At 54.3% G+C, this 57,671-nt stretch carries 52 protein-coding genes and 3 tRNA genes (1 of these 55 running past the window's edge); 9 read left to right on the top strand and 46 right to left on the bottom strand.

The window, feature by feature from the left end; all coding sequences use genetic code 11:
- The 26 genes from LDN12_RS06935 to LDN12_RS06815 all read right to left on the bottom strand — a co-directional run.
- Positions 1-881, bottom strand: partial view of an integrase arm-type DNA-binding domain-containing protein gene (locus LDN12_RS06935; RefSeq protein WP_223921947.1) — the 5' portion only. 325 nt of this gene lie to the left of the window's left edge; the window shows 881 of its 1,206 coding nt (coding positions 1-881); the start codon lies at positions 879-881; its stop codon lies beyond the left edge, outside the window.
- A 178-nt stretch (positions 882-1,059) separates the two neighbouring features.
- Positions 1,060-1,136 (bottom strand) — tRNA-Pro (locus tag LDN12_RS06930).
- A gap of 5 nt (positions 1,137-1,141) precedes the next feature.
- A complete protein-coding gene (locus LDN12_RS06925) occupies positions 1,142-1,495 on the bottom strand; it encodes a MerR family transcriptional regulator (RefSeq protein ID WP_223921946.1) in 354 nt (117 codons plus the stop codon).
- Between the two features lie 12 nt (positions 1,496-1,507).
- Positions 1,508-1,801, bottom strand: coding sequence for an integration host factor subunit alpha (locus LDN12_RS06920; RefSeq protein ID WP_223921945.1), 294 nt, complete (start codon positions 1,799-1,801; stop codon positions 1,508-1,510).
- A gap of 85 nt (positions 1,802-1,886) precedes the next feature.
- The gene (gene pheT, locus LDN12_RS06915) at positions 1,887-4,292 is read right to left on the bottom strand and encodes a phenylalanine--tRNA ligase subunit beta (protein WP_223921944.1); all 2,406 of its coding nucleotides are present in this window, start codon (positions 4,290-4,292) and stop codon (positions 1,887-1,889) included.
- 93 nt (positions 4,293-4,385) lie between these two features.
- A complete protein-coding gene (gene pheS, locus LDN12_RS06910; RefSeq protein ID WP_223921943.1) occupies positions 4,386-5,402 on the bottom strand; it encodes a phenylalanine--tRNA ligase subunit alpha in 1,017 nt (338 codons plus the stop codon).
- Between the two features lie 211 nt (positions 5,403-5,613).
- Positions 5,614-5,967, bottom strand: a complete 354-nt coding sequence (gene rplT / locus LDN12_RS06905; RefSeq protein ID WP_223921942.1) for a 50S ribosomal protein L20 — start codon at positions 5,965-5,967, stop codon at positions 5,614-5,616.
- 3 nt (positions 5,968-5,970) lie between these two features.
- Complete coding sequence (locus tag LDN12_RS17870; RefSeq protein WP_274382200.1) at positions 5,971-6,099, bottom strand: hypothetical protein; 129 nt, start codon at positions 6,097-6,099, stop codon at positions 5,971-5,973.
- A gap of 67 nt (positions 6,100-6,166) precedes the next feature.
- Positions 6,167-6,364: a 50S ribosomal protein L35 gene (rpmI, locus tag LDN12_RS06900; protein ID WP_223921941.1), complete on the bottom strand. Its 198-nt coding sequence runs from the start codon at positions 6,362-6,364 to the stop codon at positions 6,167-6,169.
- 47 nt (positions 6,365-6,411) lie between these two features.
- Positions 6,412-6,930, bottom strand: coding sequence for a translation initiation factor IF-3 (gene infC / locus LDN12_RS06895; RefSeq protein ID WP_223924039.1), 519 nt, complete (start codon positions 6,928-6,930; stop codon positions 6,412-6,414).
- A 16-nt stretch (positions 6,931-6,946) separates the two neighbouring features.
- Complete coding sequence (gene thrS / locus LDN12_RS06890; RefSeq protein WP_223921940.1) at positions 6,947-8,857, bottom strand: threonine--tRNA ligase; 1,911 nt, start codon at positions 8,855-8,857, stop codon at positions 6,947-6,949.
- Positions 8,858-8,959: 102 nt separating this feature from the next.
- Positions 8,960-9,034 (bottom strand) — tRNA-Val (locus LDN12_RS06885).
- Between the two features lie 49 nt (positions 9,035-9,083).
- Positions 9,084-10,556: a 23S rRNA (uracil(1939)-C(5))-methyltransferase RlmD gene (gene rlmD / locus LDN12_RS06880; protein ID WP_223921939.1), complete on the bottom strand. Its 1,473-nt coding sequence runs from the start codon at positions 10,554-10,556 to the stop codon at positions 9,084-9,086.
- Positions 10,553-11,155 (bottom strand): XTP/dITP diphosphatase, encoded by a 603-nt coding sequence (locus tag LDN12_RS06875; protein WP_223921938.1) that lies wholly within the window; start codon positions 11,153-11,155, stop codon positions 10,553-10,555. The genes rlmD and LDN12_RS06875 overlap by 4 nt, the downstream gene beginning before the upstream one ends.
- Positions 11,152-11,868: a ribonuclease PH gene (gene rph, locus LDN12_RS06870; RefSeq protein ID WP_223924038.1), complete on the bottom strand. Its 717-nt coding sequence runs from the start codon at positions 11,866-11,868 to the stop codon at positions 11,152-11,154. The genes LDN12_RS06875 and rph overlap by 4 nt, the downstream gene beginning before the upstream one ends.
- Positions 11,869-12,276: 408 nt before the next feature.
- Complete coding sequence (locus tag LDN12_RS06865; RefSeq protein WP_223921937.1) at positions 12,277-12,834, bottom strand: helix-hairpin-helix domain-containing protein; 558 nt, start codon at positions 12,832-12,834, stop codon at positions 12,277-12,279.
- A gap of 31 nt (positions 12,835-12,865) precedes the next feature.
- The gene (gene cimA / locus LDN12_RS06860) at positions 12,866-14,440 is read right to left on the bottom strand and encodes a citramalate synthase (protein WP_223921936.1); all 1,575 of its coding nucleotides are present in this window, start codon (positions 14,438-14,440) and stop codon (positions 12,866-12,868) included.
- A 192-nt stretch (positions 14,441-14,632) separates the two neighbouring features.
- A tRNA-Leu gene (locus LDN12_RS06855) sits at positions 14,633-14,719 on the bottom strand.
- Positions 14,720-14,754: 35 nt separating this feature from the next.
- Entirely contained in the window at positions 14,755-15,033 is a 279-nt protein-coding gene (locus tag LDN12_RS06850; protein ID WP_223921935.1) for an integration host factor subunit beta, read from the bottom strand.
- A 33-nt stretch (positions 15,034-15,066) separates the two neighbouring features.
- Complete coding sequence (locus LDN12_RS06845; protein ID WP_223921934.1) at positions 15,067-16,800, bottom strand: 30S ribosomal protein S1; 1,734 nt, start codon at positions 16,798-16,800, stop codon at positions 15,067-15,069.
- 99 nt (positions 16,801-16,899) lie between these two features.
- Complete coding sequence (gene ispH / locus LDN12_RS06840; RefSeq protein WP_223921933.1) at positions 16,900-17,742, bottom strand: 4-hydroxy-3-methylbut-2-enyl diphosphate reductase; 843 nt, start codon at positions 17,740-17,742, stop codon at positions 16,900-16,902.
- Positions 17,739-18,440: a (d)CMP kinase gene (cmk, locus tag LDN12_RS06835; protein ID WP_223921932.1), complete on the bottom strand. Its 702-nt coding sequence runs from the start codon at positions 18,438-18,440 to the stop codon at positions 17,739-17,741. The genes ispH and cmk overlap by 4 nt, the downstream gene beginning before the upstream one ends.
- A 5-nt stretch (positions 18,441-18,445) precedes the next feature.
- A complete protein-coding gene (gene aroA / locus LDN12_RS06830; RefSeq protein WP_374045038.1) occupies positions 18,446-19,756 on the bottom strand; it encodes a 3-phosphoshikimate 1-carboxyvinyltransferase in 1,311 nt (436 codons plus the stop codon).
- Between the two features lie 16 nt (positions 19,757-19,772).
- Positions 19,773-20,636, bottom strand: coding sequence for a prephenate dehydrogenase/arogenate dehydrogenase family protein (locus tag LDN12_RS06825; protein ID WP_223921930.1), 864 nt, complete (start codon positions 20,634-20,636; stop codon positions 19,773-19,775).
- A gap of 12 nt (positions 20,637-20,648) precedes the next feature.
- Positions 20,649-21,728, bottom strand: a complete 1,080-nt coding sequence (pheA, locus tag LDN12_RS06820; RefSeq protein WP_223921929.1) for a prephenate dehydratase — start codon at positions 21,726-21,728, stop codon at positions 20,649-20,651.
- Positions 21,729-21,873: 145 nt separating this feature from the next.
- Complete coding sequence (locus tag LDN12_RS06815; RefSeq protein ID WP_223921928.1) at positions 21,874-22,431, bottom strand: phosphohydrolase; 558 nt, start codon at positions 22,429-22,431, stop codon at positions 21,874-21,876.
- A 202-nt stretch (positions 22,432-22,633) separates the two neighbouring features.
- On the opposite strand from LDN12_RS06815, the gene LDN12_RS06810 reads away from it, so the two are divergent.
- Entirely contained in the window at positions 22,634-22,801 is a 168-nt protein-coding gene (locus tag LDN12_RS06810; RefSeq protein ID WP_223921927.1) for a hypothetical protein, read from the top strand.
- Positions 22,802-23,154: 353 nt separating this feature from the next.
- On the opposite strand, the gene LDN12_RS06805 is transcribed toward LDN12_RS06810, so the two are convergent.
- The 9 genes from LDN12_RS06805 to LDN12_RS17970 form a co-directional block, all read right to left on the bottom strand.
- The gene (locus LDN12_RS06805) at positions 23,155-24,852 is read right to left on the bottom strand and encodes a PAS domain S-box protein (RefSeq protein WP_223921926.1); all 1,698 of its coding nucleotides are present in this window, start codon (positions 24,850-24,852) and stop codon (positions 23,155-23,157) included.
- 363 nt (positions 24,853-25,215) lie between these two features.
- Positions 25,216-25,710, bottom strand: a complete 495-nt coding sequence (locus LDN12_RS06800) for a chemotaxis protein CheW (RefSeq protein WP_223921925.1) — start codon at positions 25,708-25,710, stop codon at positions 25,216-25,218.
- A 66-nt stretch (positions 25,711-25,776) separates the two neighbouring features.
- The gene (locus LDN12_RS06795; RefSeq protein ID WP_223921924.1) at positions 25,777-27,423 is read right to left on the bottom strand and encodes a methyl-accepting chemotaxis protein; all 1,647 of its coding nucleotides are present in this window, start codon (positions 27,421-27,423) and stop codon (positions 25,777-25,779) included.
- A gap of 169 nt (positions 27,424-27,592) precedes the next feature.
- Entirely contained in the window at positions 27,593-28,216 is a 624-nt protein-coding gene (locus LDN12_RS06790; protein ID WP_223921923.1) for a response regulator transcription factor, read from the bottom strand.
- Positions 28,207-30,942: a PAS domain S-box protein gene (locus tag LDN12_RS06785; protein WP_223921922.1), complete on the bottom strand. Its 2,736-nt coding sequence runs from the start codon at positions 30,940-30,942 to the stop codon at positions 28,207-28,209. The genes LDN12_RS06790 and LDN12_RS06785 overlap by 10 nt, the downstream gene beginning before the upstream one ends.
- A 546-nt stretch (positions 30,943-31,488) precedes the next feature.
- Entirely contained in the window at positions 31,489-33,342 is a 1,854-nt protein-coding gene (locus tag LDN12_RS06780; protein ID WP_223921921.1) for a tetratricopeptide repeat protein, read from the bottom strand.
- Between the two features lie 63 nt (positions 33,343-33,405).
- Positions 33,406-33,990: a peptidoglycan-associated lipoprotein Pal gene (gene pal, locus LDN12_RS06775; protein ID WP_223921920.1), complete on the bottom strand. Its 585-nt coding sequence runs from the start codon at positions 33,988-33,990 to the stop codon at positions 33,406-33,408.
- Positions 33,991-34,063: 73 nt separating this feature from the next.
- Complete coding sequence (locus LDN12_RS06770) at positions 34,064-34,510, bottom strand: hypothetical protein (RefSeq protein ID WP_223921919.1); 447 nt, start codon at positions 34,508-34,510, stop codon at positions 34,064-34,066.
- A gap of 423 nt (positions 34,511-34,933) precedes the next feature.
- A complete protein-coding gene (locus LDN12_RS17970) occupies positions 34,934-35,116 on the bottom strand; it encodes a zinc ribbon domain-containing protein (RefSeq protein ID WP_223921918.1) in 183 nt (60 codons plus the stop codon).
- 208 nt (positions 35,117-35,324) lie between these two features.
- Here LDN12_RS17970 and LDN12_RS06760 point away from each other — a divergent pair, with 208 nt between their 5' ends.
- The 3 genes from LDN12_RS06760 to LDN12_RS06750 all read left to right on the top strand — a co-directional run bounded on the left by LDN12_RS06760 (position 35,325) and on the right by LDN12_RS06750 (position 37,748).
- Positions 35,325-36,881, top strand: coding sequence for a S10 family peptidase (locus tag LDN12_RS06760; RefSeq protein ID WP_223921917.1), 1,557 nt, complete (start codon positions 35,325-35,327; stop codon positions 36,879-36,881).
- Between the two features lie 319 nt (positions 36,882-37,200).
- Positions 37,201-37,437, top strand: coding sequence for a hypothetical protein (locus LDN12_RS06755; protein WP_223921916.1), 237 nt, complete (start codon positions 37,201-37,203; stop codon positions 37,435-37,437).
- A gap of 74 nt (positions 37,438-37,511) precedes the next feature.
- Positions 37,512-37,748: a hypothetical protein gene (locus LDN12_RS06750; protein ID WP_223921915.1), complete on the top strand. Its 237-nt coding sequence runs from the start codon at positions 37,512-37,514 to the stop codon at positions 37,746-37,748.
- Between the two features lie 25 nt (positions 37,749-37,773).
- Here LDN12_RS06750 and LDN12_RS06745 read toward each other — a convergent pair whose 3' ends face one another.
- The 3 genes from LDN12_RS06745 to LDN12_RS06735 all read right to left on the bottom strand — a co-directional run bounded on the left by LDN12_RS06745 (position 37,774) and on the right by LDN12_RS06735 (position 40,535).
- Positions 37,774-38,385 (bottom strand): class I SAM-dependent methyltransferase, encoded by a 612-nt coding sequence (locus tag LDN12_RS06745; protein WP_223921914.1) that lies wholly within the window; start codon positions 38,383-38,385, stop codon positions 37,774-37,776.
- Positions 38,386-38,490: 105 nt separating this feature from the next.
- On the bottom strand, positions 38,491-39,324 hold the full coding sequence (locus LDN12_RS06740; protein WP_223921913.1) for an MBL fold metallo-hydrolase: 834 nt from the start codon (positions 39,322-39,324) through the stop codon (positions 38,491-38,493).
- Between the two features lie 182 nt (positions 39,325-39,506).
- Positions 39,507-40,535 carry a vitamin K epoxide reductase family protein gene (locus tag LDN12_RS06735; protein WP_223921912.1) on the bottom strand — a complete coding sequence of 343 codons (1,029 nt, stop codon included), beginning with the start codon at positions 40,533-40,535 and terminating at the stop codon, positions 39,507-39,509.
- A gap of 297 nt (positions 40,536-40,832) precedes the next feature.
- Here LDN12_RS06735 and LDN12_RS06730 point away from each other — a divergent pair, with 297 nt between their 5' ends.
- The 3 genes from LDN12_RS06730 (at position 40,833) to LDN12_RS06720 (ending at position 45,435) form a co-directional block, all read left to right on the top strand.
- Positions 40,833-42,041: an MFS transporter gene (locus tag LDN12_RS06730; protein ID WP_223921911.1), complete on the top strand. Its 1,209-nt coding sequence runs from the start codon at positions 40,833-40,835 to the stop codon at positions 42,039-42,041.
- Positions 42,042-42,337: 296 nt separating this feature from the next.
- A complete protein-coding gene (locus LDN12_RS06725; protein ID WP_223924037.1) occupies positions 42,338-44,026 on the top strand; it encodes a transporter substrate-binding domain-containing protein in 1,689 nt (562 codons plus the stop codon).
- A complete protein-coding gene (locus LDN12_RS06720; protein WP_223921910.1) occupies positions 44,023-45,435 on the top strand; it encodes a sigma-54 dependent transcriptional regulator in 1,413 nt (470 codons plus the stop codon). Before LDN12_RS06725 ends, LDN12_RS06720 begins: the two co-directional genes overlap by 4 nt.
- Before the next feature lie 62 nt (positions 45,436-45,497).
- On the opposite strand, the gene LDN12_RS06715 is transcribed toward LDN12_RS06720, so the two are convergent.
- Complete coding sequence (locus LDN12_RS06715) at positions 45,498-46,994, bottom strand: AAA family ATPase (protein WP_223921909.1); 1,497 nt, start codon at positions 46,992-46,994, stop codon at positions 45,498-45,500.
- Positions 46,995-47,071: 77 nt separating this feature from the next.
- Entirely contained in the window at positions 47,072-48,229 is a 1,158-nt protein-coding gene (locus tag LDN12_RS06710; RefSeq protein ID WP_223921908.1) for a glycosyltransferase family 4 protein, read from the bottom strand.
- 608 nt (positions 48,230-48,837) lie between these two features.
- On the opposite strand from LDN12_RS06710, the gene LDN12_RS06705 reads away from it, so the two are divergent.
- A complete protein-coding gene (locus LDN12_RS06705; protein ID WP_223921907.1) occupies positions 48,838-50,160 on the top strand; it encodes a dicarboxylate/amino acid:cation symporter in 1,323 nt (440 codons plus the stop codon).
- A 52-nt stretch (positions 50,161-50,212) separates the two neighbouring features.
- On the opposite strand, the gene LDN12_RS17965 is transcribed toward LDN12_RS06705, so the two are convergent.
- From LDN12_RS17965 to LDN12_RS06680, 5 genes are all read right to left on the bottom strand, one after another.
- Positions 50,213-50,533, bottom strand: a complete 321-nt coding sequence (locus LDN12_RS17965; RefSeq protein ID WP_223921906.1) for a YkgJ family cysteine cluster protein — start codon at positions 50,531-50,533, stop codon at positions 50,213-50,215.
- A gap of 97 nt (positions 50,534-50,630) precedes the next feature.
- Complete coding sequence (locus tag LDN12_RS06695) at positions 50,631-51,437, bottom strand: c(7)-type cytochrome triheme domain-containing protein (RefSeq protein WP_223921905.1); 807 nt, start codon at positions 51,435-51,437, stop codon at positions 50,631-50,633.
- A 29-nt stretch (positions 51,438-51,466) separates the two neighbouring features.
- Positions 51,467-51,775 (bottom strand): hypothetical protein, encoded by a 309-nt coding sequence (locus LDN12_RS06690; protein WP_223921904.1) that lies wholly within the window; start codon positions 51,773-51,775, stop codon positions 51,467-51,469.
- A 27-nt stretch (positions 51,776-51,802) separates the two neighbouring features.
- Positions 51,803-52,597 carry a c(7)-type cytochrome triheme domain-containing protein gene (locus LDN12_RS06685; protein ID WP_223921903.1) on the bottom strand — a complete coding sequence of 265 codons (795 nt, stop codon included), beginning with the start codon at positions 52,595-52,597 and terminating at the stop codon, positions 51,803-51,805.
- A 178-nt stretch (positions 52,598-52,775) separates the two neighbouring features.
- The gene (locus tag LDN12_RS06680; RefSeq protein WP_223921902.1) at positions 52,776-55,277 is read right to left on the bottom strand and encodes a response regulator; all 2,502 of its coding nucleotides are present in this window, start codon (positions 55,275-55,277) and stop codon (positions 52,776-52,778) included.
- Between the two features lie 345 nt (positions 55,278-55,622).
- Between LDN12_RS06680 and LDN12_RS06675 the strand changes: the two genes are divergently transcribed.
- Complete coding sequence (locus LDN12_RS06675; protein WP_223921901.1) at positions 55,623-56,396, top strand: NRDE family protein; 774 nt, start codon at positions 55,623-55,625, stop codon at positions 56,394-56,396.
- A gap of 97 nt (positions 56,397-56,493) precedes the next feature.
- Here LDN12_RS06675 and LDN12_RS17960 read toward each other — a convergent pair whose 3' ends face one another.
- Entirely contained in the window at positions 56,494-57,276 is a 783-nt protein-coding gene (locus LDN12_RS17960; protein ID WP_223924036.1) for an SUMF1/EgtB/PvdO family nonheme iron enzyme, read from the bottom strand.
- Positions 57,277-57,671: the final 395 nt, after the last annotated feature.

Here is a 57,671-nt window from a genome sequence, read left to right as displayed (position 1 = left end):
AGTTCTTTCAGGATTGCTATCGCCTGGGAGGCCAAGGGAACAATATGAGGAATCTTCATCTTCATCTTGTCACCGGGAATCCTCCATTCAGCTACATCAAAATCAATTTCTGACCATTCCGCTTTACGGAGCTCACCAGGACGGACAAAAAGGAGTGGGGCAAGCTTCAATGCGCATTTGACTGGAAATGTTCCCTGATAGTCATCAATTGCCCTTAGAAGCGGTGCAACATCATTCGGATCAGTAAGTGCTGCGCGATGCCCTTTTTTGTATGGTGGCAATGCCCCGATCAAATCCGAAGCACAATCTCTTTCAGCCCTTCCTGTGGCGACAGCATACCTCAACACCTGGCTACACGCCGAACGGGTCCTGTGAGCCGTTTCCAGAGCGCCACGACCTTCAATTCTACGTAGTACCGTAAGCAGTTCCGGGGCCTTCAAATCATTTACGGCAATCTTCCCTATCCACGGGAAGACATCACGCTCGAAATTCGCCAGCATCTTGTCACGGTAACTGTCAGACTTGTTCAAAAGAAATTTGCCATGCCACTCACGGGCAACTACCTCGAAGCTATTCTCATCGTTTGCTTCAATCGACGATTTTTTAGCCTTCTTCACTTCCCCAGGATCAATTCCATTGGCAACCTGCTTTCGTGCATCCTCACGCCGCTGGCGGGCATCAGCAAGAGAAATCTCGGGGTAGGCCCCAAGTGCAAGTAACTTTTCCTTACCGAGAAGGCTATATTTCAATCTCCAGAGCTTTCCGCCGGTGGGAGTAATCAGTAGATAGAGTCCTCCACCGTCAAAAAGAGTGACCTGTTTCGCTTGCGGTTTCGCATTACGAACCTGCAACTCCGAAAGTGGCGCAATCCTTTTAGGCATGCGATTTCCCCCTTTTTCGGTATACGGGTTTCGGTATCGGTATATTTACACCTTCAGTATATACCGAAAGTCTTTGGATTTGAGTATACTTGGATGGATGATTTTGGACAACAGGAAAAGAAAAAGCCCCGGATTTCCGAGGCTTTTGTACTTGTCCGGACTGTGCCGGACTTTGAAATGGTCGGTGCGACTGGATTCGAACCAGCGACCACTAGACCCCCAGTCTAGTGCGCTACCAGGCTGCGCTACGCACCGATATGCTACATCTGCTTCCGCAAGAGCAAAAGCTCATCCCTGATGTCCCGTAACAGCAAGAGATGCTTCTCCGTGGGGGCTGCCGGGGGTTGTTCATCTTCAGAGATGACCTTACCCTTGGGGGTTATCCGTTTTTTTACACCTTCAATGGTAAATTTCTCGTCGTAGAGCAACCGACGTACCAGAAGGATTAAATCTACTTCCCGCTTGGAATATAGCCGTTGCCCTGTTGTACTCTTTTCCGGCTTTAGAAACGTGAACTCAGTCTCCCAGAAGCGAAGAACCGATGTCCTGACGCCCACCATTTGAGCAACCTCGCCGATCTTGTAGTACAGTTTGTCGGGGAAGGTGGTGCCCATGGTGATATACGCTTATTTGCCCTCTTTCGTTGCAGAGTTGATAGCGTTTTTGAGAACCTGACTCGGCTTGAAGGTAAGGATGCGCCGAGCGTTGATGGTTATGGTCTCGCCTGTCTGGGGATTACGCCCCCTCCGGTCAGCTTTCCGCTTGACAACGAAATTGCCGAAACCTGCTATCTTGATCTTTTCGCCATCCTCCAAAGTACTCTTCAGGATACTGAAAACGGTTTCGACCATTTCAGCGGATTCCTTTTTCGAGAAGCCAATCTTCTGGTGAATTCTTTCTACGATGTCGGCTTTGGTCATAACAACCTCAATCTGCTCAAGTTCTACAGCGTGTTAACAAAGGGCAATTTTTATAACATAGGGGACCGCATTACGCAACAGGTTTTTATCTTATTGATACTTTTACCTTATTCACAAGGGTGTCGACAATCTTTCCGTGCAGTTTTCCGATCTCGTCATCCGTGAGGGTACGTTCATATGAGCGGTACCGGATACGGATGGCGACGCTTTTGCACCCCTCCGGGATTCCATTGCCGAGATACAGATCAAAAATATCAATTTTTTCAACCTCTTTGGCCTTGACACCATGGATGCACTCGATGATTTTTTCCACCGGCAGTTCCACAGGGGCCAACATGGCGATGTCCCGGGTGCTGTCGGGAAAACGGGATGGAGCCGAGATGGTCCGCTTCTGACGTGTAAGGATCAGCACCTTTTCAAAATCGAGTTCAAAACAATAGACAGGCTTGTCCAAGCCAAAATTTTCCTGAACCGTAGGGTGCAACTCCCCGACTGAACCGATCCGCTCCCTGCCTGCCATAATACTGCAAGATTTGCCGGGATGATAGAACGGGTCAGGTGTATCGGCCACCCATTTCACATTGCCGACACCCAACAGGTCGAGCAGGTTTTCCATGATCCCTTTGGCATCATAAAAATCAACCGGCTCATTGGTGCGGCTCCACCCCAGTCCGTCGCGGGAGCCGGTCAGGGCTCCCACCACATACAGCGGTTCACGCGGCATATCATCCCCCTGGCTGGGTAGATACACACGGCGCATCTCAAAGAGTTTCAGATCGAGAGAGCGGAAGCTGACATTGCGGGCGACCGTTTCAAGAACCCCGGGCAAGAGGGTGGTCCTCATGACCGACTGCTCGTCCACCAGTGGATTAGCCAGACGGATCGTGCTGCGGCGTGGATCATCCGCGGCGAGTAGCAGCTTATCGGCAGCCCCCGGTGCAGTGAAGCTGAAGTTGATAATCTCGTTCATGCCGTGTTCGACAAGGGCATCCCTGACGCTTTTCTCCATCTGCTGGTGTCGTGTCGGACGATCCGACACCACCTGCGCCCTTGGCAGAGTCGCGGGAATCCGGTCGAATCCGTTCATGCGGGCGATCTCCTCGACCAGGTCGACCTCGCGTTCGATGTCGATCCGGTAGCTGGGCGGCGTTACCGTCAGTGCCCCTGTGGAGAGTTTCCCAACCGCGCATTCGAGCCGTTCAAGGATGGCAATGATCTCTTCGTGAGGCAACTCTATCCCGATCAAGGCGTTAGCTCGTTCCGGACGAAACGGAATTGCTGCCGGCTCACGTTTGCCGGGATAGACATCCAGGCACCCCTTGGCCACACGTCCACCAGCCAACTCTCCGATCAATGCCGCTGCACGGTCAAGCGCACGCGTCACGCCACCGATATCCACACCTCGCTCGAAACGGTGTGAGGATTCGGTGTGCAGGCCAAGCCTCTTGCTGGTCTTACGGATGGCTGACGGAAGAAACCAGGCGCTTTCCAAAAGGATATTCGTGGTGGTATCCGCAATTTCTGAGTTTTCGCCACCCATGATGCCGGCCAGGGCAACCGGACGCTCGGCGTCACAGATGACCAAGTCATCCCCAGAGAGGATACGCTGCTGACTGTCAAGGGTCGTGAACAGTTCTCCGTCGCCGGCACGGCGCACAACAATCCGCTGTCGGGCGAGGCGGTCGCAATCAAAGGCATGCAGGGGCTGTCCCAGTTCCATCATCACCAGGTTGGTGACGTCCACAACGTTATTGATCGACCGTACGCCAATGGCATTAAGCCGTTTCACCAGCCATTCCGGGGATGGCGCTATGCGGCAACCACCCAGGTAGCGCGCGGCATAGCGGGGGCAGTATTCGGCGTCTTCGATCGTCACACTGATGCTCTTATCCACGGGTTCAACCGCCTCGTTAAGGGCGATCTCGGGACAACGGACCTTTTTGCCCAGCTTGGCGGCGATTTCGCGGGCAACGCCCACGACGCTGAGGCAATCGGCGCGGTTGGGGGTCAGACCGATCTCAAACAGGGTGTCCTTCAGACCCAGGGCGGCAAAAACCGGTGTACCGAGTGTGAGGCCCGCATTCAGAACCATGATACCGGCGCTTTCCGCGGCCAGACCCAACTCCTTTTCTGAACAGAGCATGCCGCAGGACTCTTCGCCACGGATCTTGGAGCGCTTGATTTTAAAATCGCCGGGGAGCGTTGCCCCGATCTTGGCCAAAGCGACCGTATCGCCCTGCTTGAAGTTCTGGGCGCCGCATACCACGTCCAGAACCTCGGTGCCGTTGTTCACCCGGCACAAGGAGAGCTTGTCCGCGTTGGGGTGCTGTCGTTTTTCCTCGACCACGGCCACCACCACATCATCCATCCCCTCGCCAAGCTTCTCCATCCTCTCCACCTCGAGCCCGAGCATGGTGAGCAGGTCGGCCAATTGGTCGGGTGTGAGGTCAAAATCAACGAATTCCTTGAGCCAGTTATAGGTAACGTTCATATCAGGACACCATAAATTGTTCGGATTCAATAGCTATTCGGCACGATAGACAGATGCATACACGCTCGACAGCAGGACGCAGGAAGAACTATGTCAAAACTGCCGCAAAAATCGCACGTCGTTTTCAAAAAGCAGGCGCATATCGTTGATACCATATTTCAACATGGCGATGCGTTCGATCCCCATTCCGAAGGCAAAACCGGACACCTCTTCAGCATCGTAATTGACGTGACGATAGACTTCGGGATCAACCATGCCGGCACCCAGTATTTCAAGCCAGCCGCTGTTCTTGCAGACCCGGCATCCTTTGCCGCCGCAGATAACACAGGCGATATCTACCTCGGCAGAGGGCTCGGTAAATGGGAAAAAGCTGGGGCGTAAACGAACGCCGGTCTTTTGCCCGAATAATTGGTTGGTAAAGATGGTCAAAATACCTTTCAGGTCGCCGAAGGTAATGCCCTTGTCCACCATCAGTCCCTCTATCTGGTGAAACATGGGGGAATGGGTGGCATCGGAATCGCAGCGGTAGACCGTACCGGGAGCAATGATGCGCACCGGAGGCTTCTGCTTCAGCATCGTCCGAATTTGGACAGGCGACGTGTGGGTGCGGAGCAGCAGGTTATTTTCGACGAAAAAGGTGTCCTGCATGTCCCGGGCTGGATGCTCTGGGGGAAAGTTGAGCGCCTCGAAGTTGTACCAGTCGTGCTCAATCTCCGGGCCCTCTGCAACCGAAAAGCCCAAGCCGGCAAAGATATCGCTGATTTCTTCGACCACGAGACTGATGGGGTGTTTGGTGCCGCTAACCGGGCGACGGCCGGGCAAGGTGATGTCGATCCGCTCGGATTGCAGCCGCTGCGTCTTGACCGCCTCGCGGGCCGTTTTCAGGGCATCCTCAAGGCTGGCCTCGACCTCTTCCTTGACTTCATTGACCAACTGCCCGACTATCGGCCGTTCCTCGGGGCTGAGTGCACCGAGCCCTTTCATAAGGGCGGTCAGTTCCCCTTTACGACCCAGGAACTTGATCCTGACCTCCTGAAGGGTTTCCTCACCGGAGGCGGCTGCTATGGCCTGTATGGCCTCTTTCCTTAATTGTTCAAGTTGTTCCCGCATGTAGTGACCCCGTAGTCAGCGAATTGCAAAATTTCTTGATGTCCTCGTGAATCCCGTGAAGAGGGAAAAACTCACGGGCGTTCGCAGCACGGACATGCGCAAAATACAAAACTGGGCAGAAGAGAAACCTTGCCGATTCACGAACATTACAAAAAAAGGAATGGGACTCTTTCATCCCATTCCCTCAGTTTTGAAATCAAAACCGGTGTGCTTAGATACCAGCCTTGGCCAGGGTAGCAATCTGGCTGAATCCGGTCGGATCGGATACGGCAATGTCCGCAAGAACCTTACGATCGATCTGCACGTTGGCTTTTTTGAGACCGAAGATAAATTTGCTGTACGACAGCCCGTTGAGACGGGAAGCCGCATTGATGCGGGTGATCCACAGACTGCGGAAATCACGCTTTTTGACGCGACGGTCGCGGAATGCGTAATTTAGGGCACGGTCAACAGCCTCGGTCGCACTGCGGAACAATTTGCTCCGTGCGCCCCGGTAACCCTTGGCAAGTTTTAACACCTTGTTGCGTCTGCGTCTCGCTTTGAATCCTCTTTTTACGCGTGGCATGTTCTACTCCTTCATGATGAATTTCGCCCGATCCATAAGGGGAGACAGGTCCTCATGGTTCTTGGCATTATGCCGTTTCGCCTGTTTGCAGGGGGTTGGTGCCTTCAGGTTGGCGTCAAGGTACGTTCGCACCCCGACACCTCGTTCCCGCACGCCAACCGGGTCATGCAAATCGGTGAAAACCGGTTATGGAAGTGCCCTATTTGTAGGGGATCAACTTGGCGATATTTTTCTGGTCCACATCGGCCACCATAGAGCTCTGACGCAGGTTCCGCTTGTTCTTGCGGGTCTTGGGGGTCAGAATATGGCTGGTAAAGGCTTGGCTGCGCTTGATGCGGCCCGTTCCCGTTTTTTTAAAGCGCTTGGCGGCTCCGCGGTTCGTTTTGATCTTCGGCATGGACTCTTCTCCTTATGTATAAATGGTAAAACGTAATTAAAAATCCGTTATTTTTTCACCTTCGGTGCAACAATCATAAACATATTACGGCCATCGACACGCGGCTGCGATTCGATCACGGCAACATCCTGCAACTCGGAGGCAAAGCGCTCGATTACAGCTCGCCCGATATCCATGTGGGTAATTTCCCTCCCCCGGAATACCAGCGTTACTTTTGCCTTGTTCCCCTCTTCGAGAAAACGCCTGACGTGCTTGATCTTGAACATGAGATCATGTTCATCTGTTTTAGGCCGCAGCTTGATCTCTTTGACCTCGACATGAACCTGTTTTTTCTTGGCTTCCTGCAGCTTCTTGCTCTGCTGGTACTTGAACTTACCGTAGTCCATGATCCGGCAGACAGGCGGAACCGCAGTCGGAGAGACTTCCACCAGGTCGAGTTGCTGTTGTTCGGCGAGTTCAAGCGCTTTGGAAGTAGGAATGACGCCGAGCGCCTCACCATCGGCGCCGATGACGCGAATCTCTGTGGCGCGGATGGTATTATTGATGTTCACGGTCGGTTTTGCTATGACTGCACCTCCTGAATTACTTGAAGTTCCTGCATTCCAAGGCAATGAATTCGACAAAATCGGCTGGCTTCATGGGCGGCAGGTTCTTACCGTCGCGATAGCGTGGCGTTACGACCCCCTGCTCCACTTCCTTGTCACCTATGACCAGCATGTAGGGGACCTTCTGCAACTGGGCCTCACGAATCTTGAAGCTCAGCTTTTCATTGCGAAAATCCGACTGAATCCTGACACCGGCCTCCCTGAGAAGAGCATGAACCTCTTGGGCGAACGGTATCTGATTATCGGTAACGGTCAGCACGATGGCCTGAACCGGCGCGAGCCACAATGGGAAACTGCCGGCAAAGTGCTCTATCAGAACGCCGATAAAGCGTTCAATGGAACCGAGGATTACCCGATGAACCATGACGGGCCGCTTTTTTTCCCCATCCGGCCCGATGTAGTGAAGGTCAAAACGCTCCGGAAGGGTAAAATCGCACTGAATAGTAGCACACTGCCACCGTCTGTCAAGACAATCGCGCAATTTGATGTCTATCTTGGGGCCGTAGAAAGCGCCGTCCCCCTCGTTGATCTCATAAGGGCGACCGGTATCCTTGAGAGCCGACAGAAGCGCGTTGGTGGCCAAGTCCCAAGCCGCATCGTCACCAATGGATTTTTCCGGGCGGGTTGATAGCTCCATCTCGTAATCAAATCCGAAGATGGTCATGACATCGCTGACAAAGGAAAGAACACCCTTGATCTCGGCATCCAACTGCTCGGGAGTACAGAGTATGTGGGCATCGTCCTGAGTAAAACAGCGCACCCGCAACAGACCGTGCAGAACGCCGGCCCGCTCGTGACGGTGCACCGTCCCCAACTCGAAAAAGCGCAACGGCAGGTCGCGATAGCTGCGAAGCTGTGATTTATAGATCATCATGTGGGCAAGGCAGTTCATCGGCTTAATGCCGAACCCCTGCTCATCCACCTCGGTGAAGTACATGTTCTCGCGGTAATTCTCGTAGTGGCCGGAACGTTGCCACAACTCGGTCTTGAGGATCTGTGGGCCCACTACGATATCATAGCCACGCTTGAGGTGCTCCTTACGTTCGAAGTCCTCCAGGATCGTGCGCAGCATGGCCCCCTTGGGGTGCCAGATAGCGAAACCGGCGCCGACTTCGTCAGAAAAGGAAAAAAGATCCAACTCCCGGCCCAGTTTGCGGTGGTCGCGACGCTTGGCCTCTTCAAGGCGATTCAGATAGGCCTCAAGCTCCTTCTTGTCCACAAAGGCAGTACCGTAGATGCGCTGCAACATGCGGTTCTTCTCGTCACCGCGCCAATAGGCGCCAGCGATGGAAAGCAACTTGAAGGCCTTGATACGGGAGGTGCTCGGCACATGGGGACCGCGGCAGAGGTCGGCAAACCCACCTTGGCTATAGACCGATACAGTCTCAACACTGAGGTCGTTGATCAACTCGGTCTTGTAGGGCTCACCCATTCCTTCGAACATACGGATGGCCTCATCGCTGGTCAGCACCTGACGCTCAACCTTCAGATCGGCGGCGGCGAACTCGGCCATCTTGGCCTCAATCCGCTCCAGGTCTTCAGGGGTAAAGGGCCGTTCCACGTCGAAGTCATAATAAAAACCGGTCTCTATGGCCGGACCGATGGTTACCTTGGCTTGGGGAAACAGCTCCTTCACCGCCTGGGCCATCAGATGAGAGGCCGAATGCCGGATAATATCCAGGGCTTCGGGACTTTTTTCGGTTATGATCTCCACCCGCGCGCCATCGCTTAGTGGTGCGGAGAGGTCAACCAACTCGCCATCGACCTTGCCGGCCAAGGCGGCTTTTGCCAGTCCGGCTCCTATGGAGGCTGCCAGATCGAAAACGCTCGCACCTACGGGAAGCTCCCTTACGGAACCGTCAGGAAGTGTGATATTGATACTTGCCATACCAATCTCCTGTGTACTACCGACCTTGAGGCATCCAAACAGAAAAGGCATCGAAACATCGATGCCCACGCTTGCCGCTTTGCTTAAGCACTGCTTCTGCTATGGTAGGCGCGGGCGGTCTCGAACCGCCGACCTCTACCGTGTCAAGGTAGCGCTCTCCCCCTGAGCTACGCGCCTATACAAGAAAGCTGAAAAGTAATAGCAACATACCGCGAGCTTGTCAAGTCTATTTATCGGTTTTTTCAAGCAGGGCCACGTTTTCCACATGTACCGTTTGTGGAAACATGTCAACCGGCTGTATTTCCCGGCAACTATACCCACGGGTTTTCAGTACAGACAAGTCACGCGCCAGGCTCTGGGGAGAGCATGAAACGTAGATAATCCTGGCCGGGGCAAGGCCTGTGACCATCCCAAGCACTTCCGGCGCGCATCCCTTACGGGGTGGGTTAAGTACCGCAACGTCGATCCGCTGCCCCTCTTCTGCCAGCTCTTCCAGCAGTTCCGCCGCATCTCCCGCTTCGAAGCGGCAGTTTCTACGGGCATTGAGCTTTGCGTTCCGCTGTGCATCAGCCACAGCCTCCTCCACAACCTCAATGCCGATCACCTGTGTCGCCTGGTCGGCCAGGAACAACGCGATACCGCCGATACCGCAGTAGAGGTCGAGTACTCTTTCACCCCCACTCAAGCAAGCCCACTGTTTCACCTGTTCATAAATCAGACGGGCACCCGAATTATTGACCTGAAAAAACGACCGGGGAGAAACCTGGAAGGCAACGTCGCCGATCCGCTCCGTCAGATAGTGCTGCGGCGTCAGGAAGAAATCCTTCTGCCCCAGAATGACATTCCCCTCAGAGGCATTGACGTTCTGGGCCATGACCTCGATTTCGGGTATCATCTCCTGGACAAAGCGCCCCAGGTGGTGAATCTCGTTATAGGAACGCTTGGCCGACACAAAGACCACCATGGCCTTGCGCTCATGCACGGAAACCCGCACAACAAGATAGCGCAACAGCCCCATCTTGCTTTGAGGATTGTACACCGGCACCTTCAACTTGACGATCCCCAGCCGCACAGCCTCAACAACCCGATTGATAAGCGGATGATGGAGCGGACACTGATCCAGATCATAGACATCGTGGCTGGCGCGACGGTAGATGCCGATAAACGGGTCGGAGTGCTTGCCGGCTATGGTCAGCTTTGCCGTAGTACGATAGTGGATCAGGTTTTCCGGGGAAAGCAACGGGTGAACGGTAATACCGGCCAACTCGCCGTACTTGGCCAGTTCCGCCAGAATCATGCCCCGTTTCCAGACTTTCTGTTCAGTGTACTTCATGGCAATCAGAGGGCAACCAAGGCAATCGGCACTTTCGGTGCAAGGTGGGCGCTTGCTGCGTAACGACGAGGGCTTCAGCAATTTGAGCAGATGACCGTAGACTGTGCCGCGGGAGATTTGATCTACCTTAGTCAAAACAGTATCGCCCGGCAAGGCGCCGCCGATCCTGAGCGTCATCCCCTCATCGGTGCGTGCCGTACCGTAACCGTCCTCGTCCAGAGCAGTTATGGCGAGTTCCATCACCGCGTTGCGCTTGATAAGGGGAACCCAGCGGGATTCTCCGGCACCGACAGCTTTCCGGGGGGCACCGGGCCCACCAACCCGGGGACGTTTTCCGCCGCGCTTTACCTCACGTTCATCCTTCACGATCTCTCACACCCTTTTTGCAGATATTCGCAGAACAGGCGGAAGGCCTGGCCGCGATGACTGATACGATTCTTTTCATCGACACTGAGTTCCGCCATGGTTCGGTCATAACCGTCAACCAGGAATAGCGGATCATAGCCAAAGCCGCCCTCTCCGCGCGCGGAAGCGAGGATGCTCCCCGCCACCGTGCCGGTGAAGATCTGCTCAACGCCTTCAGGTGTCACAAAAGCCAATGTGCAGACAAAGGCCGCCTTTTTCACTTCACATTGCACTCCCGCCAGTTCGCTGAGCAGCTTGGCATTGTTCGCGGCATCCCCTGCCCCTTCGCCGGCAAAACGGGCCGAATAGACGCCGGGGCGCCCTTCAAGTGCATCCACCACCAGCCCGGAATCGTCGGCTAGGGCCGGTAGTCCGCAGAAATTTACGGCCTCACGCGCCTTCTTGAGGGCATTTTCTTCGAAAGTTGCACCATCCTCCACCGTCTCCGGAAATCCCGTAAAATCCCCGGCGCAACGGACTGATGCGACCAATCCGGTCAGCATGGCCTGGATCTCCAGCAATTTTCCCCGGTTGCGTGTAGCGACAACAAGCTCTTTCATCCCCGCAAGGCCTCCTGCTGGAATGCGAAAAGCTGCCGGATGCCGCCCATGGCCTGATCCCGCATGGCATCCATCTGCTCGACGGTGAACGGTTCGGCCTCGGCGGTGCCCTGAACCTCTACAAAGCGGCCGCTGGAAGTCATGACAAAGTTCATGTCCACCTCGGCAGTGGAGTCCTCATGATAATTAAGGTCCAGAAGAGGTTCACCGTCAATGATGCCGACACTGACTGCGGCTACGGCCTCTTTAAGCGGGATATCCGCAAACACACCCTTGTCGCGGAGTCCGGCCAAGGCGTCGACCAGAGCTACATAGGCTCCGGTGATGGAGGCGGTCCGCGTGCCGCCGTCGGCCTGGATTACATCGCAATCGATAGATATGGACCGCTCACCCAAGCGCGTCAGATCGGTAACGGCACGCAACGAACGCCCGATCAGGCGCTGGATTTCGAGCGTCCGGCCGGTCTGCTTTCCCTTGGCCGCTTCGCGCGGCGAACGCGTGTGGGTGGCACGGGGCAGCATTGCGTACTCGGCGGTTACCCACCCGGTTCCTTTGCCTCTCAAAAACGGCGGAACGGACTCCTCCACCGAGGCGGTGCAAATGACCCGCGTATCGCCGAATTCGATCAGCACGGACCCCTCGGCATGCTTGGTGAACCTGCGCGTGATGGTGATGGGACGCAGATCACAACTTCCCCGGCCGTCATTTCGTATCATTGTCTTACTCCTTCCGGTAAAAACTGGAAGGTGTTCAATATCCTTTCGATGCTCCCGTGTCAAACAAAAAGGGAACCTGAAACAGGTTCCCTTGCTTGTTCAAACACCAAATTCAGCGTCTATCAGCCGAGGTGCGTATCGTTGCAGCGCGTCCGATTGGCGAGGATAGTGGAGTCCAACATCTCACCACAGCATGTGCATTTCCATGCATCGAACGAGCGGACGAAGTCATAAAATTTCTCGGCGAACATACGACCCTTGCAGCGTGGACATTGCATAGCATTCCTCCTTTGAGCAAGATTTCAGTAATCGATACCCAGGAGTGTTTACATCATGCATGCCAATTCCAGCAACGCGGCATAACGACAAGGGAAAGCTTAAACTAAATTGTATTATTTCAGATAGTTAAAATAATTTTTTAATTATTTCATACTTCTTTGGACCGATCCCTTTGACATCAAGCAACTCATCCAGGACCATCAAACCGCCATTTTTTTGACGATACTCGACAATTCGCCGTGCGACCACCGGGCCGATGCCGGGGAGTCGATCGAAATCGGATACCACCATTGTGTTGATATTAAGGGGAATTCCCATAATTATTCTTTCGGACGCCCCGATCGAACCGATGGTTATATCACCGCGCCCGCTCGCCTCAATCGAGAGGCGGATATCATCGCCATTTTTGAGCTGTTTGGTCTCAACTGCTTTTGGAATAAGGTTTTTCAGAACATGGGACGGGACCGCCATTTTAATGACGCCAGCCGTCACCATATTGGCGGACAATGGATACATGCCGGGATGGAGCACATCTCCCTCGATACGCACAAATCCCGCGGGAGACTGTGAGACGGAAAGACCCGTCAAAGCGGCACTCTGCGCACTTTGGCGGGTCTTCATAACAGCTGGGATCGAAACAGCTACAGCGATAAATAGAAGGATTACGCGGTCATAACGAACCATGCCCTGCCTCCACGCCGTATCGACGGAGACGTTACTCTTGCTCTTCCGTCTTGTGAAGCTTGTAGTCAATGCTGTCGATAAGCGCCTGGTATGAAGCGTCGATGATATTGTCGGATACGCCGACGGTTCCCCAGCGCGTGTGCTTGTCGCCCGACTCTATCAGTACGCGGGTAGATGAGGCTGTGCCCTGCCCCGCCGGCAGAACCCGGACTTTATAGTCCAGAAGCTTAACTTCTTTAAGTTTCGGATAGAACTTCTCCAGAGCCTTGCGAATAGCGTTATCCAAGGCATTGACCGGACCGTTTCCTTCCGCGGCGGTATGTTCGACCTTGCCGCCCACCCTAACCATGATGGTCGCCTCTGCAAGCGGCTTCTGGTCTTCGCCCCGTTTTTCGTCAATAACGCGGAATCCGAGTACGCTGAAAAACTTGCGGTGAGCCCCAAGCGCCTTCTTCATTAACAACTCAAAGGATGCTTCTGCTCCCTCGAACTGATACCCGCGATTTTCCATCTCCTTGATATTGTCAAGAATTTCCAGCGTGACCGGATCTTTGCTGTCAAGATTAATGTTAAACTCCTCGGCTTTGGCCAGGATGTTCGACCGACCGGAGAGGTCCGAAACAAGGACGCGGGTACAGTTGCCAACCAATTCAGGCCGCATGTGCTCGTAGGTTTCCGGGTGCCGCTGGATGGCGCTGACATGCACACCCCCCTTGTGGGCAAAGGCGGAATTACCCACATAGGCCTGGTGTTTGTTGGGGGATATGTTGGCCAGTTCGTAGACATACCGGGAAACATCCCGCAAATGGCGCATCTGCTCGTCGCTGATGCACTCTTTGCCCATTTTCACCTTGAGGGCGGGGATGATGGAGCAGAGATTGGCGTTGCCGCACCGCTCGCCAAACCCGTTGATGGTCCCCTGGACCTGTACAATCCCCAATTCCACGGCGTGCAGGGAGTTGGCAACGGCGCACTCGGAATCGTTATGGGCATGAATGCCGAGCGGTGTCTTGATCTGTTTCTTGACCGCCTTGATGATCTCGGCCACCTCAAACGGCATACTCCCGCCATTGGTATCGCACAGGATGATGCAGTCCGCTTTGGCTTCTTCAGCCGCCTTGAGGGTTTTAATGGCATATTCGGGATTGGCCTTGTAGCCGTCGAAAAAATGTTCCGCATCGTAAAAGACTTCCGATGTGTGCTTTTTCAGGTACTCCAAGGAATCGTAGATCAACTCCAGGTTTTCCTCCAGGGAGATGCGCAGCGCCTCGCGGACATGGAAGTCCCAGGTTTTGCCGAAGATGGTGATGGCATCTGCCTCGGCCTTGATCAGGGTGACAATATTGTTGTCCTTATCCGGTGTCACCTTGGCCCGACGGGTAGAACCGAAGGCGGCAATCTTGGCTTGCCGGAGCTTTTCCTTTTTGATGTCCTTAAAGAAAGCCACGTCCTTAGGATTGCTTCCGGGCCATCCCCCCTCGATATACTGGACCCCGAGTTCGTCCAGCTTATGGGCGATGCGGACCTTGTCTTCCACCAATAACGAGATGTCTTCCGCCTGGGTGCCATCACGCAGGGTTGTGTCGTACAATTTTACAAGACTCATGTTACCTCCCCCAAGCATTATCCAAAAAAGATCGTGCGCTATCTAGAATGAAGATCAAATTAGTTTGTATACTTTTTCGGAACAATTTTCAACATGCTCATGATATGAGTCGCCGCACTTGGAATTACACGAGATACATACACAAAAGGGCCTCACAGGTACAACCTGCAAAGCCCTTTTAACGTTTTATGCTGGTGCCCGGAGCCGGGATCGAACCGGCACGACCCGAGAGTCGAGAGATTTTAAGTCTCTTGCGTCTACCAGTTCCGCCATCCGGGCGGCGCTCCAGCCATCGAAAGAACGGCTTAGCCTGCTCAGCAGTTGACCCGTTCCTTCAACTCCTTGCCGGTCTTGAAAAACGGTGTTTTCTTCGCCGGGATGCGGACGACTTCCCCACTCTTGGGATTGCGGGCCTCACGACCCGAACGCTCACGTATCGTGAAGCTGCCAAAACCGCGGATTTCCACCTTGTCACCGGTCTTCAGAGCCTCTTCAATGGAGTCGAAAACCGTGTTAACCAAGGCTTCGGACACCTTCATATTCAACATCCCGTGTGTCTGGACGACTTTTTCAATCAGTTCACTTTTGGTCATCACATCACCTCCTGCTTCTGGTAACTTGCATTGTCATTGATTGTTCTTGTTGTTGATTTCCTGCTGCAAGAGCTCACCGAGATTTGAGGTGGCCTCTCCCTGAGAACTCAGATACTGGGCAAACTCCTCCTTTTCGGCGGCGGCATGCATCGCCTTGATAGAGAGGGATATGCGACGCTCACGGGAATCACAGTTCAGCACGACCGCCTCAAGATTGTCACCGACAGCAGCAAACTCCTTGGCGGAGGGCACCTTTTCACGGGAAAGCTCGGACACGTGGATCAGACCTTCAATCCCTTCTTCAAGCTCGACAAATACACCGAAATCGGTCAGAGAGGTCACCTTGCCGGTGACCTTGGTACCGGCCCGGTACTTGTCGGGAGCAAGGCTCCAGGGATCCGGCTCAAGCTGCTTGATGCCGAGGGACAGACGCTCGTTGTCCACGTCTACCTTGAGTACCACCGCCTGGACGAGTTGCGCTTTTTCGTACACATCGCCGGGATGTTTCACCCGTTTGGTCCACGAAATGTCGGACACGTGGACCAGTCCGTCGATCCCGTCTTCTATGCCGATGAACATGCCGAAATCGGTCATATTCTTGATCTGCCCTTCAATCTTGGTACCAACCGGGTACTTCTCGGCAATCGTTTTCCAGGGGTTTTCCGACACCTGCTTGAGGCCCAGGGATATCTTGCGGTTGTCCATGTCAATGCCCAGCACCACGGCTTCAACCTCGTCTCCGACCGAGAGTACATCGGCGGCACGACGAACGCGTTTGGTCCAGGACATCTCGGAGACATGGATCAACCCTTCAACACCCGGCTCCAATTCCACAAAAGCGCCGTACTCCATAAGACTGACAACGCGGCCCCTGATGCGGCTTTCCAGGGGATACCGAGACGGCACCTCCAGCCACGGATCGGAAAGGGTCTGCTTGATGCCGAGGGAAATCTTGCCCTTGGTACGATCGAACTTGAGCACCTTGGCGGTCACCTGCTGCCCCGGCTTGAGGATATCGGACGGTTTGCCCACCCGCCCCCAGGAGAGGTCGGAAACGTGCAGCAGTCCATCCACGCCGCCCAGATCAACGAACGCCCCGTAATCGGTAACATTCTTGACAATACCTTCCACGATCTGTCCTTCTTCGAGCTTGGCGAGGGTTACGTCGCGAATGGAAGCGCGCTCCTCTTCCAGGATGGCGCGACGGGAGAGTACAATATTGTCGCGTTTCTGGTTAAGCTTGATGATCTTGAACTTGGCCTTCAAACCGATATAGCTGTCGGCGTCGGACGACGGCCTGATATCCACCTGCGAAGTGGGGAGAAAGGCGGGGACACCGATATCCACCGTGTAACCACCATTGACCCGAGCCGTGATGGTCCCTTCGATGATGCCGCCTTCCTGACCGGAACCGCCGATCTTTTCCCAAGCGGCCAGATAGTCGGCCTTTCTTTTCGAGAGGATATACCCTTTTTTCCCGTCTTCACGGGTCATGAGCACCCGGATGCGGTCACCGACCTGAACCGTGATCTCGCCATTGGCATCACGAAACTCGTTGGCCGCTACAAAACCTTCCGACTTAAGGCCGATATCCACAAGCACGGTATCCTGATCAATACGAACCACCGTACCTTCTATGATTTTGTCCCGTTCGGGCCTTTCCTTGAGACTCTCGTTGTAGAGCGCGGCAAATTCATTGCTTTGCTGTTCAGTCTCGTCGTCTTGCTCACCGGTGTCGGAAGTGTCGAGCCGTTTGAAATCAACCATTAAAACTTACCCCCCTGGACGTTTTCTATCTTTCTGTTTTCACTTTGAGTATATGCGGTATTTGTAAGCATTGTAATATAGCAATGAGTTCAAAAAAATTCAATTGGTTTTATTAAGCTCTTCAATCCGGCTCATCACCTCGTCGATGATCCATTTGGGGGTCGAGGCCCCGGCCGTGACACCTACCCGCTCAACCCCTTCGAACCAGGCAGGTATGATCTCGGCAGCCGTTTCTATATGATGGGTGCGCGGCTGGATCTCGGCACACACCTCGGCCAACCGGCGTGTGTTGGCGCTGTTAAATCCCCCAACCACCAACATGCAGTCAACCTGGCACGCCAACTCCTTGGCTTCCTCCTGCCGCACCGCCGTGGCGTCGCAGATCGTATTGAAAACCCGGATTTCGCCGCCGCGCAACAGACATTCAGACACGACATTTTTGAGGTTTTCAAACGATTGGGTTGTTTGGGCGACAACGCCGATCTTGTTCATCTTGGGGAGCTTGGCGACCTCTTCGCCGGAACCGACGACAAACACCTTGTCACCACCATAGGAGACAATCCCCTGCACCTCGGGATGATCGGCATCACCGACCACCACGACGCCATAACCTGTTTCGGAAAGCCGCTTGACGTGTTCCTGGGCCTTCTTGACAAAGGGACAGGTGGCGTCGACAATCTCCAACTGCTTTTGCACCGCCTCTTCGATCTCGTGGGAAGCAACCCCGTGAGAACGGATGATGATGGTGCCGCAATCCATGGTGTCCAGATTTTTGAGCACCTTGACCCCCATCTCCTCCAGCTTGTTGACGACCTGGGGAGAGTGGATGATCGGTCCGAGGGTATAGGTTTTTTTATCTATGCCCGCCGCCTCAAAAGCCATTTGGGTGGCCCGTTTGACACCGAAGCAGAAACCAGCGCGTTTTGCGAGAAGCACTTTCATATCGTCGTTCCGGCCTGATGAATTTTTTTCCTGACTATGTCTTCCATTTTGTTCAATACCTCATCGATGCTGCTCCGGGAGGAATCAACAGGGATGGCGTCCTCGGCCTGCCGGAGCGGAGCGAGATCGCGCTGGGAGTCCTGATGATCCCTCCGGGAAACCGCTTCAATGGTTTCCTCAAGAGTTACCTGTTCCCCGTTGCCGACCAGTTCCGCGAAACGGCGCTTTCCGCGTTCCTCGGGAGAGGCGAAGAGGAAAAATTTAAGTTCGGCGTCGGGAAAGACGGCCGTGCCAATATCACGCCCCTCCAGTACCACGCCGCCATCCCGCCCCATCCGGCGCTGAAGCATCATCATCGATTCACGCACCGGTTTGAGGGCCGAGATGCGTGAGGTCATCAGGGACATTTCCGGCGTGCGGATCAGTTCGGTCACATCCTGCCCGTTGGCGAATACCCGCTGTGAGCCATTAGAACAGTCGAGGCGGATATTAGCGCTGTCGCACAGTTGTTCCACGGCGTCAACGTCGGAAGGATCAATCCCCGCCTGGCTGACAAGAAAGGCGACCGCCCGGTACATGGCACCGGTGTCGATCTGGAGGTAGCCGAGCCTGTTGGCCAGCAAACGGGCGATGGTACTCTTACCGGCGCCGGAAGGGCCGTCGATGGCGATGATCAGACCATTGGGGCGTCCGTTCACGGCCTTCACCTTTCCGCAACCCGTTCCAGCAACTGAAAAAAGGAGGGAAACGACGTTGCCACACAATCCACATCGCGGACGGTGATCCCCCCCTGCGATACCAGGGCCGCAACCGACAGGGACATGGCGATGCGATGATCGCCAAAGCTCTCCGCAACGCCGCCGCCGAGACACTCCGCCCCGAGGATGTCCATGCCGTCGGCGCATTCCTCAACCACTACCCCGAGCGTGCGCAGATTTGTTGCCATGGCTGCGATCCGGTCGGTCTCCTTGACCCGTAGTTCGCGGGCATCCCTGACCGTGGTTCGCCCCTCCGCACAGGCTGCCGCTACGCAAATGGCCGGGAATTCGTCGATGGCCCGCGGCACAACGGAGCCAGCGATATCGATGGCCTTCAGATGCGACGAACGGATCAGGATATCCGCCACCGGCTCACCTGAAACCTCACGTTCGTGGAGCAGTTCGATAAGCCCCCCCATGGATCGGAGTATGTCGATGATGCCCGTACGGGTCGGGTTGACGCCTACGTTGCGAATGAGCAGTTCGGATCCCGGCGTGATCAGGGCGGCGACTATGAAGAAGGCCGCCGAGGAAATATCGCCCGGCACGCTGATTTCCTGACCCGTGAGCTCTGTGCCGCCGCGCACCGTGACCCCGCTCTTGAATACCTCCAGCGATGCGCCGAACAACCGGAACATGCGCTCCGAATGGTCGCGGGAAAGGGTTGGCTCGCGGACGGAGGTTTCGCCGTCGGCATACAGGCCGGCCAGCATGATGGCGGATTTTACCTGGGCGCTGGAAACCGGGGATTCATAGCCGATGGCGTTCAGGGCGCCGCCGCTGATGGCAAGCGGTGCCAAGGTTCCCTTGTCCCGCCCCATGATGCGGGCTCCCATGCGGGCAAGCGGTTCCACCACCCGCTTCATGGGGCGCTTACGCAGGTACTGGTCTCCGGTCACCACCGAGAAGAAGGATTGGCCAGCCAAAAGTCCGGTCAGAAGTCGGATACTGGTGCCGGAATTGCCGCAATCTATAATGTCCGTCGGTTCCTGGAGGCCGTGAAGCCCTTGGCCGTGTATGGTTACGGTTTCGCCGTCGTCTTCGATCCGCACTCCCATTGCGCGAAAGGCCCCCATGGTGGCCATATTGTCTTCACCGCGCAGGAATCCCCTGACGGTGGTGACGCCATTGGCGATGGCACCCAACATGACGGACCGGTGGGAGATGGACTTGTCGCCGGGGACAGTCACCTCCCCTTTGACGGACGTTGCAGGTTGTATGGTGATGGATTTCACGCGAGACTCCGTTGGTGACATATGTGATCTTCCCCGCTCAGAGAATACCATCGCGGAACTGTTTGGCAATGGTAAAAAAGTCGGCTAATGCCGCGGGATCGCTACGGTCGATACGTTGCCGCAACTCCGCCAGACTCGTCGAAAACCCGTCGATGCTCGCCAGAAGAGCCTCCCTGTTCATCAAGGCAATGTCGCGCCACATTATCGGGTCGGAAGAGGCAATGCGGGTAAAATCCCTGAAACCGCCGGCAGTGTAGGAGAGCACATTCTCCCCTTCCACATCGGCCGTTCCCACGGCATGCACCAAAGCGTACGCCACGACATGTGGCAGGTGGGATATTTCGGCAAAGATCCGGTCGTGGTGTCCCGGCTCCATGGAGCAGACATTGGCACCGGCGGATTGCCAAAGCCGTGCCATCGTATCGTAGGCCCCTGCATCGGTGGCCGGGGTTGGCGTCAGGATACAGCGTTTGCCGTTGAAGAGGGTGGCAAAGGCGGCCGCCGCGCCCGAGTGTTCGGTTCCGGCAATAGGGTGCCCGCCGACAAAAGAGCATCCCAACGGCATGAGCGCCTCGCACTCCCGGACAATGGCGGTCTTGACACTGCCGCCATCGCTGACAATGCAGCCGGCAGGGAGAAAGGCAGCAATCTCACGAACCACCATCGGAATGGAGCAGACCGGCACCGATATAAATACCGCCTGGACATCCTGCACGCCGCGAGCGGCGTCGGTTGCGATCTCGTCCACAATCCCCAAGGAAAGAGCCTTGCTCAGGTTGTCGTGATCGGTATCGATGCCAACGATGGTGCCGACCGTGCCGGCTTCACGCAGGGCCCGCGCAAAAGAGCCGCCGATCAGACCAACACCGATAACAGCCAAACGTTCAATGATTATGGACATGCCGTCTCTCTCCTACATCGACCGCGGATAGGAACCGAGGACTCTGAGAAATTGACAGCACTCTTTGAGCTCTTTCAGAGCCGCCGCCACATCAGGGTCGGAGACGTGGCCGAACAGGTCGAGAAAAAATATGTATTCCCAGGCCTTTTTCTTGTAGGGGCGCGATTCGATCTTGGAGAGATTGATACCGCGCTTGGCAAAGGGCTCCAGCATGCGGCAGAGGATACCGGGCTCATCCTTGACGGAGAACAGTATGGAGGTTTTGTCGTTGCCCGAACGTTCGATCTCCTTGCGGGCGATCACCAGGAACCGGGTAAAGTTGTTAACCTGATCCTCTATCCTGGTCCTGACCACCTTGAGGTCATAAAGTGAACCGGCCAGTTCGCTGGCAATGGCGGCGGCGGTATAGTCCTCGCTGACTATCTGGGCCGCCACGGCGGTGGAGGCCACGTCCACCAACGGCACCCCGGGCAGATTTTCATCAAGCCATTGACGACACTGGGCGATGGGTTGGGGATGTGAGTATACTTTCTTGATATCTTCGAGTCGTCCAGTACGGGACAAAAGGTCGTGATGGACCTCCAGCATGACCTCGGCGGTGATCTTCAGACCGCTCTCCACGAACATGTCAAGGGTATGGGAAACGACCCCTTCTGTGGAGTTTTCAACCGGCACCACCCCATACAGCGCCTTGCCCTTCTCCACCTCTTCGAAGACCGACGGGATCGACTTGAGCGGCACCAACTCCGCGGACAGGCCGAACTGCTGCATGGTTGCCAAGTGGCTGAAGGTTGCCTTGGGCCCCAGGAAAGCCACCTTCATGGGCGACTCCAGGGCGAGACTGGCAGAAATGATTTCACGGTAGATACTGCGCAGGGCGTCGTTAGGAAACGGGCCGCTATTGAGGTTCAGCAGGCGTTCGTAAATCTGCCGTTCCCGACCGGGAACGTGAAACTCCATATTACTGCCGGATTTGAGCCTGCCGACCTGAATGACCACCCGCGCACGCTCGTTCAGGAGTTCGACGATTCGATTATCGATACTGTCGATGCTAGCGCGGAGTTGTTCGATTGTGGGGGCGTCCTGTTGCAATGAAACCACCTGGAAGAGCTGCTAGAGTCCCTGCGAAAAGGAGTGTCAATTTACTGCATAGCCGCCTCAAATGCAACTGTAATTAAGTATACGGAATAATCGCACACCTGCAAGACAACTCCCGAAATGAGGTTCGCGTCCTGTTTCACCCCAGCCGGAGAGCGGCCCCGAAGCGCCCCATCCATGTGTCAAAAGTTTGAAGTTTATCCTGCCCAAAGCAGGAAAGGTTTTTGCGAATTCGTTCCGGGGACTTTCTCTGCTCCAATCTGCCCTGTTTTTTGGAAAAAAACAGATCGGCAAAGCAGATAATTTCTTCTGTTATCGTCAATGGCACCATATCCCGGCAGGGGAGCGGGAGTTGCTGGTCAACAATATCGGTGGCCGTCAGTCCGACACCGATGTGGCGTTCGCACACCAGAGCGTGCCGAGGCAAACCTTCACATTCGAGGATTCCACGCCCCAGAACGCCATGCATGATGTAAGGGTGGGGCCCCATCGCTCCGATTTCAGGCGCAGCAACCTTGCATACGCCGATATCATGCAATATTGAAGCTTCCCATATAAAATTACATTCTTCGACGGACAGCGAGAGCTCGTGACTGACAGCCAGAGCGAGCTCCGCGACCACGCGACCATGAATAGTCATGACCGACAGAGCATCCCCCTCGAAGTATCTGTTCAGCATTGCCACCACATCTACCATTTGTGCGCTCACCGCCAAAAGTCAAATTTTAGACACTACTTTATAGAAAACAAGACCTCAACAAAGTCAAAATATTGTCAACAAATCACAATACACCACATTTATTGTGTTATTTCTTCGGCACGCTTTATGCTTTATCTAAAATAAGCACCCAAAACGATCAGGGAACTGCCAGCAGTTAAACAAACAGGGGTAAATATCCGTGCACGCCAAATTCTCATTCTATTCCGTAGCACAAATGTATGCCATCGGTCTTGAAGAACCGGTCGCCATTCTGCTGGGACAGGATAATCTCTATTGGGTTGTCGATCAGGGCCATACATCAGACTATCTGAACAAGGGGTGTTCCTTGCTCTGGGGCACGGTTTAGGCCTTTATCCGCATTGGTAGCCCCCTTCCCACACCTCCACTGAACAAAACAGAGGACAATTTTACTCCTCGCCTCCCCCACCGGAAAACTCTCCGTTCCCCGGTGGCACGACTCACACCCGAAAACCAGCATCAGCGGCGGGTTATTCTCCGCGCCAACCCTTTGCAGCCACATCTCCAGGGAAAGTCCTCTGATCTTGACCTCGAATGCTGCCGGAGGGATAATGATTAATAGTCGTAGTCGCCCAGGGCGTAACCGCGCAGTTGCAATGGGAACAGGGACAAGGAGCGTACACGTGACTTGAAATTACTGGTGAAAAACGCGTTACCAGAATAGTACCAAACTGAAACCTGTCATGCTTCTCCCTGGTTACCTTGTCTATTTTCGCAGTCTGGGCAGATACTGTAGCTGAAGGTGGCGGCGGAATGTTTAATAATATAGGTTTCCAACTGGTTCCAGTATCCCTTGTCGTCACAGATCCTTTTGCAGGAGGCGCAGATGGGTAACAAGCCGCTTAACGTTTTGACATCGCACAGTGCATCCTGAAGGTCGGCGATGAGACCTTCACGCTCTTTTTCGACCTTCTTCCGATCGGTAATATCCTCTATCTGAACAATGAAATACCCCGGAACACCTTCACTATCTTTGAGGAGAGAGGCTGTCAACTGAGCCCAGACCTTCTCTCGATCTCTCGTAATGCAGCGCTTTTCCACAGTATAGGCGGAAACTTCTCCGTCAAGAAGCCTCTCCAAATGAGGAATATCCGGACACGGGTCGTCGGGATGGGTTATATCCGCAAAGGTCAAACCTTCAAGTTCCTCTTTTTCATATCTCAAGATGCGGCACAGGGCGTGATTAACCCTGAGAAGGTTACCGTTCAAAGATACAATGGCCATCCCGATCGGAGCGTTCTCCAAGGCAGAGCGAAATCGGGCCTCACTCTCCCGTACAGCCCGCTCCCGCTCTGCAAGTTGGCCCGCCATCTGGTCGAAGGTCTGCGCCAAATCCCCCAACTCGCCCCCCTGCAGGCAATCGGAAACCCTGGTGTGAAGATCGCCCGCCGCCAGCCGATGAGAAGCTTCCTGTAACGTAGCGATTCTATTAACAAAACAATACTTGCCGATAAACAAGGCCAGAAGGACGGCCACCAGCAGGAACAGCGATAAAAACGCCATATTGTAAAACTGTTTTTCCGCCGCATTATCCAAGGTGGCCTGTAGAGGAATACCCGCCCGGATATACAGATAGGGAAAGGCCTCATGACTTAGGCGCAATTTGGTGTATGAAATAATCCTCCGGTCTCCGGTCAACCCGACGCCGATAAACGAGTCATCCTCGGGGCCGCTCACCATTTTCATGAAGAGCCCGTCGTTGACCTTTTTCCCGATAAAACCCTCGGGACTCGGGTTCCTGTCTATTATCACCCCATTATAGTCGATGATATTGAACGCCGTCCCCTTGGGCAGGTCTGCCTGATCGAACAGGACATTTAAGTGGTCAAAGTTGAAGTTAAGAGCAATAACGGCCTTAACCATCCCCTTTTCGTCGACAATCGGATACCCGAAACCTATGGTCGATTTTGTCGAAAGCTGACCGACGATGTACTCACCGGAAGAAAATTGTCCGGTTTTCACGGCGTTCCTGAATGACCGCTTATCCGCTATGGAGATCGGCTTTGTGAGAGGCAGCGCAGACGCCCAAACATCTCCAGCCGGGTCGGCGATGATAATATTCGCGTACTGTGGGTTCAGGGCAAGGATGCTCGCCAGGATCTTGTTGACCTCCACAGCCTTATGCTCCCTGACCTGGGGCAACTGCCCCAACACGGTCACCAATTGCTGCGCGCCCGCAGTAAGATTTTTTTGTTCTGACGCTATGCTGTAGGCCAGCTTCCTCGTTTCAGATATTCCGTCTTGCAACGCATCGTGGTGCTGGTCCAGACCAGAATGTACGATTAACCCTACAGCCGGCAAGGCAAGCAGAAGGGTCAGCAGGAGCAGGAGCTTATTCAACGACAGGGATGACAAACGATGGAGCAAGACAGGCATCATGAAAGCTTCCTTGATGGAGCCGTTCTCTCGGCTGAGGCTTTACAGGCAAAAAAACAGGATTTTTCAAGCTGCTTCTGGTCAATCGTAACGTAATGCCAGCAGAAATGTCAAACAACCGTTTGACATGTTCATACCCGTTACAACAATGGCGTTGCGTAAATGCCAAAATGCACATATTCAACAGACCGCAAAAGCTGAACCTTAAATACTCATATTGCGAGATGATCGAAACGGGAGAGGGATCTGCACGGCAGGGGCATTGGCGAGAGGTCTTGGCTACCGAAGGTAGGCGTTAAAAAATAGTGGGGATAACCATTGTTATGGACATCCCCATCTTTGTCATAGTGCTCAGGGCAAAACCAGTCACATCGTGCCAAATAGCTGCGTTTCTCCTTGCGAAAACATCTTGTCGAGAGAGAGGAGAACCAACAGGCGATCAGTGCGGTTTATGACACCAGTGATACACTCTTGATCGATTCCGCCCGACACCACGGGCGGAGGAGGCTGTATCTCGCTGTCGGAGATGCGAATGACCTCCGATACGGCATCAACGATAAATCCCGTTAAATCTCCGCCCACATCCACGACGATAATGCGTGTTTGGTTATTGCTATCCGTCTCGGCTAAACCGAATTTGCGCCGCATGGAGATAATGGGGATCACCCTGCCGCGAAGATTGATGATGCCCTCGACATAGTGAGGAGTATTGGGCATATGGGTAATACCGGTCATCCGGATGATCTCGCGGACCTTAAGAACCTCGATGCCGAATTCTTCGTCACCCAAGCTGAAGCTGACGAGTTGATTAAGTTCCCCTTTGGACTCGTCGCCTCTAACTGTTACCAGTTCTTTGGACATTGGATTTCCTTTCAGTCGTTCAAATCATTGCCATGAGGCCATCTATACCAGCTTGCCAAAGCCCTGTCAAAGTTTGAACTGCCCTACCAACCGTCGAAGCTCCTCGGACAGCTTCGAAAGCTGGTTTGCTGCCGTAACCGACTCATGGGCGCCGCGCGAGGTGTGATGCACCACTTCGTTGATCTGTTGGATATTGGTGCTGATCTCGGCCGTGGTTGCCGTCTGTTCTTCGGCCGCCGTGGCAATCTGGCTAACCTGCATATTTACCGTGTTGATCTGTTCCAGAATTGCCTGAAGCGCTTCGCCGGATCTGGCAGCCTCGGAAGTCCCTCGCTCCACCTCCTGTACCCCTTCTTCCATGGCAATCACAGCGCCTTTTGTCTCGGTCTGGATCGCCTTGATCATTTCACCGATCTCACGGGTCGCCTTGGTGGTCCTTTCGGCCAATGCGCGCACCTCATCAGCGACAACAGCAAAACCGCGCCCCTGCTCCCCAGCCCGCGCAGCCTCAATCGCGGCATTTAAGGCGAGCAGATTTGTCTGGTCGGCAATGTCCTGGATAGTGCCGACAATCTCACCAATCTGATCGCCACGCGCCCCAAGACTTTCAACCGTTTTGGCGGTATCTTTCACCCGGCTGGCAATCCTGTTCATGACCTGAACGGTGTTTTCAACGACGACCGCGCCATCTTGGGCCGTCTGACTGGCACGTAGCGCCCCATCAGCCGCTGAGTGGCAATTCTGGGCAATATCGCCGCTGGTAGCAGACATCTCTTCGCTGGCTGTTGCAACCGTCCCAGCCTGGGCGGCCATCTGTTCGGAGCCGGTGGCCATTTCTGCGGCTGTGGCATGTAACTCGGTCGCTGCCGAAGCGACATGCTCACTGTTGCTCGCCACCATCGACATGATGCCGCTCAATTTCTGTGCCGTCTCGTTCACCTCGCGAGCCAACATCCCCATCTCATCTCGGCTGGTAATACCGGAGCGAGCGCTGAGATCCCCACCGGCCACATCCTTTAGGGTCCCAAAGACCGATTGAAGCGGCCTGGAAACGGAATTGGCGATGAGCACGCCCCCAAAAAGGGCCGAGATCGTAACAATGACCACAATGACCAGCATGGCAAGACGCGATCTCTTGAAGCTTTCGGTATCATGAAGGAACATCTCCTCGCCGTGCCTGATATTGTTCGTAACCATATCGGCAACGATCCCTGCCGGTTTATTGTACAGCGGGGCAACCGTCTGGGTGGCGAATCTGAGCGCATTCTCAACGGCGGCGGCATCGTGAGCAGCATGGGCATCCTTTGCCATATTCGCAAGTTTTGCACCTTCCGCGACATAGGCTTCGAACCCCTGCTTAAAAATATTGAGCTGATCCCTCTCCGCAGGTTCAAGGCGGGTTTTTTCTATAAGTCCCAGCTTCGTCCGGAGACCCTCTGCTTGAATGGCCAGATCTTTCTCCTTTTCTCCGATCGCAGCGGGGTCACTGAGTGCCAGCATATACACGACGTCCAGGCGCATGGCCAGAAAATGGTTTTTCATGTCCTGCAGGAGCGCAACCTGCTGTGTCCCTTCTTTGAGCCCGGCTTCATCAGCGCTCATCCGCGACATATTCAGAATACCGAAACCGCCGAAAAAAATAAGTGCCACGCACCCCGCGATTACCAGTATCATGATCTTCGACTTGACTTTCAAGTCAGCCCAAAAGCTCATGTTACCCTCCTGTCAAAACTGGAATAAATAAGGACTCTACGGATAACAGGTAAGTTGGTCACTTGACATACCCTGTTCGGGGTATAAATGGGGTATACAATAAAATATAGGGGTGGATACGCCCAAAACCTCGGAACAACTGACAACTGAGATTATGTGTGGACAGAATCTAAATGATACCGATCCTGCGGGCACGTTTGAGGGCATCCTGACGGCCATGGGCCTGGAGTTTTTCGTAGATATTCTTGATGTGCGTATGGACGGTATGGGGGCTGATATTGAAGCGCTCGGCGATTTCCTTGTAGGTAAGTCCCTGTTCGATACTACGGACTATACAGCTCTCCCTCGAAGTAAGCGGGTTATCATCCCCATCGGGAACCTTCTGGAATTCGAGGATGACCTTGCGGGCTATTTTGGGGCTCATTGGAGCCCCCCCCTGATGAAGGCTCTGGAGGGATTCAATCAAATCGCGGGGAGAACTTCCCTTGAGGATATAACCGGATGCCCCGGACTTGATCGCGGAAAAAACATTCTCGCGGTCCTCAAATATGGTATAGACCATGATTTCCACTTGGGGACGCATCTGCTTGACCTTCTGGATCAACTCGCTGCCATGCATGCCGGGTAGATCCAGATCAACAAGAAGGACATCGAAGGCAGTGTATTCTATATGCGCAAGAAGTTCTTCACCGGAGCCGAAAGTCGTGACGCTATCTATGGTTGTTTCGCCGGACAAAAGCAAATTGAGTGTTTCGCGGGTTACGGTATTATCCTCCACAAGTACTATGCGCATGGTTCCCCCGGGGCATTCTGTTCCTTGAGAGGCAGGACAAGATTAAGTGTAGTGCCTGCAGCAGATGAAGTCATAGAGATGTTGCCTCCTACGTCGTTCGCCCGGGACAGCATATTCGCCAGCCCTCTCCGTTTTACGACGCTGGAGTCGAAACCGACGCCGTTGTCCGTCACGCACAATTGAAAAAGCTCTCCCCTTGCCCTGAAAATCAGGCTGACCCGGCTAGCCTGGGCATGTTTTATAATGTTGGTGACCATCTCCTTGCTGATCCGCAGGATATTAAGATACCGAAAAGAACCGATGGGAGGAAGCCCCAAATCTATCTCCCCCGAGGCATCAAGCTGTATTTGATGAGGGGACAGCATCCTGTCGGCATGATCCTTTATCTCCGCAAGCAGGTCGCTCCAGGCAGACTCCCCGCTCTCGGTACTGTTCATAAATGAGCGGACCTCATCGACACCCTCTGCTGCGAGTTCTGTGATTTTTTTGAGGGTCGAACGGCATGTCTCCAACTCCATCCGGCCCAAGCCGTACTGGGCGAGCATTGAGATATTGGAAACAATCCCTCCAATCCCGTCATGAAGGTCTTTGACCAGCATATCTTTTTCTTTGAGATGCTGTCTCTTTTTTTCCATATCGCGTAGTCTGCTTTTCTTGGCTTCGAGTTCTGCCGCCAACTCCTCGCGCTGCTTGAAATCCGTGATATCGGTGATCGTACCGATAAAACCACAAAATTCGCCACTTACGGCATGCATGGGGGACGATTGCACCAACCCCCACGCAAGGGAACCGTCTGAACGAGTGAAACGGAATTCCATTCTCAACGTTTTCTTTTCAAGAACGGCGCGATGCCATTCATTGACCACCTGATCACGATCGTCGGGGCAACTAATGGCAACCCATCCTCCTTCTATCGCCTGGAAGAGGGACAGACCGGTACTCTCAAGCCAACGTTCATTGAAATAACGGCACGATCCATCCGTTGCGGCCTCAAAAACACCAACGGGGACGGCGTCGGCAATTCTCCGGAAACGTTCCTCACTTCTTGCCAATGCTTTGGTACGTTCAATTACACGTTTTTCCAGGGTTTCGCTCCACGAGTTCAAAGCAGAAAAATAACGCCGCAACGTGTCAGCCATCTGCTTGAAATTTTTCGTTAGTGCGTTAACTTCACTGATCCGGCTCTGGGGCCACGAGTTTTTAAAACCGCCGTTCTTAAAACTCTGCGGAAATTCCTGGGTAAGGGATTGCAGCCGAAGCAGTGCACCAGTCAACCCCTTACTGAAAAAATGAGACAAAACCGCCATTATCAGGACGAGCGCTGACAGCAACGAAAAGCTTCTTATGCTTTCGTTGGTAATGGTCGTCAAGAGTGGCAGGGCAGATACCTCAGCAATGACACTCCAACCGATTTCAGGATTACCGATGCGCACCTCTTTGACAAATACCGACTCTTTCCAGCGCTGCAAAGTGCCCCTGCCCCCAGGCCTGGCCGGTATCAGGTGATACACGCCATCGCCACAGGCCCGAACTTCTCCGCCGGAAGTCCGGTTAAAGACCATCATTGTCTTGAGATCATGCCGCGTACTCACGATCACCCTGCCGCTTCTGTCGAGCAGGGTGATAGCCCCCCCCTTGTCGGCAATCGAGGAGATGATCCTCTCCAACTGCTCTAATTGCACAACTCCGACGCAGCACCCATCGTAACTACCGCCATTCACCAGAGGGACCAGAAACGGAAGTATAGGTACGGAGACACCGATTCGCCCCATTATAAGGTCACTGATGTAAGGCACTTTACGTTTATTTAATACGGCGATATAGGACCGATCCGAGAAATCGAGCCCCAAGGTTGAACCACCACGCTCGTCCACAAGGGGCGAGTTAGCAACGGCAATCGAGTCGCGATTGAGCACAGCCATGCGGCTGAAGGCCGGCGACGAGGACTTTAGCAGTTCGACATATTTTTGCAGATCATCGGCTGACACCTTGTCGGGGTTCCCGATGAGTTCTGCGAACGCCCTCATGTTCTGCTGCTGCTGTGACACCCACAGACTCACGGTTTCATTTGCGATTGCAGCGGTGTGCGTCGCTGTTTGGGTCAGCCGTTGCTCTTCGTATCCGATAAAACTCCTTACATTCAGCAGGAGGAGCAATAGTGTCGGCAACAATGCCAGTGAGACCAGTGAGACGAATACGACCCGTTGAAAGGAGGGGGCCTCCTCAACAGGTCGCATTCTCACCTGGACAAGAAGATGCACGATTGTGGCTAGAAGGGCATTAAAAATACCATTGATCAATTGTTTGAACATGATCAGGGTGGCGGTCTCGACCGGCATCCCCACGATGTTACGAAATAACAGCCACGATAGTGGGGCGCCAAACAAAAACCAGTACACAATATCCCAGGTAAGCACGTCCCGGGATTTTCTTGAACTCCAGGCGACAAAAATGGCCTCCGAGGAGTAGATAATAGCGACCAGGGGATGGTGAGGGGTGATATAACTGAATATACTGGCCAGTATACCGGCGATAACTCCCGGTACTGTCCCGGCACAGAGGATAGCAAGCATGATAAAAATGGAGCCAAACAACAAGTCGATATTAAAAAAAATCTCAAGATTCAGACTATTTACTGCAAGTCCGAGTAATCCCAAAACTATTCCTGCCGTAATTCGCTTATGTTTCATCATTGCCGGTAACAACCCCTCCAACGCTTCTCTCATCGGCTAACCACGCCGCCTCTGGGTCGTGGCAATCAGCCTGTTTAGTTCGTACTGCGCCAAGGTATGAAACAACAAATTTAAATTAATAATGGTAAATGTTATATGTATACGCGGGAATATGGCAAGAAAATACGGTGTGCAGAGCTTTCCAAAGAGGAATACTGTCGCCTGGGATCGCAAATTGATAAACAGAGGGCGTTGATTGGTAATGGGGCAAAAAGTATCAGTTCTGGCGGACTCCTCCGCTTTGCAAGGCAGTAGAAGTAGTTACGGAGAGGCCCTTACACTGTTTTTAACAGAAGATCCGTCACCATTTGGGACAAGACGACAAAAAGGTGTCCTTTAGACAAACTACATCCATGAGGGCAAACCTGGGCATATTGGCACCCAAAAACATCTCAGAAAACATCCAGCGGCATCAAGAAGGCCAGCTTGGTCTCCCCCAGGCCTCCGACAACAGGCATCAGGAAAACCAAGCTGGAAATAGTCACGCTTACAGAGTCTTGAGGATAGGAGTCGCAGAACACTCAAGGTTTGACCGGTTCATCAATTTTTGTGATTTCGCCTCTTCGCTTTTGTCTTGGCATGACGCTTATGCACCTTCCGCTTTCCAGCATGTTTCCGGGCAGACGGGGTGTCATATTTGATACTGCTGAGCAACAATTGGGGCTCTGCAAAGGTTGGATCGGCTTTTTTCGCTGCCTCAAGCATCTCCCTGGCCTCGGATATACGCCCGCTTTTCAGGTAAGCCCTGCCGAGGGCGAAGAGCCCCCGGGCGTTATCCGGCTTTAATTCGAGAGATTTCTTGTACTCGCTGAAGGCCTGCTCATAATCCTTTTTGAATTCATAAACAATCCCCAGGCGATAGTGGCGTTGCGGGTCGTCCGGCGACCGTTCCAGCCATTCCTTGACAAGCCGCGTGAGCTCATCAAGGCGCTTCTGCTTAACATAGAGAGTAATCAAGGCATTCCGGGCTTCTTCGTCTTCAGGGTTCAGCCGGATGACCTCCTGGTAATGGTGCTCCGCCTTTTCGGGAAGAGAGCGGCGCATGAGGATTCGAGCCAGTTCGCGATGCCCTTCCATACTGGTCGGATCAAGGCGCAAGGCCTCTTCATACTCTGGGATGGCATTTTTCAATTCCTTCATCTGAACGTAAATACGCCCCAGATTAAGATGATACAACGGGTTATCTCCTCTTACCCGGATCAGTTCGCGGTACTGTTCCGCCGCTTCCGCAAAACTGCCACGCCAGGTGGAGATCTCCGCCAGCCTGCGCCGGGCATTGATATCCGAGGGATCGGACTGGAGCGCTCCGCGATAGAATGACAGCGCTTCGTCAAGCTGCCCCCTGCGCTCGCTGAGCAAACCGAGCCGGTACAGGGTTGCTCCATCCTTGACCCCTGCCTTCACAAGCGCCGTAAACGTCGCTACGGCATCGTCGTCGTGGCCGGCCGCCATTTGGGCGTCCCCCAGCTTTTGCTGCACGCCGGCCCAGTCAGCGCGTCCTTTGAGAGCTGTCTGGTAGGCGGTAATGGCCTTACCATAGTCACGCTGCGCCATAAATTCATCACCCTTTCGGGCAAAATCTTCCGGGTCAATGGTAACGTCGATCCCCGCCAGCAAATACTCCTTTCGGGCCGCTTCCCGGTCTCCTCTCTCCATCAGGACATCCGCAAGCAGTTTGTGTCCCTTTGGGTCCGAAGCGTTGGCTGCTATATAACTCCGAAGCTGGCCGGCCGCCTGGTCAAGCTGGCCGGCTTTGCGGTATACCCCTGCCAGCCCGATCCGGGCAACCGCATCTCCAGGTTTCAACAACAAGAGTTGGTCATATTCGCTTGCGGCCTTGTCGTACTGCTTGAGGTCTTCATACGCCTTGGCAAGGCCGGCATGAATGACTGCGTCATCAGGGAAGGCCTTACGGGCCGAGCTGTAGTGGAACAGTGCCAGGGCAGGCAACGCCCCCTCCCCCATGATCTTGCCTAAAGCACGATGATAGCGGGGATCGGGCCTGCCCATAACCCCCTTGGTAAGTTCTACCGAAGCCTCCCTATTCAGGCCTTTTTCAAGTAGAAGCAGACCAAGGTTTCCATGGGCTTCGGCAAGGGCATCGTCTTTGGCCACTGCCTCCCGGTAGAGCGCGATGGCATCGTCGGCCTTGCCGGACCGTTCAGCCTGGAGAGCCTTGACAAATCGCCCGGCAGCACCATCCGGACATATTTTAAGAATCCCCTCTTCCTGCTTCAAGCGTTTTTGGGAACCGCTGGCGGCTGACAGCGCGTCAAGGGATTTGCGCGCCTGTTCGCAGGGATCGGACCGGCCCAAGCCCCAGCTAAAACCACAACAGAACTCGACCGCCAGAATCAGGAGGAAAAAACGAAAAAACGTAAAACTGTGAATCATGGGTATCCAATCCTTTCTTCCCTCCGGGGGACCATACTGCTGCCCACCGGAGGGAAGACTGCTCTACGGAGTTACAACGACAAACTCGTCGCGTCGGTTCTTTTTCCAGGCTGTCTCATCATGTCCCTGATCGACCGGGCGTTCTTTGCCATAGCTGACGGTTGAAAGACGCCCTTCTGAAATACCGAGCGTCTCCAGGTATTTTTTGGCGGTTTGGGCACGGCGCTCGCCCAAGGCAAGGTTGTACTCGGCTGAACCGTGCTCGTCGCAATTCCCTTCAACACGAATCTTGGCAGCGGTTGCCTTCATAAGTACTGAAGCGTTTTTTGCCAAGGTGGCACGGGCCGCGTCAGACAATTTTGAGGAGTCGAAATCGAAATATATTTTATCCAGGGCCGACTGGAGTTGCGAAGCTGACGTATTTTTGGGGACTTCCTGAACAGAAGTGGAGGGATGGACCGGGAGAGCTGCCTGTTCTTTTTGGGGTGCCAACACCACTGCACCGTTTTTCGGGGATTCGGCCGGCTTGGCAACCGGTGCAGATGCCATCCCTTCATCCTTTTTTACAACCTCTTTATTTGCGCAACCGCCGGCGAGAAACAGCCCACAGCTAAACATTACGACATAGAGTTTCATACCGTTCTTCATTGCTTTATTCTCCTCTGAATTGGGCTACAGATAATCAAAACGATGCACGTATAGGAAGCCATCGATGATGGCATCACCACAGGTGATATGTAAGGTTGCGGGATGTAACGTCATTACGGTGAATAGGGGGAGCGCGCGGCGATAAGAGGCGTACCAGCAGCAGGAAAAAAACGGATGACACCATGATGGGAAGTGCCAGCGGACGGCTTATGGGAAAAGATACCTTGTGAATCGAACAACCCAGCTCGACAGGCGCATCAAAGTGCTTGGCCGACGTCTGCAGAACCGGCTTTTCGGCAGGAGCCTCCAGGACGGCACGCAACAGCATGGGCTTCGGCTTATGAGGTCGTTCGACATTGGGAACCCTTACCCCCAGAAACAGGAGGAATAAAGGTAAAGTGAAGATAACCAGACGCTTGGTTACGTGATGCCGCATTAGGTGATACATGGTGGTAGTAATACCAGATTGTCCCAACAAAGTGCAACCGAATTGGTCGGCACGGGGCACAGGTTGCGGCACATCTGAAATTTCTCCTGAACAGAAATTTTTGCAACAAGCGGACGCAGGCAGAAAAAAGCCACCATTAGGCGGTTAACCCATCACAGTTTCGATCCTATGCAACATCGTTTCAACGACAAGATGACCGGAGGGCTCGCCCACGTGCCGTTCGCGTGGTGCTTATCGTCTACGCCGGCACTCCTTTATTTTTTGCCGTCACCCGGATCTTTCGCTTTATCCCCATACTTGGCACCTCGGTCCCCGAGGTCGCAGGAATTGGACATTCAGGTCGAGACCCCGAATCGTGGAAGGATATACTTCTGGAGAACAATCCACACCACCAGGAATATAATCAGCAGTAACAGGTCTTTCACTCGGTCACCTCGCTTATTCGGTTCATGTTTGGACATTCAGGATGATACCGGACCGGCATCATAACATCCTTCAACCGCGGCTGGAACAAGCCGCCGCTGGCGGTGTGCCTGCCACCGCCGCAAACGTGGATAGCTCCTTCCGTATCTCGGCAGTCCCGCATTCAGGGCATTCTATTTGAAGCTCTTCTCCCGTTCTTTGCAGCTTTTCAAAACGCAAGCCGCATTTCCTGCAACTATACTCAAAGATCGGCATCCTTTGCACCTCAAACCATGTATTCAAATATGCGAATATAATAAATGAGGCACGACAAACTGTCAACAGCGTAAAAAGGTCGGACCATCGGCAGTCAGTCTTTGGACAGCGTTTCTTTTAAGCGTAAAACGAAGCGATGGTTGTGGACACCACATAACATGCAGTATACTCTTTCCCGTATCGTCAGGTGACTCCGGAGGTGACGCTCGTGTTCATAGCCCTGTTTTTGACGGCATTCTTGCTGGCAGGTGACCTGTATCATCCATACTTGTCCGGGGCGGAAGCCACGACTCGTGCCACTCAAGCGGCCCATGACGGCGAGAAGGCAACGGAAAAGAATGAAAGGGATGCAACCCCGGACATGGAGATACCGGTCGTTACCCGTCACACCATCACCGTGAAGGGCAAGGAACTGGCCTACGTGGCAACCGCGGGGAAATTGCCGATTCAAAACGATGACGGCGAAACCGAGGCCCAGGTATTCTTTGTTGCCTACACTGTTCAAACTTCTTCTCGCGAAACGAAGCGACCGCTCCTGTTCATCTTCAACGGAGGTCCCGGAGCATCGGCTGTCTGGCTGCACCTCGGCGCCGTCGGTCCCCGCATTGTGCGAATGCTTCCCGACGGCAGGATGCCTTCTCCTCCCTTCAACATGCTGGACAACGACACCACGTGGCTTGAATGGGCCGACCTGGTATTCATCGACCCGGTCGGCACCGGGTACAGCAGGGCAACCAAGACGGATCTAACGAAAAAGTTTACTACCGTCCAGGGAGATGTGGACTCGGTGGGGCGGTTCATCAGGCTCTATCTGGGACGTTATGAGCGTTGGGGGGGGCCGCTGTTTCTGGCGGGCGAGAGCTACGGAGCATTCCGCGCCGCAGGGTTGTCTGAATACCTGCTTGAGCACGGTATCGCGCTCAACGGCATTATACTCATTTCCTCGGTCATGAATATGCAAACCCTTTCCTTCGACCAAGGCAATGAGCTACCCTATGCCCTGTTCCTCCCCAGTTATACGGCAACGGCTTGGTATCACCGAAAACTGCCCCCCGAACTCCAGGCCGATCTGGACAAAACACTGGACCAGGCGGAATCATGGGCGGCAACGGACTATACGACAGCACTGTTCCAAGGAGACAGCCTGACGCCTGAGAAGCGCCGGGAGGTTGCCGACAAACTGGCGGAATTTACGGGGCTGGATGCGGCCTTCATCGCAAACCGCAACCTGCGCATCGACAACAGAAGCTTCGTCAGGGAGTTACTCCGCGACCGCCAGCAGATGGTTGGATACATGGATAGCCGGTTCACGGCCCCAGACCTGGAGCCTTCGAGCCACCGTAGCTTCGATCCTACCGTTGCCACCATCCGGCCGCCCTATACCGACGCGTTCAACCGCTATATTCGCACGGAGCTCGGCTACAAATCCGACCAGGAATATTTTGTCCTGGGCGGCGGCATCGGCCATTGGGACTGGGAGGCGAAGAACAGCTACGCCGACACCAGCGATAATCTGCGAAACAGCTTTGCCAAAAACCCTTACATGAAGCTCTTTGTGGCTATGGGGCTCTTTGACCTGGCCACTCCCCACTTCTCAAGCACCTACACGCTCAACCACTTGGGCTTGCCCCCCGCGCTTCGGAAAAACATCTCAATCCGCCACTACCGCGCCGGACATATGATGTACCTGGATGGCGACTCCCGCAGGGAGCTGAACCGGGATGTGAAAGCGTTTGTCGAAAAGGCTCTTGCCGAAAGACCATAATAGAGCACAGCTAAAAATGTATCATTTTCCTATACGGTTACACCCCCTCTTTTACTTTTGAAAAAACAGAACAATCTCAATATATTGGCAACACACATCCATCAACACACATCGTTATGGCTGTATGTGATTGCTATACATACAGCCATATTGCCCCCAACTCAAACATTGTGCCACCCGCACCAAACCACAGAACAACATTCGATATTTTTAGTATGTTATAAGCAAAAACTTATATTTTATGGTTTATGGCACGGTCGATGCTTTAACAATGGGTAAGAAAACATGCTGGGCATCCGAGATTGGAAAGGAGAGAGCCATGAGAACCGTATCGGCAACCCTATTGTCCCTGATGATCACCGCCACCAGAGCGCTGGCAGCGGGGGGCGTAAGTGAAGGCGAAGGCTTGGGCCTTTTGGCGACATTCTTCATCGCGTTCGGTATCCTGATCGTCATGTTCCAGTTCATCCCTGGCGTCATGCTGTTCGTCGGAATGCTCAAGGGGCTTTTTTCCGCGAGCGATGTAGAATCCCGCGAAACCGCAGGAACCAAATAACATCGCAACCGGTTAACGCACGAGAAGGAAACGTTCGTCCAGATAGTGGGACGGAGTACGAAAGGGAGGACGTCATGAAATCCACACCATTGAAAACCGCGCTGCTGATGAGCATAGGCTCCGCTTCCAACGCGTTCGCGGCGAGCGGCGCACGGGAAGACAACAGTGGACTGTTCGTATGGATTTTCCTTGGATTCTGCGCCCTGATCGTCATCGCCCAGCTCATGCCGGTCATGCTGCTGATGTTTGGCTTTGCCAAAGGGCTGAGCAAGGATAAGACTACCGAACCGCAAGCAGTGAAGCCCGGGTAATGGGATGGGGACCAGCCGGACCGGCTCAGGGGCGCGTGGCCACCGCAAGCAGGATCGGGTAAAGCTTGTCATGCTTGCGCACGGCGGTCACGCTCCGGACACAGATGGAACCGAAGCCCGCCCGCGTAAGTAATTCCTCCAACTCTTCCCGGCTGAAGCCATTATGGAATATGCCGGTCTGATCCTCGTGAAAGCTGCCGTCCTCGGATTCCAGGTCGGCGAGGGCAATCCAGCCGCCAGGGTGCAGCAGCTCGCGAAGTGAGGTGAGGATCGGGACCAACTCCGGAATATGGTGCAGCGTCATGGCGCTGGTAACAAGATGAAAAGGCCCCACCGGCATCTCTCCCTGCTCCAGGTTGTAACAAACGGCATGCGTGTTTTTGACGCCCGTCGCGGAACATTTGGCGTTCAGGCAGTCCACCATCCCCTGTGAGCTGTCCATGCCGACAACACTGCGCAGGGCAGGCGCCAGGCTGAGGGTCAGCAGGCCGGTGCCGCAACCGTAGTCCATGCCGTCCCAATCCGCTGAAAGCGGGACCGCTTCTTTTATGGCCGCCGCAATGTCGGCCGCCAACTGTACCCGACGCGGCTCTTCATCCCAAGTTGATGCAACAGCATCAAAATCCTTCCGTTCCATCACAATCTCTCCTCTCCACGATTGATATGGTCAGTTTCACAACGGACTCACCGCCTCATCATGTACGGTCGCAAAGAGCACCATGCCCACACAGCCTTCCAACAGTCATACCTCAAGCGTATACCCGACCAGCGCAACCTGGAATTCACGCGGCAACTCCCGGGACAAGCGTGCCGAGGCGGCAAATCCGGTGCAATGTCCAGCAGCTATTTTTCTGATCCCCATACTCTTGACCGTTTGAATTGTTTTTTCCATCTGTTCCTGGCTGCAAAACGACAAATGAGTCCCACCGATCAGGGCATATACATCGCGCCGGCCGGTCGTGTAGGCGATATGTTCCAGCGTATTGATCAATCCGGCATGGCAGCATCCCAAGAGGATCACCAACCCCCTGTCGGTTTCCAGCACCAACGATTGGTCGTCCATTGTGGGGTCCAATTCCTGCCCGGTGCAATCACGGTACAATCCCTGGTCGCCGCTTTCAAACGCGGTGGCGCGGGGAACCTCACCGGACAGGTAGACGCCGGGCGCCAATTCCCGGAATGCCGTCGAGAGATCAAATACCGCTCCGGCACTTTCCAAGGCTTCCCTAGCATGAGGTATGCCAATGGGGAAACATTCCCCGGTGTCCTTAACCCGGTAGCGGGGGGTGAAGATATCCGGGTGTCCGTACACCCGGCGGGGACCGTACTCCTGCAGGTAGGGCAGCAGGCCCCCGGCATGATCAAAGTGACCATGGGAGATCGCCACCGCGCCGACCGCGGAAAGATTCTTGTTCATCCGGTTGGCATTATGCAACAGGGTAAGCCCCTGCCCCGTATCGAACAGGATTGCTTCACCCTCGGACGGCTCGATCAGTGCGGCAAAGCCATGTTCCCCCAGTGTGCCGGAGATGGGGCCGACTGAATTTTCACACAGAACAGTAATCCGATAGTTCATACACCACCAGTATCCGCGTCTTCGCAAGGCAAAGGCGTCTTGCCGTTTTTAGATATATTGATAAACATATATTTAAAACAATGTCAACAACAGCGGCACCAAAAACCGCCGGACGGCATTGTGCCATCCGGCGGAGAGAGGTTGGCTTCAAAGCCTTCACACGTTACGCCACCGTAAGCGCTCTATCTTTCGACCTGGGCTATGGCTTCTTTTATGGCGTTTCTGCTAATCTCACGGCTACCTACCAGAAGTCTTCGCTTTTTGGTTTTGGGGTTGTCAACCACCACGGTGGGGGTAGCTTTGACGCCAAAGCCGCGAAAGATGGATTCGAAGAGCTTAACTCCATTCATCAACTCCACGAAGTTGAGTGGCCGAAGCGTGACACCCAGGGGGGCAACCGCAGACTGTACTTGCTCCGGGGTCGGGCTTTTCGTGGTGCGGGAGAGTTCCTCCAACACGTGGCGCAGCCGCATGTATTTATCCTTGTCATACACCATGAATTGCAGATTATAGGGGGTGATGTTGGCGGTGTCCGGGTGGATGGGCATATCGACGAATGCAACACGCGCCTTTGAAGAAATCTCCGGGAAAGCCTTCTCCATGTCAGGTTCCACCCTGCGGCAGACGGGACAGAACCAGTCACTGACAAAGTACACCGTGGTATCGCTCTGGCGTTTACCGAAGTAGATATCAGGTCCTGCCGCCTCCGCCTCCTTCTGAACACCGGCCAGGGCTGCGCCCAGACCGACCAGTAATGCGAGAACCATAACTGCCATATGGGTAATTTTTGTTTTCATGGTTCCTCCTGACGCCGTTTGGGTAGCCAGTAATTGATATAAGAGTGCGAGAAATGCAGTGGCAACCATTGCTGCAATGCCGAGACAGACAGGACACCAACTGCCGATAATGTACTTCTGGATCCAGATCAACCGCAACTCGGAGCCGAGCGCCGCACTCACGCCGTAAAGCAGCAGGGAGCCGGCAAACGGAGCGCGGCTGCGAACAGCCGACAACAGGACCAAAGCCCCGAAGAAGGCGCAGCCGAACCAACCAAAATCCATCCCGAAAATCAAGTATTTTGCTGTTTCGCTGCACAGGGCCGTGCATATTTTGAGGCCGGAAAGTACGGAAAGGGCCAAGCCTGCCAGAAGCGCCAGCCAAAGAACGACATCGGCTACCGCCTTGCCTGGACTACAGGGTGTTGATGACATAGCACAACCTTTACTACTGGTGATAGTTCGGCAAATCCCAGCATCTCGCCGAGTACGTGGATCGTCGAATACCTCCATGAAATAGGCCAGTGCTCACACTATAACACGGAGACATCAAAATGCGAGTGTAAACTTTGTCAACATTGAGTGATGGACAATGTATACAAAAACAACTGAAAAGGCAGGCCATAGTGTGGTGCCGTAACGACTCGCAACGCTCGCCCCGCTTGACCCAATGACGTATCATATCTATAGTAGCTGCGGACAGACCAAACAATACCCGCCGAGGCCACCGAGATGACATCCCCCTTGCATCACAAACCATTCCTCCTGTTTCTGCTGGCGCGTGCCGCGGCCACCATCGCGTACCAGATGACCGGTGTCGCCGTGGGATGGCAGATATACTCCCTAACACATCGCGCATTCGACCTTGGCCTGGTCGGACTTGTACAGTTCATCCCCTCGGCGGCGCTGGTGCTGCTGGTGGGGCACATTGCCGACCGTTACGACCGCCGCCGGATCGTTGCTCTTTCTCAATTCGTCGAGGCGACGGCGCTGATAGCCCTGTGTCTGGGAAGTCACGCCCAGTGGGCCGGCAAAGAGGCCATACTGTCGTTCATCTTTCTGATCGGCATTGCCCGCGCCTTTGAGTTCACCACCCTCCAGACCCTGGTCCCCGCTCTGGTGGATCAGGAAACCTTACCCCGGGCAATGGCGCTGAACGCCTCGGTAAGGCAGGCAGCCGTCATCCTCGGTCCGACGCTGGGCGGTTTTCTCTACATTGCCGGTCCGGCGGCGGTATACGCCACCAGTGGCGCGCTCTTCCTGCTGTCGTCCATCGCCATTTCGGCAATCAGGATCGAGCGGCCGATCGCCCGGCAGCGCGAACCGGTATCCCTCAACTTCGTCTTCGCAGGTATCTCCTATATCCGCAGCCGGCGAGTCATACTGGGGGCCATTTCCCTCGATCTGTTTGCAGTGCTGCTCGGCGGTGCGACCGCCCTGCTGCCGATCTATGCCCGCGATATTCTTTCCGCCGGGCCTTGGGGTCTTGGCCTCCTCCGTTCCGCGCCAGCCGTTGGTGCATTTGCCGCATCCATCTACCTGGCCCGACGGCCATTGCAACGCAAGGTAGGAAAAATCATGTTTGTCGCAGTAACCTGGTTCGGTATCGCAACCATCGTCTTTGCCCTTTCCACTTCGATTGCCTTGTCGTTTGTAGCCCTAGTGGTCCTCGGTTGGTCCGACATGTTGAGCGTAGTCATCCGCTCGACCCTTGTGCAGTTGGAGACCCCCGATGAAATGCGCGGCCGGGTCAGCGCCGTCAATGCCATCTTCATCGGCACCTCCAACGAACTGGGAGAATTCGAGTCGGGACTGACCGCCGCTTGGTTCGGGACCGTACCCGCTGCATTGATCGGCGGAATCGGCACATTGTTGGTTGTTATGCTCTGGAGACGTTTTTTCCCCGAACTGGCGCAACGTGAGCGGCTCCAGGCTGGTTAGCGACGTGTCCGCCCAGACCTTGCGAATATGTTCTCAGCGGTGATCTGACACTTTCATTCCAGCACGCTGTTATGGTATTACTAGCGAAACAACCCCATGACGCGTGTTGACCAGCGGAAGGCCTTGTCGCCGACGTATGACAACATAGTAAGAGACAAGGAATAGAGACAACGGTGGCCACAACACCATACGGACAACAACATCAGCACACGTACGGCGGCACAAACTATGCCCGTACCGTCCTCGGATACCTTCTGAGAACATACTTCACTGCTCTTGTCCTGTGTGTCTCGTTTCTGCCCGCATTCGGCGCCACCAGCGACCAGAACCGGCCTCCCGACGATAAGGTCATCATTGTCGGGGGCGACCGCGCCTACCCCCCCTACGAGTTCCTTGACAAAAACGGCCAACCGGCAGGGTACAACGTTGATCTCACCCGGGCCATCGCCAAAGTCATGGGTATGAAGGTGGAGTTTCGCTTCGGGGGGTGGTCCGAGATGCGCGCCGCTCTCATGAATGGCGAGATTGACGTCCTCCAGGGGATATCGTTTTCGGAAGAACGATTAGGAACCATAACCTTCTCCCCTCCCCATACCATCGTTCATCATGCCATCTTTGCCCGGAAGGACACTCCACGGGTCAATTCCATCGAAGATCTGCACGGCAAACAGATCATCGTCTTCCGCGACGGCATTATGCATGACACCCTGAGGAACCTCGGTTTCAGCGGTGAGTTGCACTTTGCCGACACCCCGGCCGACGCCTTGCGCCTTCTTGCCTCGGGCGTCAACGACTACGCGGTCGTCGCCATTGTTCCCGGCATGTATCTCATCCGGGAACTTCATCTGACGAACGTCGTCCCGGTTGCGACCAACATAGCTGCCCAGAAATACTGCTATGGCGTCAAAAAGGGAAACAACGAGCTAATGACCCGCATCAGTGAGGGGCTTGCCATCCTCCACAAGACGGGCCAGTACCAGCAAATCTACGACAAATGGCTCGGAACCCTGGAGCCGCCGCCGGTCTCCTGGGAACGGGCCGTGCGCTACGGCGCCCTTGCCCTGGTTCTGCTCCTTCTTGTCCTGGCCGCCACAGTGGTCTGGTCCCGGACCCTTCAAAAGCGTGTTGCCCTGCGAACCCAGGAACTGGCACGCGAGGCGGCAGAACGTAAACGAGCACTGGAAGAACTCCGTCTCCACCAGGACAAGCTCATTCAGGCCGACAAAATGGCCTCCCTCGGCATCCTTGTCTCCGGCGTGGCCCACGAGATCAATAATCCCAACGGCCTGATCCTGCTCAACATGCCGATCCTCAAGGAGGTCTACCGGGATGCGGTGGAGGTACTTGAGGCCCGCTACCGAGAGTCGGGCGACTTCCCACTCGGCGGGCTACCCTATTCACGGATGCGCAACGAGGTTCCCCACATGCTGGACGAAATGCTGGAGGGGGCCAAGCGCATCAAACGTATTGTCGAGGAACTCAAGGATTTTGCCCGCCAGGACGACAACCCCGGCGGCGACCTTTTCGATCTGAATCAGGTAGCACAGGCGGCGGTACGGCTGGTTGACAGTTCACTCCGCAAGGCAACGACCAACTTTTCGGCAGAATACGCCGCAGACATCCCCCTGGTGCATGGAAATGCCCAACGTATCGAACAGGTGGTCGTCAATCTGCTCCTCAACGCCTGCCAAGCACTACCCAACGCGGAGCGCAAAATCTCCCTAGCCACATTCCGCGTCAGTAATGCCAGGATCGTGGTGCTGACCATAACGGATGAAGGGGTCGGTATTGCCTCCGAACATATCCCTCGCCTTACCGACCCGTTTTTTACCACCAAACGCGAAACAGGAGGGACCGGCCTCGGTCTTTCGGTGTCGGCAGGGATCGTCAACGAGCACGGCGGGACGCTCAAATTCAACTCGACACCCGGCGAAGGAACGACCGTCATCCTGACCCTTCCGGCCACCGAGGAGACACTCCCATGACCCAGAACCTCCATCCTCCCTTTTGCATACTCCTTGTGGATGACGAGCCGGCCTGGCTGCGCTCCCTCTCTCTCACCCTGGAGCGTTCCGCCGGCATCACCAACATCCTTACCTGCCAGGACAGCCGGCAGGTTGAGGGCATCCTGAACAGCCGAAAGGTGGGCCTGATCCTGCTCGACCTCACCATGCCCCATATCTCGGGTGAAGACCTCCTGACCATGATTGCGGAACAACATCCGGAGACCGCCACCATCGTGATAAGCGGCATGAACCAGTTGGAGACCGCCGTGCGCTGTATGAAAATCGGAGCCTTTGACTACTTCGTCAAAACGGTGGAGGAAGACCGGCTTGTGGGAGGGGTGCTGCGTGCAATCCGGATGTTGGAACTCCAGCGCGAGAACTTTGAGATGTCCAGCCGTGTGCTTACCGGAGAACTCCGGCGGCCCGAAGCCTTTACCGCTATCATCACGGCCAACAGAGCCATGCACGCCATTTTTTCCTATGTGGAAGCTGTTGCGGTCAGCCCTCAGCCGCTTCTCATTACCGGTGAAAGCGGCGTCGGCAAGGAACTCCTCGCCCGTGCCACCCATCTTTTGAGCGGATGCGCGGGTCCGCTTGTAGCGGTGAATGTGGCAGGACTCGACGATACGGTGTTTTCCGACACGCTTTTCGGCCATACCAAAGGTGCCTTCACCGGCGCCGATCAGCAACGCCGGGGCATGATCGAGGAGGCCGCCGACGGCACTCTGTTCCTCGACGAGATCGGTGATCTGAGCATCCCTTCCCAAGTCAAGCTCCTGAGGCTTCTTCAGGAAGGAGAATACTTCCCCTTGGGGAGCGACCGCCCGAAACGCCTCAAGGCGCGCATCATCGTGGCCACCCATCACAACCTTGCGCAAAAAGAGGCTGACGGAAGGTTCCGCCGCGATCTTTTCTACCGCCTGCGGACCCACCACGTCCATGTGCCTCCCCTGCGGGAGCGAAAAGAAGACATCCCTTTGCTACTTGACTATTTCCTTGGCCAGGTCGCACGTTCCCTGGGGAAAAAAAAACCAACCCCTCCCCGGGAGCTGGCCCAACTCCTTGCCACCTACTCATTCCCCGGCAACGTACGAGAGTTGAAGGCCATGATCTACGACGCGGTAAGTGTACATCGCGACCATATCCTCTCCATGGATACCTTTTTACGCGGCATCGGTCGTCCTGACCCCCTGCCTGTCGCTCCTGTTCCCGAAGGAAATCCCTTTTCGCACCTTGACCGGCTACCCACCTTTGCCGAAGCGACGGAGCTGCTCGCTGCCGAGGCCATAACCCGCGCCAAAGGCAACCAGACCATCGCCGCCCGGCTGCTCGGCATCTCCCAGCCTGCGTTGAGCAAACGCCTCAAGCTGGCACGCGGACAGGAATAAAAAACGGCGCTCCCCTAAAACACAAGTCCGGTTTCCTATCCGCCTTCGATTATTCAAGGGATCTATCTGAATTTTCCCGATGCCGGCACAGCCCGCTTAAAGGCCCACGCCTCGATCTTTTTAATCTGCTCGGCCATGGTAATGGAAAGCGGGACTGTTTGGCTGATCATGACCATCAGATCCTGCTGGGTCATGGGCCGTCTGTCGGCAAGCGCTTCGAAAACCGCCGAATTGACGGTCTGCTCGATCTCCGCGCCAGAGAATCCACGGGTGGAGCCGGCAAGAAGTGGAATGTCGAAGGAAGCAGGCTCAACCTGACGTTTAGCCAAATGGATACGAAAAATCTGTTCGCGGGCTGTGGTATCAGGCAACCCGACATAGAATATTTCGTCGAAGCGCCCCTTGCGCAGCACCTCGGCCGGGAGCATCTCAATGGCATTCGCGGTAGCAGCCACAAATACCGGTTCCCGTTTTTCCTGCATCCACGTCAAAAAGTTTCCAAGCACCCTGGAAGCCGCCCCTCCTTCGGACTTGAAGCCGTGGGTCGTGATCCCGGATTCTATTTCATCAATCCAAAGCACACAGGGGGCTACAGCCTCAGCCGTATCGAACGCCAGGCGCAAGCTTGCCTCCGGCGTACCGAACAATCCCCCGTATACCGTCGACATATCAAGCCGAATCAACGGAAGATGCCACTCGGCGGCGATCGACTTGACGAACAGGGACTTGCCACAGCCGGCAATCCCCATGACCAGCACGCCGCGCGGAAGCCCAACCCCGGACGATATGCTGTCCAGCCCGAAAGCACACGTGCGCCGTTCCAGCCAATGCTTGAGGTTTTCCATACCACCAAGCTGATTGCAGCCGACGACATCGGTAACCAGCTCCATTATCCCGCTCTGCTGAATGATCCGTCGCTTGTTTTCCAGGAGCGACGCGACGGGGTTAGTGCCCCCGGGCATTTCATCCAGACGTAACAAACGGATCGACCTTTCAAGATCAACAAAATCAAGCCCGCGAGCAGCAACCGCCAGCCTCCCAAACAGCGTGGGATCTTCCCGGCACGCTTTGGAAAATGATGGTTCACGACTCAGCATATGTTTCAGGAACTCCTGGATTTCCTCAATTCCGGGAAGTCCATGGGTCAACATGATGTTGTCTTCCCGAAAACCTTGGGGTATCCGTTCCTCATCGCCCAGGATGACCGTCACCTTCCCTTTTCCGTTTGAAGCCGAGGCAAGGTCCTTTAATTTTCTGATCAGTATCGGACTGTCCCACCAAAAATGGTGAACATCCTTCATGATCAACATAAAGGGGCCGGGATGGCCTATGGCGAAATCAAGGGCTTTCATCGGGTCTGCCGTATCTGCGACAACGACACCGTCCCGGCACAGACCCGTTGTGCAGGTCCAGACAAGTGGGGAGCCCATGCCCTTGAGCCGTGCGGCGACTTGACTCAGAAGCCATTCACTGCGCTGTTCATTGTTGGTTATCACATAAAACATGATCGTACCGACGCTGATCATGCGAACCATCTGTTGCTGCGTCATATTTTCCATATATTTTTTCCTTACATCCCAGGCCGCTCATCATAGAGGTGTGTTTTGCGTCGCCTTCAGGGACACGGGTCACGACCCTACATTCCCAGCCGGGTACGGTAGATTCCGCTTAAAGCCTTACCGCGAAGGTCCACGGCATGTAACTGTTCCGCCATTTCCCGCCCTAAACGGCTCAAACGGGCTCGTTCATCCTTGTTTCCCATTAACCAGGTCAATTTAGCGGCCAGATCGCTGGAATCTCCATATGTTGCATAGACACCGGCATCCCCCAGCAAGTCTCGGTTTGCAGGCATATCAAAAGCTACGGTTGGCAGCCCACAGGCCATGTAGTTAAGCAGTTTACCGTTGGGCTCGATCAAGGAGATTTTGGGGGATACGGCAATGTCTCCCGCGGAAAGGTAGAGCGGGGCCTTTGCGTAGTCGATCTTGCCGGTGAAGATTATCATCTTCTCTATACCCAGTTCGAAAGCCTTGGCCCGGTATCCTTCTTCGGGAAACCCCATGATCAGGAAACGAATCGGGCTCCCCTTTGACTTGAGCAGAACAATCGCGGAGAGCAGGGTATCGATCCCCTGATTACGATCCAGCGCACCAAGATACACCACCAGCGGCGCATCGAGCGGGAGACGCAGCCTGGTACGCACTTCATTTCGCTGATAAGGACGGAACAACGTGGTATCGACACCGTCCGCCAGCGATACCACCCTTTCCTGAGCAACCCCCCACTGTCCGATAAGATTTCGGGCCACAGAACCGGAACCGGCAATGATAAGATCAGCGGAGCGCACATTGATGCGTCGTTCCAGCCATGAATTAAAGCGGTGCAGTAACGTCCCCTCCCTGATAAAGCCCTGTTCAATCATCCCGCCGGTGAGGCTGCCCTGATAATCAAACACAAGGGGGATACCCAGCTTCTTTTTGAGCCGGCCACCTATCCATGCGCCTTCATGGCCATAGGCATGGATCAGATGTGGCCTGAATGTTCGGGCAAACTTGAACGCCTGGCTGGACATAAACAGGTCGATGTACGGATTATGCCACGATACATGTGTCGACAAATCCCGCAGCCATGGGATGCGAGGCATCCTGATGGTTGGAACTCCCGGCATATCGCGACCAAGGTGGTAAGTATACATCCGGACGTTATGGCCGCAACGAATAAGGGCTTTGGCCTCCTCGTAGCCTCTCACATGCTCGCCGCAGTCACTGAAATAAGGAGTGGGAGCAAGCAGCATAATCCTCAGTTTCCTCTCAGACAAAACCAATCTTCTCCTTTGGCCCACTCGACATTTTTCTCTAGGCTCACGCTGACCCAAGGTAACAGAATAGCACTAAAATGGGCTACGCAGCACAGATTACCGTTTATAGAGCAATAACAAGAAACAGAATGTGCAAATCCCTGGGAAACTGAAAAAAGCAAGCTCACCAACTGGCCGGATATGACAGAGCAAAAGACTGTAACGTAGCTTGCAAGGCGGACGTTGTTCACTGTTCCTGCCGATATTACAAGGACCGCGATGCCTTCCTCCAACGCATCATCTTGAATAGCCCACAAAGGGTATAACCAATGTTATTCCCATAACCCCGGTTATACCCCCCGACTTTTGCGCCATATCCAATGGTTTTGCTACAAAGCCCTTCGACACCATAACCACAGTTATACCCTTTGAATCGTAAGACAGGGCCATAAAACAATGTTTAGTGTTTAATATCGGCTAGTTGAATATAGGTACCAAGTTGGTATTCAGCTTGCTGATATGATTTTATATTTATTTGGCAACGTTTCCAGGCTCAAGGCGATCTCGCTTCAAATCCAATAAGGCAGCAGATGAAAGGGGTGTGCATGAAAACGAAGAGGTTTTACCAGCATCTGTACGTTCAAGTGCTTACAGCGATTGCCATCGGCGTCGTCCTCGGCAACTTTTTGCCGGAGACCGGTGTTGCCATGAAACCGTTCGGGGACGGCTTTATTAAACTGATCAAGATGATCATCACACCAGTGATCTTCTGTACGGTCGTAACCGGCATTGCAGGCATGGAAGACATGAAGAAAGTTGGACGCGTCGGCGCCAAGGCACTGCTCTACTTTGAGGTTATTACCTCACTGGCTTTGGCCATCGGGCTGATCGTGGTGAATGTCATCAGGCCAGGCGAAGGTTTTAACGCCGACGTGACCAAACTCGACACAAAGGCTCTCGCCGCCTTTACCACCCAAGCAAAATCCCATTCCACGGTAGATTTTCTGCTCAACATCATCCCATCGAGCGTGGTTGACGCCTTTGCCAAAGGCGACATACTACAGGTGCTTGTCTTTGCCATCCTGTTCGGCTTCGCCCTGTCTGCCCTCGGCGAAAAGGGGAAGGCGGTTTACCGCCTGATCGATCAAATCGCCCAGGCTCTTTTCGGGATCGTCAACATCATCATGAAATTCGCCCCCATCGGGGCCTTTGGCGCCATGGCCTTCACCATCGGCAAGTTCGGAGTTGGCTCCCTTTCAAAACTGGGCATGCTGATGGGAAGCTTCTATTTAACCTGCATACTCTTCGTTCTGTTGGTCCTCGGCCCCATAGGCAAGCTCTGCGGCTTCAACGTTTTCAAGTTTATTCGCTACATCCGAGAGGAACTGCTGATCGTCCTGGGCACATCATCCTCCGAATCGGCCCTCCCCAGGCTGATGGTAAAACTTGAAAACCTGGGCTGCAAGAAATCGGTGGTCGGCCTCGTCGTTCCCACCGGCTACTCCTTCAATCTGGACGGCACCTCAATCTACCTCACCATGGCGGCACTGTTTGTGGCCCAGGCCACCAACACTCCCCTTACCTGGACCCAGACCCTGACCATCCTTGCAGTTCTTTTGCTCACCTCCAAGGGTGCAGCCGGGGTAACGGGAAGCGGCTTTGTCACCCTTGCCGCCACCTTCGCAGCCATACCCACCATTCCCCTGGCCGGTTTGGCCCTGATCCTTGGCATTGACCGATTCATGTCAGAAGCCCGCGCCCTGACCAACTTCGTCGGCAATGGCGTGGCGACGATCGTGGTATCCCGATGGGAAAACGAGCTTGATGTGGAGCGAATGAAACACGTCCTGAACAACAACCTGACCGGCACGGAAGTGTCGCATGGCTTCACTCTCCCGGAAGCTGAACCGGAAATGATTGCCGATTAGAAGAAAAGTGCCCACACTGAAACAAAAAAAAGCCCGCTCACTGCGGGCTTTTTCATTTACGGCCTCTTCCCCATCTCCTCCTGTTTCGTCGCGGCTCTACTGGAAGTTCAACGGTCGGACGGCGGTAGCCACAATCGTTGGGAAGCCAATGCAGGGTCGCAACCAATTCCGGCGTCAGCTTCATGCAGCTAGGATTAATCTCAAAGCGTCGCTCGAAAATCTTGCAGCGCCGGGTTGTCACGTCCAGGTATCGGCAGGGGGTCTGGGTGTAGAAAATAGTACCCCGTTCATCCTCCAGTTTTTCAAAGCAGCAGAGGCCACACTGATTGCAAAGACTGTCCCAGTGATCGTTATTGTTAACGGTATCAATCATGAGAGAAGGGTAAACCAGGCAAAGGAGAGGTGTCAACCAATCAATTGCTCCACCGCAAAGAGCGGGGTATGTTCGCGCAGTAAAGGGGAAAAACCGGCTAGAAACCGGAAAATCCGCTCATTTTGGGGTGGCAGCGCTTGCAGTCATTCATGGGAAAGGCGACCTGCATATGACAGGCACCGCAGTAGTTGCCAAAAATATTCTTATCCATGGAAAAATCGACGGTGCCTTTCATTTTGATGTTGAAGACATCGGGGTGGCAACTGGAACAGTCAAGCTCGCTGAAATGATCCTCATGGGAGAAGGCCACGTCGCTTCGGGGAACCGCCGTGCCAAGCTTCATCGGCAGGCGCAGCTTTTCCGGAAGTTGCAGAGAAGGCGCGGAGGAAGAGATTGTATTCTTAGGGGCGATCCTTCCGCTCCTATATGCTTTAGCCCAATCAATACCGTTTCCAAAGCCGGCCATCGGCAAGGTGGCGGCAAAGGTTTCGAAATACGCCTCCAGGGCCTGCGTATCCTTCATGTGGCATCGGTCACACTCCCCGTCTTGGACGCCGAAAGCCATCACGCCGTCATGGCAGGCGCCGCAGTATTTTCCCTCGGTGTATTGCGCCCTTGTGATGCCAGTATCCCCCGAATGCATACTGAACCCCAGATCAAGGTGGCAGACGCGGCAGGTGTAGCGGGCCCGGTGGCTCCAGTGGGCAAACACAACCGGAGCCATCCCGGCTTTTGTGGTCCGGCGGTGCATAATGACGGTACCGTACTTCCAGAACGGCCCGTTGGGAGGAATGGTTTTGATTACACTTCCCAAATCGCCTCGATCCGTCGCCCGGCCACTACCCAGACACGACAGCAGCGCCATGACGCCAAGAAGCAGGCTAACACCGATTCTTTTTTTCACCCAGACCTCGACTAGTCGTGTTTACAAACCTATTTTCCCGCTTTATCATTATCTTTTGCCTCCAGAACATATATATAGAGGTTCTTGCACAACTGGAGCCTTTTCAGGAAAACTTTCCGAACGGTCTCATCCTGTTGTTCGATAACCTTCTGTAGACGTTCGCATCTTCCGATCAACGCCCTCAACTCATCTGTGGAAAGCGTCATAACATCCGTCGTTTTTGCACAGGTATCATCGAATTCCGCTCGCCACAATTCATCACAATAAGCCTTTGACAGGCAAACGGACAGGAACAGAACCGCCAAAAACACGCGTGTCAGAGCTGTTGCACGCATCATCGTATCTCCGTTGTCATCATCAGCCTCTTATACCGGCTTGGTATGGCAGCGCTGGCAGTCGGTCTGGGGAAACGCAACCTTGTCGTGACAGACACCGCAATACTTGCCGTCGAAAAGCTCCACCATTGAGTATTTCGAGGTCCCCTTTTTGATGCCCACAAAAATCTCGGGATGACACAGTTCACAGCCGTTCCAGACCGTATGTTTTCTGTGGGAGAAGACGATATCGGGCATCCCTTCAACCTTGGCCTTGAGCGAAAAATCCGCCTGTACCTTGAGTTTCGCTTTCATGATCGAAACCCCTTCCAGTTGATCAATAGGTTTGATCAACCCCTCTTCCTCGGCCTTTTCCCAGTTTATCCCATTGCCGAAGCGTTCCTTCGGCATGGAATCCGCGAACCGGTAAAACTCATCTTCCTTGGCCGCATCCTGTTCCAGAATATGGCACTTTACGCAGCGTTTATAGTCTTCCCTGCTATACTCCTTGGAGCACGCCTCAAAGACCTTCGTTTTGTTTACATTCATTCTGCCATTGTGGCAGGTTCCGCAGTAGTATCCCTTCATGTTATCCACGGCGCGCACCTTGGTTGCGCCAGCGGTCATCCCGAAACCGATATCGACGTGGCAGAGACGGCAGGTAAAATCCTTTCGATGCACCCAATGATCGAAAACAACCGGGGGCATCCCCGATTGCCGAGAGTAATTGTTGATGGTCACGCTTCCAAATTCATAGGGGGGGAGTTTTCTTTTTTTCGTCCCGCCTGCCCAGGCAAGACCCGCCCCCACAAACAGAACCATTACCACGAAGAGTGCCCTTCTCATGGTTACCTCCTCAGACAATGTAATCAATCAGGGTGCCGTACCCCATCGGGCTTGCCGCCAGGCCCGCATACCGTTTTCCTATCGAAGACATTCTCCCATGCATAACGGGACAATACATTAAAAACAGTAGAACTATAGACACTTATCTTCCAAGTAATCTGATCTGTCAATACTAATCCTATTGCCCCGGCGTTAAGACATCCATGAGTTTACGGCCAAGCTCGGTGACCTTGTACGGCTTCTGAATGAAGCCTGCCAACCCTTTGCCGAGAAACTTCTGGGTCACCTCTTGCTCGTTGTAGCCGCTGGACATCAAGACCCTGACATCAGACCTTATACGGCGCAACTCACGGAAGGTCTGCTCCCCGTCCATGTGGGGCATGGTGAGGTCCAGGATCACACACACGATGTCGTCCTTGCTACGACGGAAAATATCAAGTGAATCGCGCCCGTCCACCGCTGTCAGGACGTGGTAACCGAGAAACTGGAGCATATCCTTGCCCAGCGCACGGATTGTCTCCTCGTCGTCCACCAAAAGGACGGTTCCGCTCCCCTTCAGGAACTCGTTATCATGGGACAGCACTGCCGACCGGGACTCCGGCGAAGGCGAAGCAGGCAAAAGGATCTTGAAGGTGGTACCTTTGTTTTTTTCGCTATAGGTTTTGATGGCGCCACGGTGCCCGCGGATGATGCCAAGAACTGCCGCCATACCGAGGCCTCGTCCGGTAAATTTGGTGGTGAAAAAGGGATCGAATATCTTGGAAACGGTTTCCTTGTCCATGCCGCAGCCGGTATCCGCTATCTCCAGATAGATGTACAACCCTTCCGGCAGTCGGTCGTCGATCCACATCTCGGAAAGGTAAGCCCGGTCACAATCGACGGCACCCGTCGAGATAGCGATCACACCGCTTCGCTCACCGATTGCCTCTGAGGCATTTATGACCAGGTTCATGATGACTTGGCGTAACTGGGTGGCGTCAACCTCAATGTTCGGCAGATTCTGGGCCAGATTGAAGCGCAACATTGCCTTTTTGGAGATGGAAACCTCCAACATATGGGTCATCTCTTCGATCACGTTGTTAACGTTCAAAGACTCAATGACGAAATGACCTTTCCCCGAGTATGCCAACATCTGGCGAGCCAGATCGGCGGCCCGACGAGCGGCTTTTTCAATCTGGTCAATGTTCTCGCAGGCCGGCGACGCTGGTGAAAGCCGCATCATCGCCAAGTCGGCGTTTCCGAGTATTGCCATCAGGATATTATTGAAGTCGTGGGCGATCCCCCCGGCAAGCACACCCAGGCTTTCCAGCTTTTGCACATGCAGCATCTGCACTTCCATGCGTCGGTGTTGTTCCTCCATGAGTTTTTTCTCGGTGATGTTGACAGCCACGATCATAAGGTGATGTTTGCCCTCCACATCAAACCGCGATAACGAGCTGTCAAGAGCCACCCGTTTTCCAAAACTCGTGGAGATTTCAACCTCCATGGGCCTGGTTATGCCGTCGCGAAGGACCGATTCGGCGGCATCAATGAGTCCGGACGTTTGCCACGACTCGATTTCCCTGAAATTCTGGGCGCGGGTTTCTTCGAGACTCCCTCCGATCATATCGGCGATGGTCTGGTTCGCCAGAACAGACTGCCCGGTCTCTCCATCGAATACGTTGATGCCCACGGGTGCATTTTCCAGCATGGTTTCGACGAAGACAAGGGAACGCTTACCGGATTCAACTGCCCTTTTCTGCACCGAGACGTCGAAGAAGATGGTGGCGAAGCCGTCGTCTCCCCACGATATGATCGAGATAGCAAAATACTTGTCCATCTGTTTGAAGTATGTTTCAAAACTCAGCGGCCGGCCCGAACGGCGCACCGAAAGAAACTCTTCCAAATACGGTGGCCGACTGGTTCCGTACACCTCCGAGGCGGGCTTCCCAACGACCGCATCACCGGATATACCGAGGACATTCTGATAGGCCGGGTTGACCCCCACAATTCGGTAATCCGTCACATCGCCAGCTTCATTCCGGATAAAACGGTGGAGCGCGACCCCTTCGGTCATGTTGTCGAAAAGACTCCTGAAACGTTGTTCGCTTTCCTGGAGGGTGCTCTCAACTGACTTCAGGTTGGTAATATCGGAATAATAAAGGCGAACCGTATCGAATTCGAGGGAGTAACAGACTGTCACCCCCCAAACAATACCGTTGAGTTGAACCTCCAGGTGGAGATGTGCCTTTGGGGCGCTCTCCGTGGCTGAGAACAGGTTGCCGCTATCCAGTGGAAGAAAGGTTTGCAGGGCGCTTTGGCCGACGAGAGAAAATATGCTTTGTGCGGCAGGGTTGGCATAGATGAGTCGTCCGGTGCGATCGATTTCCATGACTGGATTCGGGTTCAACCCGGGGAAGGAGGAGAGGTGCAGAATTTCTAGTTCACTCGTCTGAAGTTGCCGGTTTACCTCGATAATCTTCAAAACGTAGCGGTAAAAGAGCTTATAGAGTAGCAATGAAGTAATGCTGATGAACAGGAACCCCTTGTATATGGAAATGTGTGCCATCAGGGCGGGGTCGTGCGCCAACGATTTCAGGGCGCTGTCGGAGAACAAAATCCACAAACATCCGAAAACAAAATAGATCCCCACGATTCGAACCGTGGCCCCCCGCAGGTTTGTCTCCGGCATTGCGTCCATATCCATCCTCGCTATCGCATGAAGGTACTCGTAAATTGAAATGATGTGTTCTACCCTGAATTCAGCCCTGACGTCAATGACGTCCTCCCCATAAACTGAACCAGAATACGGGAAAAACGTAAAAAAGCAGAAAACCTGAGCAAGAACAGCAACCACTGAAAGGTTAAGGTCATAACAACTTCCTTTGCAACCTGCAAATCAAATGGGACAACACCAACATACCGTATTTATTAATAATCCTCTCTATCCATATCAGTGACACTGGACCAGAGCAAATCACTCTGATAAACTACTGCCAAGCTGAAAATCATTCCGCCACCTATTGATCCATCTGGGAGAACTCCCGTGTGTCTGGCTGTCTTTGGTTTGGATTGTCATCCCCGCTACCGCCTCATCATGGCGGCAAACCGCGACGAGTATCATGACCGGCCCACACTTCCCGCGACATTCTGGGGAGACTGCCCTCACGTTCTGGCCGGCCGCGACCTTCTCTGCGGCGGCACATGGTTAGGTATCACCGCCAGCGGGCGCCTGGCAGCAGTCACCAATTTCCGGAACCCGGCGCTCGCCATGGACATGCCCCGTTTCTCACGCGGCACCCTGCCCGCCGGCTACCTGACAGATGCAGTCCCACCCCAGGCATACTTGGAGGCACTGCACGAGAAACGGGATGACTACGACGGCTTTAATCTGATTGTAGCCGACGCTGAACAACTCTGGTATTACTCCAACAGGGAGAGCACCGGGCCAGTGCGTGTTACGCCCGGTGTTCACGGCCTCAGCAATCACCTCCTTGACACCCCCTGGCCCAAGGTAACTACCTCGAAAGACTATCTGGAAGGCCTTCTCCGGGATGATCGGGTCTCACCGGAGGCGCTGTTGGAATTACTCTCCGATCCCGCCCCTTTTCCGGACCATCTGCTTCCCGACACCGGCGTTGGAATAGAACGCGAACGAATGCTGTCACCCCGGTTCATCAGCAGCGACAGTTATGGCACCCGCTGTTCCACCGTAATCCTCATGGAGCGGGAAGGCGACATTTGCTTCATTGAACGCAGCTATGCCCGTAACCGCAGGGTTATCCAAACAGTTGAGATCACCATGCCACGCGCCAAATGAAGGCTTAGCCTTCCAGGCGAACCTTTGAAGGCTCAAAAAAAGAGGCGCATCAGACGGTGCGCCTCTTTGTACATCAGACAAATAAAAACAGGTGTCGTTACGGTTCCCGACAAACCCGGAAGCCGATATTGTCGTAGGCCCTACCTGTCTCTGCAGAACCTCTGCTTGTGGTGGCAAGCGCGCCCTTTTGGCTGCGCCATGACCCACCGCGCACGGAATGAGCCGTTCCGGCACTTGGGCCTTTCGGGTCCATTTTGGGGCTGACGGCATAGTAGTCATCGGCAAAATAATCCTGTGTCCATTCAGCTACGTTTCCAGACATATCGTGGAGACCGAATCCGTTGGGGGCGTATTTCCCCACCGGCGCGGTGCTCCAATAACCGTCGTTTTGGGACGGGTCGTTCCATTCATAGATGCACTTCTTGTCGCAGAAGTTTGTATAGCGATACAGATCGGCATCATTGTTCGTGCCGGCATACTTCTCCTGTTTGCCCCCGCTCCGCGCGGCGAACTCCCATTCCGCTTCCGTGGGAAGTCGGTATTTTTTCCCGCTGCTGTGGGAAAGCCATGCCGTAAAGGCTTGGGCGTCATTCCAGGAGACGCAGACTACCGGGTCTTTTTTGCTCTGATAAAAGTCGGGATTTTTCCAGGTGGCAGCCGGATTCAGACTTTCCTTACCGGCACTGATGGTGTAACACCCACCGTTTTTCTCCGCGTCGGTAATGTAGTTGCTGCTATCGACAAACCGCTGGAACAGTTCGCGAGTGATCTCGAACTTAGAGATACTGAAGGGAGTGAGGCAGACTTCATGGGCCGCCAGGGCCTTATCGGAGGGGACCCCCATCGTATAGCAAGCACTGGGAATGGAAACAAGTTGCATGTCGAAGGTGGTATCCGTTACCTCCGTGGGGATTACGATGGCCGGTGCCGGCAGGGCCTTGACAGCCGGTTCTCCCGCCGCCTTGACCGCTTGTTGCTGCGGTGCGGACGATTCTGTAGGAACGGGGGGAGAGACGTTTTTTTTCTGCTCAGGCTTTTCTATAGTCTGCTTTTTCAAGGGGGACTCCTGCGCCACCTTGACCTTGTTCTGCGGTTTTTTGGCATACGGTTTGGAAGTGACCGGAGCCGACACCGGCTTGGTTGAGCCTTTGACGCCTCCAAAAGGGATGGTTACGCCCAGGGTATACTCAAACGCGCTGGCATTGGCCACGACGTGGCGCACATCCGCCCGCAAAGCCAGCCGGTCGTACAGGAAGTATTTTACACCGGCCCCGT

Source organism: Geobacter sp. AOG2 (genome assembly GCF_019972295.1).
Taxonomy (GTDB): domain Bacteria; phylum Desulfobacterota; class Desulfuromonadia; order Geobacterales; family Pseudopelobacteraceae; genus Oryzomonas.
The sequence above is the reverse complement of the archived record's forward strand: the minus strand, read 5'-3'. Positions and strand labels throughout refer to the sequence as shown.

Excerpts from the sequence above, each read along its gene's own strand:
- LDN12_RS06925 (WP_223921946.1), bottom strand. The coding sequence starts at position 1,495 with ATGGGCACCACCTTCCCCGACAAACTGTACTACAAGATCGGCGAGGTT.
- LDN12_RS06920 (WP_223921945.1), bottom strand. The coding sequence starts at position 1,801 with ATGACCAAAGCCGACATCGTAGAAAGAATTCACCAGAAGATTGGCTTC.
- pheT (WP_223921944.1), bottom strand. The coding sequence starts at position 4,292 with ATGAACGTTACCTATAACTGGCTCAAGGAATTCGTTGATTTTGACCTC.
- pheS (WP_223921943.1), bottom strand. The coding sequence starts at position 5,402 with ATGCGGGAACAACTTGAACAATTAAGGAAAGAGGCCATACAGGCCATA.
- rplT (WP_223921942.1), bottom strand. The coding sequence starts at position 5,967 with ATGCCACGCGTAAAAAGAGGATTCAAAGCGAGACGCAGACGCAACAAG.
- rpmI (WP_223921941.1), bottom strand. The coding sequence starts at position 6,364 with ATGCCGAAGATCAAAACGAACCGCGGAGCCGCCAAGCGCTTTAAAAAA.
- thrS (WP_223921940.1), bottom strand. The coding sequence starts at position 8,857 with ATGGCAAGTATCAATATCACACTTCCTGACGGTTCCGTAAGGGAGCTT.
- LDN12_RS06875 (WP_223921938.1), bottom strand. The coding sequence starts at position 11,155 with ATGAAAGAGCTTGTTGTCGCTACACGCAACCGGGGAAAATTGCTGGAG.
- LDN12_RS06865 (WP_223921937.1), bottom strand. The coding sequence starts at position 12,834 with ATGGTTCGTTATGACCGCGTAATCCTTCTATTTATCGCTGTAGCTGTT.
- cimA (WP_223921936.1), bottom strand. The coding sequence starts at position 14,440 with ATGAGTCTTGTAAAATTGTACGACACAACCCTGCGTGATGGCACCCAG.
- LDN12_RS06850 (WP_223921935.1), bottom strand. The coding sequence starts at position 15,033 with ATGACCAAAAGTGAACTGATTGAAAAAGTCGTCCAGACACACGGGATG.
- LDN12_RS06845 (WP_223921934.1), bottom strand. The coding sequence starts at position 16,800 with ATGGTTGATTTCAAACGGCTCGACACTTCCGACACCGGTGAGCAAGAC.
- ispH (WP_223921933.1), bottom strand. The coding sequence starts at position 17,742 with ATGAAAGTGCTTCTCGCAAAACGCGCTGGTTTCTGCTTCGGTGTCAAA.
- aroA (WP_374045038.1), bottom strand. The coding sequence starts at position 19,756 with ATGTCACCAACGGAGTCTCGCGTGAAATCCATCACCATACAACCTGCA.
- LDN12_RS06825 (WP_223921930.1), bottom strand. The coding sequence starts at position 20,636 with ATGTCCATAATCATTGAACGTTTGGCTGTTATCGGTGTTGGTCTGATC.
- LDN12_RS06815 (WP_223921928.1), bottom strand. The coding sequence starts at position 22,431 with ATGGTAGATGTGGTGGCAATGCTGAACAGATACTTCGAGGGGGATGCT.
- LDN12_RS06805 (WP_223921926.1), bottom strand. The coding sequence starts at position 24,852 with ATGATGCCTGTCTTGCTCCATCGTTTGTCATCCCTGTCGTTGAATAAG.
- LDN12_RS06800 (WP_223921925.1), bottom strand. The coding sequence starts at position 25,710 with ATGTCCAAAGAACTGGTAACAGTTAGAGGCGACGAGTCCAAAGGGGAA.
- LDN12_RS06795 (WP_223921924.1), bottom strand. The coding sequence starts at position 27,423 with ATGAGCTTTTGGGCTGACTTGAAAGTCAAGTCGAAGATCATGATACTG.
- LDN12_RS06790 (WP_223921923.1), bottom strand. The coding sequence starts at position 28,216 with ATGCGCATAGTACTTGTGGAGGATAATACCGTAACCCGCGAAACACTC.
- LDN12_RS06785 (WP_223921922.1), bottom strand. The coding sequence starts at position 30,942 with ATGAGAGAAGCGTTGGAGGGGTTGTTACCGGCAATGATGAAACATAAG.
- LDN12_RS06780 (WP_223921921.1), bottom strand. The coding sequence starts at position 33,342 with ATGATTCACAGTTTTACGTTTTTTCGTTTTTTCCTCCTGATTCTGGCG.
- pal (WP_223921920.1), bottom strand. The coding sequence starts at position 33,990 with ATGAAGAACGGTATGAAACTCTATGTCGTAATGTTTAGCTGTGGGCTG.
- LDN12_RS17970 (WP_223921918.1), bottom strand. The coding sequence starts at position 35,116 with ATGCCGATCTTTGAGTATAGTTGCAGGAAATGCGGCTTGCGTTTTGAA.
- LDN12_RS06755 (WP_223921916.1), top strand. The coding sequence starts at position 37,201 with ATGAGAACCGTATCGGCAACCCTATTGTCCCTGATGATCACCGCCACC.
- LDN12_RS06750 (WP_223921915.1), top strand. The coding sequence starts at position 37,512 with ATGAAATCCACACCATTGAAAACCGCGCTGCTGATGAGCATAGGCTCC.
- LDN12_RS06745 (WP_223921914.1), bottom strand. The coding sequence starts at position 38,385 with ATGGAACGGAAGGATTTTGATGCTGTTGCATCAACTTGGGATGAAGAG.
- LDN12_RS06740 (WP_223921913.1), bottom strand. The coding sequence starts at position 39,324 with ATGAACTATCGGATTACTGTTCTGTGTGAAAATTCAGTCGGCCCCATC.
- LDN12_RS06735 (WP_223921912.1), bottom strand. The coding sequence starts at position 40,535 with ATGTCATCAACACCCTGTAGTCCAGGCAAGGCGGTAGCCGATGTCGTT.
- LDN12_RS06730 (WP_223921911.1), top strand. The coding sequence starts at position 40,833 with ATGACATCCCCCTTGCATCACAAACCATTCCTCCTGTTTCTGCTGGCG.
- LDN12_RS06720 (WP_223921910.1), top strand. The coding sequence starts at position 44,023 with ATGACCCAGAACCTCCATCCTCCCTTTTGCATACTCCTTGTGGATGAC.
- LDN12_RS06715 (WP_223921909.1), bottom strand. The coding sequence starts at position 46,994 with ATGGAAAATATGACGCAGCAACAGATGGTTCGCATGATCAGCGTCGGT.
- LDN12_RS06710 (WP_223921908.1), bottom strand. The coding sequence starts at position 48,229 with ATGCTGCTTGCTCCCACTCCTTATTTCAGTGACTGCGGCGAGCATGTG.
- LDN12_RS06705 (WP_223921907.1), top strand. The coding sequence starts at position 48,838 with ATGAAAACGAAGAGGTTTTACCAGCATCTGTACGTTCAAGTGCTTACA.
- LDN12_RS17965 (WP_223921906.1), bottom strand. The coding sequence starts at position 50,533 with ATGATTGATACCGTTAACAATAACGATCACTGGGACAGTCTTTGCAAT.
- LDN12_RS06690 (WP_223921904.1), bottom strand. The coding sequence starts at position 51,775 with ATGATGCGTGCAACAGCTCTGACACGCGTGTTTTTGGCGGTTCTGTTC.
- LDN12_RS06685 (WP_223921903.1), bottom strand. The coding sequence starts at position 52,597 with ATGAGAAGGGCACTCTTCGTGGTAATGGTTCTGTTTGTGGGGGCGGGT.
- LDN12_RS06680 (WP_223921902.1), bottom strand. The coding sequence starts at position 55,277 with ATGGACGCAATGCCGGAGACAAACCTGCGGGGGGCCACGGTTCGAATC.
- LDN12_RS17960 (WP_223924036.1), bottom strand. The coding sequence starts at position 57,276 with ATGCAACTTGTTTCCATTCCCAGTGCTTGCTATACGATGGGGGTCCCC.